Annotated in this window: 43 protein-coding genes, 5 tRNA genes and 1 other RNA gene; 16 read left to right on the top strand and 33 right to left on the bottom strand. The window is 47.7% G+C overall.

Features of this window, described 5'->3' with window-relative positions; translation table 11 throughout:
- Window positions 1-157: 157 nt before the first annotated feature.
- The 8 genes from jag to dnaA form a co-directional block, all read right to left on the bottom strand.
- Window positions 158-832 (bottom strand): RNA-binding cell elongation regulator Jag/EloR, encoded by a 675-nt coding sequence (gene jag / locus AB7S66_RS00335; RefSeq protein WP_428517389.1) that lies wholly within the window; start codon window positions 830-832, stop codon window positions 158-160.
- Between the two features lie 41 nt (window positions 833-873).
- Window positions 874-2,697, bottom strand: a complete 1,824-nt coding sequence (gene yidC / locus AB7S66_RS00330; protein ID WP_428517388.1) for a membrane protein insertase YidC — start codon at window positions 2,695-2,697, stop codon at window positions 874-876.
- Window positions 2,698-2,788: 91 nt separating this feature from the next.
- Window positions 2,789-3,139 carry a ribonuclease P protein component gene (rnpA, locus tag AB7S66_RS00325; RefSeq protein ID WP_428517387.1) on the bottom strand — a complete coding sequence of 117 codons (351 nt, stop codon included), beginning with the start codon at window positions 3,137-3,139 and terminating at the stop codon, window positions 2,789-2,791.
- Window positions 3,120-3,287 (bottom strand): 50S ribosomal protein L34, encoded by a 168-nt coding sequence (gene rpmH, locus AB7S66_RS00320; RefSeq protein ID WP_117328891.1) that lies wholly within the window; start codon window positions 3,285-3,287, stop codon window positions 3,120-3,122. Before rpmH ends, rnpA begins: the two co-directional genes overlap by 20 nt.
- Before the next feature lie 110 nt (window positions 3,288-3,397).
- Entirely contained in the window at window positions 3,398-3,718 is a 321-nt protein-coding gene (locus AB7S66_RS00315) for a DUF721 domain-containing protein (RefSeq protein ID WP_428517386.1), read from the bottom strand.
- Complete coding sequence (gene recF / locus AB7S66_RS00310; protein WP_428517385.1) at window positions 3,708-4,799, bottom strand: DNA replication/repair protein RecF; 1,092 nt, start codon at window positions 4,797-4,799, stop codon at window positions 3,708-3,710. The genes AB7S66_RS00315 and recF overlap by 11 nt, the downstream gene beginning before the upstream one ends.
- A complete protein-coding gene (dnaN, locus tag AB7S66_RS00305; protein ID WP_428517384.1) occupies window positions 4,799-5,905 on the bottom strand; it encodes a DNA polymerase III subunit beta in 1,107 nt (368 codons plus the stop codon). Before dnaN ends, recF begins: the two co-directional genes overlap by 1 nt.
- A 216-nt stretch (window positions 5,906-6,121) precedes the next feature.
- Entirely contained in the window at window positions 6,122-7,543 is a 1,422-nt protein-coding gene (gene dnaA, locus AB7S66_RS00300) for a chromosomal replication initiator protein DnaA (protein ID WP_428517383.1), read from the bottom strand.
- A gap of 199 nt (window positions 7,544-7,742) precedes the next feature.
- Between dnaA and gyrB the strand changes: the two genes are divergently transcribed.
- Both gyrB and gyrA read left to right on the top strand, forming a co-directional pair.
- Window positions 7,743-9,776: a DNA topoisomerase (ATP-hydrolyzing) subunit B gene (gene gyrB, locus AB7S66_RS00295; RefSeq protein ID WP_428517382.1), complete on the top strand. Its 2,034-nt coding sequence runs from the start codon at window positions 7,743-7,745 to the stop codon at window positions 9,774-9,776.
- A 15-nt stretch (window positions 9,777-9,791) separates the two neighbouring features.
- On the top strand, window positions 9,792-12,344 hold the full coding sequence (gyrA, locus tag AB7S66_RS00290; protein ID WP_428517391.1) for a DNA topoisomerase (ATP-hydrolyzing) subunit A: 2,553 nt from the start codon (window positions 9,792-9,794) through the stop codon (window positions 12,342-12,344).
- Between the two features lie 571 nt (window positions 12,345-12,915).
- Here the strand turns inward: gyrA and AB7S66_RS00285 are convergent.
- Window positions 12,916-13,146 (bottom strand): NifU family protein, encoded by a 231-nt coding sequence (locus AB7S66_RS00285; RefSeq protein WP_428517381.1) that lies wholly within the window; start codon window positions 13,144-13,146, stop codon window positions 12,916-12,918.
- Between the two features lie 113 nt (window positions 13,147-13,259).
- Here AB7S66_RS00285 and AB7S66_RS00280 point away from each other — a divergent pair, with 113 nt between their 5' ends.
- Genes AB7S66_RS00280 through radA form a run of 4 tightly spaced genes read left to right on the top strand, consistent with a single transcriptional unit; the run spans window position 13,260 to window position 17,307 of the window.
- Window positions 13,260-14,030 carry a ParA family protein gene (locus AB7S66_RS00280; RefSeq protein WP_428517380.1) on the top strand — a complete coding sequence of 257 codons (771 nt, stop codon included), beginning with the start codon at window positions 13,260-13,262 and terminating at the stop codon, window positions 14,028-14,030.
- The gene (locus tag AB7S66_RS00275) at window positions 14,011-14,961 is read left to right on the top strand and encodes a ParB/RepB/Spo0J family partition protein (RefSeq protein ID WP_428517379.1); all 951 of its coding nucleotides are present in this window, start codon (window positions 14,011-14,013) and stop codon (window positions 14,959-14,961) included. Before AB7S66_RS00280 ends, AB7S66_RS00275 begins: the two co-directional genes overlap by 20 nt.
- 17 nt (window positions 14,962-14,978) lie before the next feature.
- On the top strand, window positions 14,979-15,929 hold the full coding sequence (locus AB7S66_RS00270) for a peptidylprolyl isomerase (RefSeq protein ID WP_428517378.1): 951 nt from the start codon (window positions 14,979-14,981) through the stop codon (window positions 15,927-15,929).
- 25 nt (window positions 15,930-15,954) lie between these two features.
- Complete coding sequence (radA, locus tag AB7S66_RS00265) at window positions 15,955-17,307, top strand: DNA repair protein RadA (protein WP_428517377.1); 1,353 nt, start codon at window positions 15,955-15,957, stop codon at window positions 17,305-17,307.
- A 128-nt stretch (window positions 17,308-17,435) separates the two neighbouring features.
- On the opposite strand, the gene AB7S66_RS00260 is transcribed toward radA, so the two are convergent.
- Window positions 17,436-18,632, bottom strand: a complete 1,197-nt coding sequence (locus AB7S66_RS00260) for a TraB/GumN family protein (protein WP_428517376.1) — start codon at window positions 18,630-18,632, stop codon at window positions 17,436-17,438.
- Window positions 18,633-18,711: 79 nt separating this feature from the next.
- Here AB7S66_RS00260 and AB7S66_RS00255 point away from each other — a divergent pair, with 79 nt between their 5' ends.
- Complete coding sequence (locus AB7S66_RS00255) at window positions 18,712-19,656, top strand: lysine exporter LysO family protein (protein WP_428517375.1); 945 nt, start codon at window positions 18,712-18,714, stop codon at window positions 19,654-19,656.
- Here the strand turns inward: AB7S66_RS00255 and AB7S66_RS00250 are convergent.
- Window positions 19,653-20,081, bottom strand: a complete 429-nt coding sequence (locus AB7S66_RS00250; RefSeq protein WP_428517374.1) for a hypothetical protein — start codon at window positions 20,079-20,081, stop codon at window positions 19,653-19,655. The genes AB7S66_RS00255 and AB7S66_RS00250 overlap by 4 nt on opposite strands.
- A gap of 18 nt (window positions 20,082-20,099) precedes the next feature.
- Here AB7S66_RS00250 and AB7S66_RS00245 point away from each other — a divergent pair, with 18 nt between their 5' ends.
- Window positions 20,100-20,801, top strand: a complete 702-nt coding sequence (locus AB7S66_RS00245; RefSeq protein ID WP_428517373.1) for a M48 family metallopeptidase — start codon at window positions 20,100-20,102, stop codon at window positions 20,799-20,801.
- Between the two features lie 99 nt (window positions 20,802-20,900).
- Window positions 20,901-22,109 (top strand): FprA family A-type flavoprotein, encoded by a 1,209-nt coding sequence (locus AB7S66_RS00240; RefSeq protein WP_428517372.1) that lies wholly within the window; start codon window positions 20,901-20,903, stop codon window positions 22,107-22,109.
- A gap of 46 nt (window positions 22,110-22,155) precedes the next feature.
- Here AB7S66_RS00240 and AB7S66_RS00235 read toward each other — a convergent pair whose 3' ends face one another.
- The 5 genes from AB7S66_RS00235 to AB7S66_RS00215 are packed head-to-tail and all read right to left on the bottom strand — an operon-like array spanning window position 22,156 to window position 28,801.
- Window positions 22,156-22,872: a gamma-glutamyl-gamma-aminobutyrate hydrolase family protein gene (locus AB7S66_RS00235; RefSeq protein ID WP_428517371.1), complete on the bottom strand. Its 717-nt coding sequence runs from the start codon at window positions 22,870-22,872 to the stop codon at window positions 22,156-22,158.
- Window positions 22,869-24,314, bottom strand: coding sequence for an aminoacyl-histidine dipeptidase (locus AB7S66_RS00230; protein ID WP_428517370.1), 1,446 nt, complete (start codon window positions 24,312-24,314; stop codon window positions 22,869-22,871). The genes AB7S66_RS00235 and AB7S66_RS00230 overlap by 4 nt, the downstream gene beginning before the upstream one ends.
- Before the next feature lie 24 nt (window positions 24,315-24,338).
- Window positions 24,339-25,523 carry an N-acetylglucosamine-6-phosphate deacetylase gene (gene nagA / locus AB7S66_RS00225; RefSeq protein ID WP_428517369.1) on the bottom strand — a complete coding sequence of 395 codons (1,185 nt, stop codon included), beginning with the start codon at window positions 25,521-25,523 and terminating at the stop codon, window positions 24,339-24,341.
- A gap of 48 nt (window positions 25,524-25,571) precedes the next feature.
- Window positions 25,572-26,936, bottom strand: a complete 1,365-nt coding sequence (locus AB7S66_RS00220; protein ID WP_428517368.1) for an MATE family efflux transporter — start codon at window positions 26,934-26,936, stop codon at window positions 25,572-25,574.
- Window positions 26,937-26,941: 5 nt separating this feature from the next.
- The gene (locus AB7S66_RS00215) at window positions 26,942-28,801 is read right to left on the bottom strand and encodes a YgiQ family radical SAM protein (RefSeq protein WP_428517367.1); all 1,860 of its coding nucleotides are present in this window, start codon (window positions 28,799-28,801) and stop codon (window positions 26,942-26,944) included.
- A gap of 56 nt (window positions 28,802-28,857) precedes the next feature.
- Here AB7S66_RS00215 and AB7S66_RS00210 point away from each other — a divergent pair, with 56 nt between their 5' ends.
- The 3 genes from AB7S66_RS00210 (at window position 28,858) to AB7S66_RS00200 (ending at window position 32,274) form a co-directional block, all read left to right on the top strand.
- Window positions 28,858-29,787, top strand: a complete 930-nt coding sequence (locus AB7S66_RS00210; RefSeq protein ID WP_428517366.1) for a diacylglycerol/lipid kinase family protein — start codon at window positions 28,858-28,860, stop codon at window positions 29,785-29,787.
- Between the two features lie 291 nt (window positions 29,788-30,078).
- Entirely contained in the window at window positions 30,079-31,503 is a 1,425-nt protein-coding gene (locus tag AB7S66_RS00205; protein ID WP_428517365.1) for an MGH1-like glycoside hydrolase domain-containing protein, read from the top strand.
- Window positions 31,504-31,506: 3 nt separating this feature from the next.
- Window positions 31,507-32,274, top strand: coding sequence for a TerB family tellurite resistance protein (locus AB7S66_RS00200; protein WP_428517364.1), 768 nt, complete (start codon window positions 31,507-31,509; stop codon window positions 32,272-32,274).
- Here the strand turns inward: AB7S66_RS00200 and recR are convergent.
- The 9 genes from recR to AB7S66_RS00155 form a co-directional block, all read right to left on the bottom strand.
- A complete protein-coding gene (gene recR / locus AB7S66_RS00195) occupies window positions 32,271-32,861 on the bottom strand; it encodes a recombination mediator RecR (protein WP_428517363.1) in 591 nt (196 codons plus the stop codon). The two genes, AB7S66_RS00200 and recR, sit on opposite strands and share 4 nt — an antisense overlap.
- Before the next feature lie 2 nt (window positions 32,862-32,863).
- Window positions 32,864-33,181: a YbaB/EbfC family nucleoid-associated protein gene (locus tag AB7S66_RS00190; protein ID WP_428517362.1), complete on the bottom strand. Its 318-nt coding sequence runs from the start codon at window positions 33,179-33,181 to the stop codon at window positions 32,864-32,866.
- Window positions 33,182-33,196: 15 nt separating this feature from the next.
- A complete protein-coding gene (gene dnaX / locus AB7S66_RS00185; RefSeq protein ID WP_428517361.1) occupies window positions 33,197-34,852 on the bottom strand; it encodes a DNA polymerase III subunit gamma/tau in 1,656 nt (551 codons plus the stop codon).
- Window positions 34,853-34,943: 91 nt separating this feature from the next.
- An RNA gene (gene ffs / locus AB7S66_RS00180) (signal recognition particle sRNA small type) lies at window positions 34,944-35,042 on the bottom strand.
- Window positions 35,043-35,055: 13 nt separating this feature from the next.
- Window positions 35,056-35,140: transfer RNA gene (locus AB7S66_RS00175), tRNA-Ser, on the bottom strand.
- A gap of 45 nt (window positions 35,141-35,185) precedes the next feature.
- Window positions 35,186-35,273, bottom strand: a tRNA-Ser gene (locus tag AB7S66_RS00170).
- 33 nt (window positions 35,274-35,306) lie between these two features.
- Window positions 35,307-35,380 (bottom strand) — tRNA-Arg (locus tag AB7S66_RS00165).
- 21 nt (window positions 35,381-35,401) lie between these two features.
- Window positions 35,402-35,488, bottom strand: a tRNA-Ser gene (locus AB7S66_RS00160).
- 37 nt (window positions 35,489-35,525) lie between these two features.
- Window positions 35,526-35,610 (bottom strand) — tRNA-Ser (locus tag AB7S66_RS00155).
- A 159-nt stretch (window positions 35,611-35,769) separates the two neighbouring features.
- On the opposite strand from AB7S66_RS00155, the gene AB7S66_RS00150 reads away from it, so the two are divergent.
- Window positions 35,770-37,161 carry a M28 family peptidase gene (locus AB7S66_RS00150; protein WP_428517360.1) on the top strand — a complete coding sequence of 464 codons (1,392 nt, stop codon included), beginning with the start codon at window positions 35,770-35,772 and terminating at the stop codon, window positions 37,159-37,161.
- Here AB7S66_RS00150 and AB7S66_RS00145 read toward each other — a convergent pair.
- From AB7S66_RS00145 to AB7S66_RS00135, 3 genes are read right to left on the bottom strand one after another with little or no spacing between them, the layout of a single operon-like run.
- Window positions 37,148-37,747, bottom strand: coding sequence for an IMPACT family protein (locus AB7S66_RS00145; RefSeq protein WP_428517359.1), 600 nt, complete (start codon window positions 37,745-37,747; stop codon window positions 37,148-37,150). The genes AB7S66_RS00150 and AB7S66_RS00145 overlap by 14 nt on opposite strands.
- A gap of 1 nt (window position 37,748) precedes the next feature.
- On the bottom strand, window positions 37,749-38,654 hold the full coding sequence (locus AB7S66_RS00140) for an aldo/keto reductase (RefSeq protein WP_428517358.1): 906 nt from the start codon (window positions 38,652-38,654) through the stop codon (window positions 37,749-37,751).
- On the bottom strand, window positions 38,638-39,582 hold the full coding sequence (locus tag AB7S66_RS00135; protein ID WP_428517357.1) for an 8-oxo-dGTP diphosphatase: 945 nt from the start codon (window positions 39,580-39,582) through the stop codon (window positions 38,638-38,640). The genes AB7S66_RS00140 and AB7S66_RS00135 overlap by 17 nt, the downstream gene beginning before the upstream one ends.
- 115 nt (window positions 39,583-39,697) lie before the next feature.
- Here AB7S66_RS00135 and deoC point away from each other — a divergent pair, with 115 nt between their 5' ends.
- Complete coding sequence (gene deoC, locus AB7S66_RS00130) at window positions 39,698-40,363, top strand: deoxyribose-phosphate aldolase (RefSeq protein WP_428517356.1); 666 nt, start codon at window positions 39,698-39,700, stop codon at window positions 40,361-40,363.
- The gene (locus AB7S66_RS00125) at window positions 40,350-41,492 is read left to right on the top strand and encodes a thymidine kinase (RefSeq protein ID WP_428517355.1); all 1,143 of its coding nucleotides are present in this window, start codon (window positions 40,350-40,352) and stop codon (window positions 41,490-41,492) included. The genes deoC and AB7S66_RS00125 overlap by 14 nt, the downstream gene beginning before the upstream one ends.
- 59 nt (window positions 41,493-41,551) lie before the next feature.
- Here the strand turns inward: AB7S66_RS00125 and AB7S66_RS00120 are convergent, their stop codons facing one another.
- A complete protein-coding gene (locus AB7S66_RS00120) occupies window positions 41,552-42,430 on the bottom strand; it encodes a sugar phosphate isomerase/epimerase family protein (RefSeq protein WP_428517354.1) in 879 nt (292 codons plus the stop codon).
- Between the two features lie 51 nt (window positions 42,431-42,481).
- On the opposite strand from AB7S66_RS00120, the gene AB7S66_RS00115 reads away from it, so the two are divergent.
- The gene (locus tag AB7S66_RS00115; protein ID WP_428517353.1) at window positions 42,482-43,849 is read left to right on the top strand and encodes a glycoside hydrolase family 28 protein; all 1,368 of its coding nucleotides are present in this window, start codon (window positions 42,482-42,484) and stop codon (window positions 43,847-43,849) included.
- A gap of 81 nt (window positions 43,850-43,930) precedes the next feature.
- Here the strand turns inward: AB7S66_RS00115 and AB7S66_RS00110 are convergent, their stop codons facing one another.
- The 4 genes from AB7S66_RS00110 to AB7S66_RS00095 form a co-directional block, all read right to left on the bottom strand.
- A complete protein-coding gene (locus AB7S66_RS00110; protein WP_428517352.1) occupies window positions 43,931-45,031 on the bottom strand; it encodes an ABC transporter ATP-binding protein in 1,101 nt (366 codons plus the stop codon).
- An 11-nt stretch (window positions 45,032-45,042) separates the two neighbouring features.
- Window positions 45,043-47,280, bottom strand: coding sequence for an ABC transporter permease (locus AB7S66_RS00105; RefSeq protein ID WP_428517351.1), 2,238 nt, complete (start codon window positions 47,278-47,280; stop codon window positions 45,043-45,045).
- A 77-nt stretch (window positions 47,281-47,357) separates the two neighbouring features.
- Entirely contained in the window at window positions 47,358-48,425 is a 1,068-nt protein-coding gene (locus AB7S66_RS00100) for an ABC transporter substrate-binding protein (RefSeq protein ID WP_428517350.1), read from the bottom strand.
- 125 nt (window positions 48,426-48,550) lie between these two features.
- Window positions 48,551-48,781: GNAT family N-acetyltransferase (locus tag AB7S66_RS00095; protein WP_428517349.1), on the bottom strand; the 231-nt coding region annotated here is incomplete at its 5' end.

Below are 48,781 nucleotides of genomic sequence, written 5' to 3'. Positions count from 1 at the left end.
GCGGCGGGACCGCGTGGGCTTCTACACCCAACTTCCCTTTTCCTATACACACAATATATAGTGTTTTGTGCCATACGGCACACTAGTTACAGTAGGTCTGTTCTGAATATTTGTCAAGCATTAAAAACGGGAACCTTGATTGGCTCCCGTTGTTGGTTTAGTTTCTCTCGTTGGAGATTCGTATCTGTTTATACAGTCCGTCTCCCTCACTCTTGGTCTCCACCCCACCAAAGTCATTGAGTGCGGTATGGACAAGCCTTCTCTCATACGGATTCATTGGCTCAAGCAACTTGCTTCTCCCGCTCTTTCGCACCTGTTCAGCTGTCTTGAAAGCCATTCTGATCAGTTGTTCTTCATGCCGCATGCGATAGTTTTCACTATCAACGATGACCTTCATGTCAGGATCAAATTGCCCAGCATACACATTGGCAATAAGCTGGATGGCATCGAGGTTCTTCCCTTTACGCCCAATGATGATATTTGAGTTGTCACTCTCAATATTCAATCCGAGCTTCCGCTCCTTCCTGAACCCGATGGATACCCTGCCTTCATATCCCATCTTGTCCAAGATAGTAGCCACAAAGGTAAGCAACTTGTCCTCAAGTTCGCTGTTGATAGGCTGTTCAAGGTCTCTCTCATCATCAAATGTATCCGGTTCCAGATTGCTTCCATCGTCAAAATGAATCCTGATCTTAACATTGCTCTTCTTGAAGAGCCCCTTTTTGACCGGTTCAACGATTTCCACATCGAAATCTTCACGCTCAATATGCAGTTCCTCAATTGCTTTTGCAATAGCCTCCTGCTCAGTACGTCCTTCGAATTCTTTCATCATATGCTACTCCGTTCGGGGGAAAATCCCCCGCAGTTGAATTTCTATTTGCGTCCCTTTCCCTTTGGACCTGGGAACTGCTGCACGTTGTTCTGTGCTTCCTCATTTGCCTCACGCTGTTTCTTCTTGTTTGTATGCAGCTGCTGAAGGATGGATAGGGCATTCATCACTGACCAGTAGAGGATCAAACCAGAAGGAGCATTGTACAACACAAAAAAGAACATCAACGGCATTCCGTAGGTCATGAACTTCATCATGCCCTGCTGACTACCTGCAGTTGAGGCGTTCTGGGTTATTTTCATTGAGAAAATCATACTTACCGTATAGAAAATGGGAAGCAAGTGCAGTTCATTGCCAAGGAAGGGCAGGTTGAACGGCAAGATCGCAACCGTATCTGGACGGCTCAAGTCAGGAATCCATCCGGGGATGAACATCGCTCCTCTCAGCTCAAAGTGCTTATTAAGCAATCCGTAGAAGGCAATAAGGATGGGAAACTGCAACAACATCGGAAGACATCCACCCATGGGGTTGATCTTCTCTTTCTTATAAAGGGCTGCCATCTCTTCATTCTGCTTGGTTGGATTGTCAGGATACTTCTCCTTGATCTCCTGCATCTTAGGGGAGAGGGATGCCATCTTTGCAGTTGACTCCATACCCTTCTTGGTGATCGGGTAGAGTACCAGCTTCAGGAGGAAAGTAAGGATGATGATACCAATACCATAGTTGGGGATTATGCGGTAAAGCAAATTCAAGATGGTCTTCAGTATTGTCTCCAGCCATCCAAGCCATGAACTGCTGTCCAGCGCTGCTTCAAGTTGCAAGCCCGATACCCCAAAGCTATTCAGGGAAGCATCATTGTAGATGACCATATCACCCTTGAGCTGCGGACCGGCATAGAACCTGAAGGTATCTGTCTGGGCTGCACTCTTGATCGTTGGTCTGCTCAGATAGATGCACGACTGAAGAGGAAGGCCTTCATCTGGAACTTCACTCAAGCTGACCATGTAGTTGGTAGCATCAGGAATGGCAATCATAGAGAAATACTTACCGACAAGCGCTACCCAGGAAAGAGGCTTGGTTGTTGAATATGCACCATTGCTCAACTTGACCTGATCTTTCTTGGAAGAACCGTCTTCCTTGATATAGAAACGACGATAGTTGTAGTTGTTGTCGAGGGAGGAGAAAGAGGGTCCAATCTGTGGTTCAAAGGCGAGCGTATAGGCATAATTCTCAAAGGAGAGAGGAATGGCCTTGTTCTCACTGTTCCTGGTCTCCACATCAATTTCAAAGAGGTAATCCTCTTCTCCAAAAGTGTAGGTCTTTGTGATGGAGAATGGGGCACCAGGGGTCTTGCCATCTTCCCCGAGAAGGGCAAACTCCTGGGTGAATTGCACCTGGTTACCTATGATCTGGTAACGGAAAGTTGCATCGATGGGATTGGTCTTGTCATTTCCTACATACATCAAGAAAGCATCATTGGATGATGCATCCTTGAACAGGAGTTCAACAGGCTCTCCTTCATCAAGGTGGTCTTTCAGCTTTAAGGAAGCAATTGAGGCACCACTGGGATTGAATTCAATCAAGAAATAGTTTGTCTCAAATGTGAAGGGAGTCTTATTGCCTTCATTGCCAACAACAACCATTGAACCTGGGAGACTACTGTTCCATGCAATATTGGCTGAAACCTGACTCGATTGTGCAGGCTCCAAATAGGTACTCTGCCCTGAAGTGTTGCCCGAGGTTTCAACTTGCTGAGTGGTCGTCACCATTTCAGTGGTGGTCGGCGCGAAGAAAGTGGCTTGAATGGTCATTCCGAGGGTAATGACCAATACGGATAGAACAATGGCTAGAATGGTATTTTTATCCATATCTGCTCCTGATGGGGGGATGTGTAGAGAAGAAGGCAAACACAGGAAAGATAGGACAGAACAACAGAATAAGGAGTGTCATGAAAGCGCTCTAAGACTGGTTAAACACCCCAGCCTTATCGCAGAGAGAGAGTATTTGTTCCTTTTGGAATGCATAATCAAGAATCTTTCCTGGATACACAACAAATGCAAAATCGTAACCGGGGACCATCCTGGGCTTTTCTGTACGCCAAATTTCCTTGATTTGTCTACGGATCCTGTTTCTTTGGACAGCATTACCGTAATGACGGACCGGAATTACCACAATCCTATCAACATCCAGTTGGTTCTGACTTACGATAAGTTTCAACCCACGGCAGGAATAATGCCTGCCGGTCTTGAAAATTCGGTCAATCTCCGGTTTACGTTTTACAATTTCTTGTTTAGAAAGGCTTCTTCTCATCACATACGGACAGCTTGTGTCTGCCTTTGGCTCTTCTGCGGGCCAAAACCAGGCGACCGCCCTTTGTTGCCATACGAGCCCTAAAACCAAACTTCCTGTTTCTCTTCACTCTACTGGGCTGGTAGGTTCTTTTTCCTTTGTAACTCATGAGATAATCTCCAATTTTTACATCGCTTTACGCGGATAGTTTCTACTTAATTCAGAGGATACTCCCCCGAGTGGTGCAGTATATAGACTGCCCGTATTTACGTCAAGTAACTAAGAGCTTAGCATCTGGATGCTCTTAATGCCTAGGGATGGATACTTCTTTTCAAGCAGAGAAAGAATCTTTTTTTGCTGCATCATGGTAATTTGTGCCCAAGAAGGATGATCGGCTTTCAAAACCAATGTGGTGTGCTTGATTTCCACAATTTTCACATGTGGGTACAAGCGGTTTCCGATGATTTTCTGCCACTCAAATCCAACAGCTGCTTTTGGGTTGTCCACACTGATATCAAGCCTGCGCAAGACATAATCAAGCACGGTTCTTGCTTCCAGCGGTTCTCCTTCCTTGCATAATCTTGTTTTCTTATCTTTCATGGCTGATAAATTTTCCCTGATCGACAGTATACACCAATGCGTTCTCATCTGCCAGAGAGGAGAAATACTGCTCATCTGGTAAAAATGTAAAGAAAGCCTGGCTGTAGGATTGCATCAACCTAAGAAATTCCGCCCGTCGGGTATGATCAAGTTCAAGCAGGACATCATCAACCAGTATCAAGGGCTTCCCTCCAGTTTTCTTCTCAAAAAATGCCATCTGTGCAGTACGGAAAATAAGTGAAGCGAGCCTCATTTGGCCGGTAGATCCTGTTTGGGAAAAATTTTGAGTACCTTCCATCACCTGGAATCTGTCACGATGGATTCCACTGGTAGTGGTCAACAGGTTCATATCCCGTCCCCTTGTCTGTTCCAGGTAAGCAATCACCTCATCCTTGGTTGCACAGGTGTTCCAGGATGGTTGGTACTCGATATGCACGTCAATATCCTGACCAGAAACAGAGCGATACATTTCAGGAAAAATTTGGTCAAACTCGAATACAGCACGTGTTCTTTCCTGCTGTATTGCCATGCCATAGGTGGCGAGCTGGATATCATAGACTGGAAGCAATTCAAGTCGTTGTTCTTTGATTGCCAGATTCCGTTGTCTCAATACCAACCGATACCTGCGCATATCATCAAAAAACAGGGGATTGTACATACTCATGATCTGATCGAAAAATTTTCTTCGCTGTTCAGGTTCTCCCTTGATGAAAAAAATATCATCATGGCTGAAAACAATGCAGGGAATGTTGTAGATCAACTCCTTTCTGTCCTTGATTTCCCGTCCATCAAGCAGTACCGTCCGTTTCGCATCCTTGTATTCGAGTATAAGGGTGTGATATTGTTCATCATCTGTTACGTACACCCCTTCAAGCTTGAAGTTTTTTTCTTTGTCAGTTGCAAGTTCCTTCAGTTGGTTTGTACGAAACGAAGATCCATAACAGAGTGTATATACCGCTTCAAGAAGATTGGTTTTTCCTTGTCCGTTGGGTCCAATGAGGAATACCTGTCGGTTATCGACAGGTATTTTCTCGCTGGCCAGGTTTCTGAATTGGTTGGTCCAAAGCTGGGTAAAACGCATCAGGCATTCGGTTGCATTGGCATGATGATATGAAAGTAATCCCTATTACTATCAGGTTTTACTGTCATTGCACGAGTAGGCTCAGTAAAGCTGATGGAGAAATATTCTCCTTCCATGACTTTCAATGGATTTACCAAGTATGTGTAGTTCAAGGAAACCTTGCTGTCAGGACCTTCATACTGACATGCAATGATCTCTTTGGCTTCTCCAACTTCACTCTCATCACTGGTGATCAACACTCCAGCCTCACTGATATCCAGGAAGATTCTTTTTGCCTTGTTTTCAACAAAGAGAGAAACTCTCTTCAAGGCATCAAGCATATCTTGGATTCTCATCGTGCAGGTATAGGTTTGCATTTCAGGGATTACCCTACGATAGTTTGGATATTGTCCTTTGATGAGGGTTGTATAGAATGTCCTGTTTCCAATTTTTGCAAAAAGAATGTTTTCTGTTATGGAAAGATCAAGCATTCCCTCATCTGTAGAGAGTTTTTTCAATTCTGTAAAGAATTTTGGTGGAATGATAATTGATGGGAACATGGGAAGCTCTTCTTCAAATGTTCTCTCCACAATGGAAAGTCTTCTTCCATCAGTGGCAACCATGTTCATGCCACTTGCATTTCTTTCGAGATACAATCCACAGAGGAAATATCTTGTTTCATCCTCGCTGATGGCAAACATGGTTTGGTTTGCCATATCGGTGAAGGTTTTCTGAGGAATCGTGAAATACGAGGATAATTCTGGATTTTCCAAGGAAGGAAATTCATCAGCATCTATGGTTCTCAGTTTGAAATCAATGTTTTGCTCTTCAGGCTTGATCGTAAGCATTCCATCTTCCAATGAGAAATCAATTTGGGCGTTTGGAAGGCTTCTGAGAATATTCAGGAGTTTTTCACAGAAAACAGTGGTTCTTCCTTCTTGCAATGTATCGACTGCAATCTCAGTGATGAATCCCAATTTCTGATCTGTTGCCTTGATGATGAGTCGTCCATCGAAGGTTTCCAGATAGACATTGCTGGTGATGGAAAGGGAATTTCTCTGGCTGGTAAAATCCATTGAATATATTATCTCGTTGAGGATGTCATCTTTGTTGCAGACGAATTTCATATTGATACTCCTAGATTATTAAAAAATATAGTAATAATAGTAATAATAGCACAGATTCTGTGGATAACTTTCTAATTTCTTGCTCAATCACTGCTTAATTTTTTTCATCTTGTGGATAACTTGCCCAGTTACCCACATTCCTTCCACAAGGAAAAAAGCTCTATCCACAGGTTTTGGTAGGTATCCACAAGGTATCCAGTGGTTGTCCACAAGATATTACCGCTTACTATTTGTTAAGTCCCTCTTCAATTTTACAATGGTGTTTGCAAACGATTCATCCCCCTTCATCAGGGACTCAATCCGGTCATGTGCATGCATGACGGTAGTGTGGTCCCGGCCTCCAAATTCTGTACCGATTTCCGTAGTGGAGTATTCGGTAATATCCCTTGCCAGGTACATGGCAATCTGTCTTGGTTGTATAAGCGATTTGTTCTTCTTTTTCCCCTTGATTTCGAAGCTGCTTACATTGAAGTACTCTCCTACCACCTTGATTATGGTATCAATTGAGAGGGTTTGGTTTGCATTGGCAGCCAAGGAGGGAAGAATGCCGAGGAGTTCCCTTGCTTTGTCGAATGAGATTTCCTGTCCAAGTAGTTCACTATAGGCAATAAGCTTGGTAAGTGATGATTCAAGATCTCTCACATTGGTACATACATTGGTTGCTATGTAGTTGAGGATCTCCTCACTCATCGAACTTCCCTTTTCTACAAGTTTCTTCTTGAGGATTGCCATTCTTGTCTCATAGTTTGGTGGTTGCAGATCAACGTTCAATCCCCTCTCAAACCTGGAACTCAGGCGATCGGTGATATTTTTCAGCTCACTGATGGGTCGGTCACAGGTGAATACCATCTGTTTCTTTGACTCGTACAGGTTGTTGAATGTATGGAACAGTTCTTCCTGTGTGCTGTCCTTTCCTTGTAGGAAGTGTATGTCATCGATGAGCAGCACATCCACTTTACGGAATTTGTTCTTGAACTGTTGTGTTCTTTGTGACCCGATTGATTCAATGAATTCATTGGTAAACATCTCTGCTGTCACATACATAACTTTCAGCTCAGGAGTGTTGTTGATGATGTAATTTCCGATGGAGTTCAATAGGTGGGTTTTTCCAAGCCCTACACCACCATATATGAGGCAAGGGTTGTAACTGACTCCAGGGTTTTTTGCAATGGCGAGGCTTGCATTATAGGCAAATGCCGAGTTGTCCCCGATCACGAATGTATGAAACTCATAGGAAGGGTTCAGATTGCTATCCATTTTCATTTTCAAGGTCTTTTCTTCATTGACCTGTGGCTTTGTTTGGATGGTGACAATGGGTGTTTCCTTTGGTGCTTCCTTGTGTTCTTTTAATGGTTTTTGAATTTGTTCAATTTTTGAACGTGCTACTACCTCAAAACCAATATCAATGTCCTCTCCAGTTAGTTCAATCATTGTATTGCGTATCATATCCCTGTAACGGGCTATTACTGTGTCAAGAATAAACTGGCTTGCTACAGCCAATACTACCTTATGACTATCTGATCGTAGGTAGGCAATTCGATTGAACCAGGTATGGTATTCCTGTTCTGGAAGGGTCTCCTTGATACGTGAGACAGTTTCCTGCCAGAACTCGTAGTATATGTTTTGTGCTTCGCTCATGCGGCCATTTTACCTTGTAGCGTGAGACGGTGCAAGTATTGTACAGCTAACCGAAACTGTTGTTTATAAAATCTTGTAATAAAAGAAGTAATAAATTGACTTGAATTTGTGTGCAAGCTTGCAACTCCCCCATAATTTTGGTATACTTGATAAGAATTGATACAGCTATTTTTTTTATTATTACATAAGGATATAACGAATGAGTGAAGGGAGCTTTGGCAACGGGACGTTGGAGCCATCCTTGCACCACGATGGTGTAGAGATGGCTTCTGTTTCCCATGGTTATTCTGCCGGGAGTATTCAGGTCCTCAAGGGTCTTGAGGCTGTTCGAAAACGACCTGGTATGTACATTGGATCCACAGGCATTGATGGATTGCATCATCTCGTATATGAGGTGGTTGATAATAGCATTGATGAAGCGATGGCTGGTTACTGTTCAGAAATCCGTGTCTACCTCGATATTGATGATGAGGGAAGAGAGATTTGTACCGTTGAGGACAATGGCCGCGGAATTCCAGTCGATCCACATCCAACCGAAAAGAAAAGCTCGCTGGAAATTGCCCTCACCCAACTGCATGCCGGAGGAAAATTCGACAAGAACTCCTATAAGGTTTCCGGCGGATTGCATGGGGTGGGTGTCTCCTGTGTGAATGCCCTCTCGGTCTGGATGGAGGTTACCATCTATCGGGATGGGGGAATATACCGACAGCTCTACAGCTGTGGATTGCCCAAGAGTGAAGTGCTTCGCATCGGAGATACCGATCGAAGCGGCACCGTGGTGAAATTCTCCCCCGATTACTCCATCATGGAGCCGAATGCTTTCAGTTATGAGGTATTGGTTGGCCGATTCAGGGAGCTTTCCTTCCTGAATAAGGGTGTTTCAATTTCCCTGACTGATCGCAGAGGAAGCGAAGTGAAGGAACAAACATTCCACTCTGAGGGTGGTATTTCCCACTTTGTGAGTTACCTTAACGAATTCAAGCGTGTCTTGGTTGATCCTCCCATTTCCATTGAAGGGGAAAAGGACAACATCAAGGTGGAGATCGGCCTGCAGTACAATGATAAGTACGATGAGAAGGTGCTTAGCTTTGTCAACAATATCAACACCCGGGAGGGTGGTACCCACCTCACTGGTTTCAGGACTGGATTGAGTCGGGTTATCAACCTTCAATTACAGAAGAACCCAAAACTCTTGAAGAAGTATGAGGAAAAACTCGAGCAGAGTGATATCTCAGAAGGTTTGACCGCTGTTATTTCTGTAAAGGTTCCCGAGCCCCAGTTTGAGGGGCAGACCAAGATGAAGTTGGGCAACTCTGCTGTTACCGGCGTTGTTTTCTCCATGGTGTATGAGAAGCTGGGAAACTATTTTGATGAGTTTCCTGCACAGACAGAAATCATTCTGCAGAAGATCATCAATGCTGCGCTTGGAAGGGTTGCCGCCCGTAAGGCACGAGAGCAGATCAGGAAGAAGAGTGAAGGTGGCGGCCTACCAGGCAAGCTGGCCGACTGTTCTGAAAAGGATCCTGCAAAGTGTGAGGTCTTCATTGTTGAGGGTGATTCAGCAGGTGGGTCCGCAAAACAGGGACGTGACCGTAGATTCCAGGCAATTCTTCCTCTTTGGGGCAAGATGCTCAATGTTGAGAAAGCCCAGGAATTCAAGGTTTTGGGAAATGATAAGCTGCAGCCGGTTATTTCCTCCATTGGTGCCGGTATTACTCGGTACAACAATATGGGGAAGGATGAAGATTTCGACAATGATGTGACCTTTGACATCTCTAAAACGAGATATCACAAGATTATCATCATGGCGGACGCGGATGTTGATGGATCACATATCAGGACACTGCTGTTGACGTTCTTCTTCAGGTATATGAGACCTCTCATTGAAGCTGGATATATCTATTTTGCAATGCCTCCCTTGTACAAGATCACCATAGGGAAGAAGGTATTCTATGCCTATGATGAGGAAGCGAGGACCAAGATTCTCGAGGAACACAATGTCAGGGATGAAAACAAGGTTGGCATCCAGCGTTACAAAGGTCTTGGTGAGATGAACCCCGACCAGCTTTGGGAAACAACCATGAATCCTGAGACACGCATGATCAGCCAGATTTCTCTTGAAGATGCAGAGGAAGCTGATAGGGTCTTCAGTATGCTCATGGGTGAAGAAGTTGAGCCACGAAGGGCTTTCATTGACGCAAATGCCGTCTATGTTTCGAATTTGGATATCTAGTATAAGGACATGATCGTGGAAGAAGTAAACGAAAATAGGACAATAATTGTAGACGTGGCAAAGGAGATGCGAACCTCGTATCTCAACTATGCCATGTCAGTCATTGTCAGCAGGGCTCTCCCTGATGTACGTGACGGTCTCAAGCCGGTCCACAGAAGAATCCTCTTTGATATGTATGAGATGGGTCTGAGAGCCAACTCCTCATATAAGAAATGTGCTCGTATTGTTGGTGATGTACTTGGTAAATACCATCCCCATGGGGATGGATCGGTATATGATGCATTGGTGCGCCTGGCGCAGGATTTTTCCTTGCGCTACCCGGTGGTAAACCCCCAGGGCAACTTTGGGTCGATTGATGGTGACCCGGCAGCAGCAATGCGATATACCGAGGCTAAGATGAGCCGAATCGGCGAGGAAATGTTGCAGGATATCCAGAAAGAGACGGTTGATTTCGGGCCGAACTATGATGACTCGATGACAGAGCCTCTGGTACTCCCTGGTTCATTCCCCTTCCTGCTGGCAAACGGAAGTAGTGGAATTGCAGTTGGAATGGCCACCAATATGGCTCCACACAACCTACAGGAAATCTCTGACGCAATCTGTGCAGTCATTGACAACCCTGATATCACCATTGATGAGTTGATGGAACATATCAAGGGTCCTGATTTCCCCTCAGGAGGAGTCATCTGTGGTGTGCAGGGTATCAAGGATGCCTTTACCACCGGACGTGGCAAGATTGTCATGCGCTCTGTGTACGAGATTGAGGAGAGTGACCGTGGTCATGATCAGATTGTGTTCACCGAGATACCCTACCAGGTCAATAAAGCCGATTTGGTGAAGAAGATTGATGATCTCCGCAAGGATGGTGCGATTCCTATGATCAGTGCAATACGCGACGAGTCTGACCGTAACGGTATCAGGATCGTGGTGGAGCTGAAGATGGGTTCCGAGCCGATGGTGGTGCTCAATCAGTTGTTCAGCCGAACTGCCCTACAGTCAAATTTCAATGTAAACAATCTTGCACTGGTGAAGGGAAGGCCTCAGTTGCTCACACTCAAGGAGATGTTGCTGTATTATATTGAGCACCGAACTGAGGTGGTAACAAGACGGACAAGGTATGATTTGCGCAAGGCACAGGAGCGTGCCCATATTCTCAGGGGCTTGAAAATCGGTCTTGATAACATCGATGAAGTGATCAAGATCATCAAGGAGTCTGACGATAATACGATAGCTGCAAATCGTCTCGTTGAACGTTTTGGGTTGGATGATATCCAGGCACAGGCGATCATCGACATGAAACTTGGTCGCTTGAGTCATCTTGAGACTTCCAAGATCTTGGATGAATTGGGAGAACTTGAACAGAAGATAACCTACTATCAGGATTTGCTTGCGGACGACCAGAAGATATTGGACGTTGTCAAATCTGAAGTTCGTTCCCTTCCCTCCACCCTTGTCCCAAAAGACCGCAGGCTTACGAGGATTGCCCGAGAGGAGTTGGGACAGGCAACGGATGAGGATTTCATCAAGGAAGAATCTGTCGTTGTATTGATCAGCAACAAGGGCTTTGCAAAGCGAATTCCCGTCGAGGAGTATGACGCTCATGGACGCGCAGGCAAGGGAACCAGGACAACCAAGTTGCAGGATGGCGATTTCGTCGACCATATGTTTGTTGCTTCAACCCATGAATATGTGATGTTCGTCAGCAATGCTGGAAAGGCTTACTATATCAAGGGATTCCAGATTCCTGAAGCTACCAAAACGGCGAAGGGGACCAGTATCAAGAATATTCTTCAGCTGGAAACCTCCGAGAAGATCACTTCAATCATTTCATTCAAGGAATTCAGTGAGGATAAGTACCTGATGATGGCTACCCGTCAGGGTGTTGTGAAAAAGGTATCGTTGTCCAACTTCGTGAATGCAAGGGTTCGTGGTATCAGGGCCTTGTTCCTGGATGAAGGTGATGAGCTCCTGAGCTGTGACCTTGTTGAGGAAGGTGACGAGGTCATGTTGATCACCAAGAATGGCCGTGGACTCAGGTTCCGCCAAAGTGATATACGGGCAATGGGAAGAGCTAGCCGTGGTGTTCGCGGTATCCGCCTGATTGGAGATGACCAGGTTGCTGGACTGTTGAAGGTAGATGATTCCCGCAGAATCCTCATGATTACTGAAAATGGGCAGGGCAAGCAAGTCACCTTTGACAGCTTCAATGTACATGGTAGAGGAACACAGGGACAGAAGATCTTCCGTCTTGGAACAAAGGCCTCCTTTATCGTGGGTGTGCTGAGTGTGAATGATGATAACGATGTAGTGTGTGTCACCATGATGGGACAGACGCTGAGAGTTCATTGTGATGCCATCTCGGTGCAAGGGAGAAATGCTTCCGGAGTCCGTGTGGTGTCGATGAAGTGGAAAAACGACTCCATCGTAGCCATCGCTTCTACTGAGAAAGATGAAGAGGAAGAAGTAGAGATTCCTGAAGCACCAAATCCAGAGGATGTGGTTCAAGATGAGGATGTTGATGATGATGAATCTGAAGATGTGGTAACTGACGATTCAGATAACGAATAAAACATCTGTTAAGTAGTATATCGGGCTGTTTTCCATTGAGAAAACAGCCTATTTTATTGCCAAAAATTTGCTCAATTGCCCACACAAATCTGTATCGTTATACAGAAACATTGGTTCAAAAACCTGCAAATAGAGCGCTGAATTGCTGTTTTTGGGATATTTGAAAAACATTTCAAAATCGAAGGTGAAAAACCAACCAAGGAGAATTCAACTTGCTCAGAAGGATAGTATGGCCATGTTGAAGCCAGTCCTGTTTCACGTGAAACATCTGGTAGAAGGAATAGGGGACTGGATGGTAGTACAAGAGCACACGAGGTAATGCAATATATACAATAGCACGTTCTTTTTGTACGTGGAGTCTGGTATACACAAGGAGTATTGATCGTATGGCTCAGACACGTTCAGGAACGGGTATTGTCTTCGAAGATTGTTTCACGTGAAACATCGATTATCTTGGTAGAGAGTTGATTCGAATAGAATGCGTATTTCGAAACGTGATTCAGGGCATAAAAAAAAATACGTTCCACGCGAATGTTTCACGTGAAACGCATCATGCTTGATTCTCTGAATACTATAGATCTGGGGTATTTACCACAGTTAGATTCGGATCAACAAAGTTGCGAAGGTAGCGTTCTACACCACCTTTCAGGGTCATCTGGGACATCGGGCAGCCAGCACATGCGCCAACAAGACGAACAGTTACATCATTGCCAACCAAACTGATGAACTCGATATCTCCACCGTCATTTTGCAAAGAGGGCCTAATGTCCTCAATTGCCTTTTTGACTTTATCTTCTCTCATGTAAGTATCCTCCATACGGTACGGTACCTTGAAGATACTATAGAGATGAAGAAGGGTCAAGTTAACTCCCTTATTGGGTGACATGAATGCATTTATTACGTATAGTGAATACCATGAGTGCACAAACAATACTGTTTTTGAACCAAAAAGGTGGCGTAGGTAAAACCACCTCAGCAGTCAACTTGGGAGCTGCGTTGGCGGGGCAGGGCAAGAAGGTCCTGTTGATCGATTTGGATGCCCAGGGTAATCTTACAAGTGCTACCTCCATTGATGGGAGGCAACCTGGTATATATGAGGTAATAGCGGGTCATCTTCCCGCTGAGGATGCGATTCAACAGACCCCTGTCAAGAATCTCTACGCTATTCCCAGCAATATCAACATGGCTGGTTTGAATATCGAGCTGGTTGATGAGGAAGAGCGAGAGTTTTTTATTAAACGGGCTTTATCGCCATTGGAGAATTCTTGGGAGTATATCCTTGCAGACTGTCCTCCTTCTCTTGGGTTGGTCACGGTCAATGCAATGGCATGGGCCAAGAAAGTGATCATTCCAATGCAGTGTGAATACTTGGCAATGGAAGGGTTGAGCTTGTTGACAAGAACTGTGGGGAACATGAAGAAATCGATTAATCCTGATCTTGAAGTGCTGGGTATTCTTTTCACCATGTATAGCAAGCGTACTAATCTGGCTAAGGAAGTAGTTGAAGATGTGAGTTCCTTTTTCCCCCAGTTGGTCTTCAAGACTATGATTCCCAGAAATATCCGACTTGCTGAAGCCCCTTCCCATGGACTCCCGATTACCGTGTACGATGGTTCAAGCAGTGGGGCAAAAGCATACAAGGCGTTAGCCAAGGAGGTTGCAAAACGTGTCGCAAGAAACCAATAAGAAACATGGGTTGGGGAAAGGAATAGGCTCCTTGATGCAAGACTATTCATTTGATTCAGTTTTGGACTCCGCCCTTGGCCTAGCTTCATCAAAACCAGATGCAGAGAAAGGCCAACGTGTTCTTGAAGTCCCTGTAGAACAAATTCGTGCAAACCCAAACCAACCCAGAAAAGATTTCAACCAGGAAGCACTGGAAGAATTGAGCCAGTCGATCAAACGAGAAGGTGTGTTGCAGCCTATCCTGGTAGAGGAGATCGCTCCAGGGTTGTATAGCATTGTTGCAGGAGAGAGAAGATACCGGGCTGCGAAAATTGCCGGGCTCGAGCGGATACCGGTACTGGTGAAAGATTTCACCCAGATGCAACGATTGGAAGTCTCTCTCATAGAGAATATTCAGAGAGAAAGTCTGAACCCTATTGAAGAAGCGAAGGCGTATGCTTACCTTATTCAAGAAGCAGGGATAACCCAAGAGGAGTTGGCGAAGCGGCTGGGAAAGAATAGGTCCACAATCAGTAATAGCATCCGGCTTTTACAGTTGAGCTCATCCATGCAGCAGGATTTATTGAACGGCAAATTTACTGCAGGGCAGGCGAGGGCGATTCTTTCCGTGGTGAATCCTGCGGACAGGGAAATCCTTTATCGTACCGTTCTGGAGAAAGATCTTTCAGTACGGGCAACGGAACAGCTGGCTTCACAGTTCAATATGGGTAAACGTGCTGCATATCAGAAGAAGAAACGGGCCAGGAAGAGTCTGGCGAAGGCTCCAGAGATTATTGCAATTGAGGATAAATTCCTGCATGCAGTAGGATCGCAGGTCGAGATTAAAGGGTCACTGGAAAAAGGAAAGATTGAGATTCCCTTTACCAGTAGTGAAGAATTGGAAAGACTGTATCAGTTGCTGATGCCAAATCAGGGATTGTTTGAACTATAAGAAAGTAAGGAGAAAAAATGGATAAGAAAGAATTGAAAGACGGCTTGTATGCCGTATTGCATACCAGTAAGGGTGACATCACACTATTCCTTGAGAGCAAGAAAGCTCCAATGACCACTGCAAACTTTGTAGGGCTTGCAGAGGGAGTTTTGAATGTGAATGGGGAAGGAAAGCCTTTTTATACAAATCTTACCTTCCATCGGGTCATTGAAAACTTCATGATCCAAGGTGGATGCCCCAAAGGAAATGGGACCGGTGGTCCCGGATATACGTTCCCAGATGAGTTCGATGATTCATTGAAACATACCGAACCAGGGGTTCTCTCCATGGCAAACGCTGGGCCCGGAACAAATGGAAGCCAATTTTTTATCACGCATGTGGCGACACCTTGGCTGGATGGAAAGCATTCCGTCTTTGGTCATGTTGTAGAGGGCATGGATGTGGTGAACTCCATAGCACAAGGTGATAAGCTCAGTCGTGTTGAGATTGTACGCGTAGGAAAGGAAGCTGAGGCATTTGAAGTTTCTCGTGAGATCTTTACCCAGTACGTACTTGCAGCAGAGGAAAAGAACAAGAGCCGCGAAGCCAAGGAAAAAGAGAAGCTTGAGAAAGAGCTGAAGAATCGTTGGCCTGATGCAAAAGTGACAGAGACAGGCCTTCGGTATGTAGTAAAGAAGGACGGTGAAGGAAAGAAAAGCCCGAAACACGGCCAGACGGTAACCGTTCACTATACTGGATCCTTGCTCGATGGAAGGATTTTTGATAGTTCAGTGCAGAGGGGGACCCCAGCGCAGTTTGCAATCGGACAGGTAATTGAAGGATGGAATGAGGCCTTGAAGACCATGACCGTAGGAGAACAGCGGACCCTGATCATCCCCCCCGAACTCGGATACGGGACCATGGGATATCCCGGGGTTATCCCTCCCAACTCCTATCTGATTTTCGATGTGGAGTTGATAAAGTTTTAATTAGATATATAAGAAGGAGATACTTGTGAAAGAAAAGGCTGTTCATTACGTCTGTAGCCAATGTGGCAGGATTGAGACAAAATGGTTGGGACGCTGTCCAGACTGCGGAAGTTGGAACACCTTTGAAGAGGAAGCGGTAAGTAAGCCTTCCGATGGCAAGCGTGCTGTGATCAGCACTGCCACCAAGCCAGTGAGTTTGGAGGAAGTTGAGATTGATCCGTTGTTCCGGTATGAGACAGGTATCAGTGAACTTGACCGGGTACTCGGTGGAGGAGTCATGCGTGGCTCTTCCATCCTCCTTGGGGGAGAGCCGGGTATCGGCAAGTCTACCTTAATGCTCCAGGTACTTGAGAAGTGCTCAAGCGGACGGAAAGTGCTCTACATTTCTGGAGAGGAGTCACCCAGTCAGGTTAAGCTTCGTGCCCAACGACTGGAACTCAATCTTTCATCCATCTCCATTTTCTGTGATACCAGGGTGGAAGTGGTGGTAAGTCTCTTGAGTGAAGAGAAGCCTGATGTAGTCGTTGTCGATTCACTACAAACACTCACCAGTGATGAGATTCCTTCCCCTGCCGGGTCAGTGAACCAGATCCGGTCTTGTTCCACTACCTTGGTTGGTCTCTGCAAACAGTTGGGGATATCGTTGTTTCTTATCGGGCATGTGACGAAGGAAGGGGTGTTGGCTGGCCCAAAAGTCATTGAGCATCTGGTTGATACCGTAATCTACTTTGAGCAGATTTCCAGTGGAATTCGGTTGATTCGAGCTGCTAAGAATCGGTTTGGCTCAGTTGATGAAATCGGTATTTTCAGTATGCATGGGAAAGGGCTCAGCCCAGTGGCAAATCCGTCCTCATTCTTTATTACCGATAGGCTCACGAAGGACATACCCCCTGGGATATCCTATACACCGGTTATCGAGGGGTCGCGGACCTTCTTGGTGGAAATCCAGGCACTGACTACCAGTGCCAAGAATGGGTATACCCGAATCTATTCAGACCGAATTGATACCGCCAGGGTTACCCGCGTTGCTGCAATTTTGGAGCGACATGCAGGCCTACGGCTCAGTGACCAGGATATCTATGTCAATGTAGCAGGAGGGATGAAACTCAGTGAGGTATCCATTGAGTTGCCCCTTGCCCTTGCCCTCTGGTCTGCCCTGACCAACAAGAATATACCCAGGGCCTTGGTCAGCTATGGGGAGCTTAGCCTTGCTGGAGAAGTAAGGGGTGTTGGGTTTCCGGAAAAGCGAGAGAAGGCTGCCAAGGAGCTGGGTTTCAAGCGTTCAATAGTACCCAGGACTGCTTCCCGTTCCCCGCTGGTTCAACATGCTTGCTCTACAGTGAAGGAAGCCCTGGATCTTATGAATTCATTGAAGTGATTATATAGTAAGCAATACTAACAAATAAATAATAATATACAATTGAAAGAAATAAATATATTGATAAAGAGTCGGGAAAAGGTTGTATCCATCGATACGACCTCTCTTGCTATATTCGTTAGCTTTCCTTATGAACCAAGCATGCTGAGAAGAATGGGGAAAATGACAACATTTCCGATGGAGGCTCCTAGGCTGGTGTAGAGGAAAACAAGAAGGGTGTGCAATACACGGTTTCGATACCACCCCCTGAAGGATGCTGCATCCTCCCCCAGTTGCTCAAAATCACGGACCTTTGGCTTCCTGAGTGTTGCTTCCATCAATCCGCTCACCATTCCAACCCCAATCCCAGGATGGAGGCTTGTAAGGGGGGCTGACAATATACTCACCAATGTGTTGAGGGGATGGGCCAGTGCAAGGATTGCACCAATGGCAGTGAAGCTCATGTTCACTGCCAGCCAGTACCCAAACATCTTGATTCCTTCACTCTGACCGAGGTTGAAGAAACCATACAAGAGGATTCCCACAATAAGTATGGGAAAGCCCCAGGAAAAAATCTTTCCGGCTTTACCACCCTTTGGTGTGGTGCTGATGTCTGAAAGGTCGGTACCGATGGTGCCCTCCTCGATTGCCTTGATCGTCCTGATGATCCCACCTTGGTGACCTGCGCCAATGACGGCAAGCTTTTTATTGCCAGGGGAGAGGAAGATGCTGGTTGCCAGATAACGGTCCCGCTCGTCGATGAGCACTTCCTTTACAGAGGGTAGTTCCTTTGCCATCTCATCCATCATGCCTTGCATGACATCGGCTTTTTTGAGGGACTCCAGTTCCTCCTCTGAAATCTTTTCATTACTGAAAGCGGCACTGATGATGGTGGCAATGAGTTTTGCCTTGTTCCAGAGATTCGACTTTCTCCATGCCCTGCTGAACGTGACCTGGATTTCCCTGTCACAGAGTGAGTAGGGGATCTTTTTTTCCTTGGCCAGTCTTGCTGCACTGAGGATTTCTTCCCCTGGGGCGCTTCCTGATTGGTCTCCCATCCGTTTCTGAAAGGAGGAGAGGGCCATATTCGCCAACAGGAGGAATCCCTTATTTTCCCTGAGGACCTTCTTGATGTCCATATCTGACCAAGAGGATTTCTCCTCCCTGTTTTTCATCCGTCCATCGTCAAGCTCAAGGCAGATATGGTCAGGTTGCTCACTTTCAATGAGTTGTGACACTTCATCAACACTCTCTTTGGATACATGGGCTGTGCCCACAAGGAGAATCTCTCTTCCATCGTTGAGTGTGAGTCGGTGGAAGGTATCACTCATTTTTTCATCAGTCATGCAGTCAACTATACTGAAGGAAGAGCAGAGAAACAAGGGAATTTGACACTCATGTGTGATTGATATACTGTTTGTCCACATGGAAACAATGTTCTATCTGGCGAAACTCGCCCTTGCTTTAGTTCTCGGAATGGGTTCTGCACATCTTTTGGGCAAGGAAAGGTTCACCCATGTCTCAGCGTATGCACAGATGTTCTTGGTTTGGCTTCTGCTGTTTTTCATGGGGGTGAACACTGGGGGAATCGATGGGATCACCTCCCAGTTTGGGACCATCGGTATTACTGCGTTGCTTATCACCCTTTTTGGGGTGGCCGGTACCATTCTTGTTGCGTTGCTTTTTTCCTTTATCCTGACCCCGTCCTTGCGTTCTGAGCATATTGCCATTGCAAAGAGGAAGGAGCAGAGTTTCATCAGAAGGCTGTATGATATTATCAAGGAACCTCTGCTCTTGGTGTCCATTGTAATCCTTGGCTTGATATTGAGACTGGGTACGAATGCCTTCTCCTGGTTCGAGAGTTCCCTGGTTACTTACCTGCTTTATGTGCTGTTGTTCTTTGTTGGCATGGGTATGGTCCATCGGAAGATAAGCTTCAAAGGGGTGTTTGCTGATAGAAGCCTGTTTTTCCTCCCACTCTACACCATACTCGGCACCTATGTTGGAGCCTTAGGGGTTTTCCTTTTCACTCCCTATACCCTCTCCCAAGTCATAGGGATGCTTAGTGGGTTTGGTTGGTACTCTCTCTCCGGTATCCTGATCACTGATCTGGGGTATCCGGTTCTTGGTTCCATCTCATTCCTGTCCAATCTGCTGAGGGAGAGCTTCTCATTTTTCCTCATTCCTCTGTTTGGAAGGTTGGGAAGGAGGTATTACTATCCTGCAGTCTGCACTGCCGGTGCAACCAGTATGGATGTCACCTTGGTCTTGCTTTCCTCCCATTTTGGGACGCGTACCATGGTAGGTTCGATCTATCATGGTGTGATCATGAGCTTGGTTGCTCCGCTTCTCATTCCTCTCTTTTTCTAACGCTGTGTCCAGAGCTGGGCAATGATGGTAAGAGGATTCTCTTTCAGGAGCCTAAGGTAGATGACAGGTGGGCCGTCAAAGAGATTGTCGATTGCTGAGGATAAGGAGGCGATGGAAGAAGGGGGAGCGAGCTGGGTGAATGTATAGCTTCCTTCCTCCAGATGGAAAGGAGCCTCTACCTTCGGCAGGGGGAGCCCTTTCTCAACAGCCTCCCGTGTTGCCTCATCGGGGCTCTCCTGTACCCCGGCAAAGAGCAGGTTGAGGGTGGAAGAGAGTGCAAGACACCCTTCACTGCCCACCGGTTGGGCATCGAGATGGGTGAGCATTTGTTGATAAGCATCTTCCGCATCAGAGGCAGAGAATGGAGCTGTTTGATAGGCAATCGCCTGGTTGAGGTGTAAAATCATGGACTTGCTTTGTTGCATGAGAGATACTGTAGCAGAATGAAAACAGACGGTAAAGTAGAAAACATACCATATACCCTTCTCTATAGAAGAGGGATTCGGCATATAACGGTTCGGGTCAAGGCAGATGGGGCGGTGAAAGTAAGTGCCCCTTACGGAATATCGAAGGTTGCCGTAGAGAGAGTTATTCTCAGCAATAAGGAAAAACTGCTCCATACCATCATAAAACAGCAACAGGCACTGCATACCTATGGGAGTGGAGAGTTGTTTCCCTATGAAGGAAAACACTACACACTTCTATTGGAGCCTGGAGAGCATGCCGCAATTACGGTAATTGATTCCTCTTTGCTCGTGACCTATGATCCCAAAAAGCCCTTGGACTCCCTTGGTATCTGCCGCATGATCAAGGAACTCTATCGGGAAGAGGCACGCAAGAGACTGACACCCCTGGTTTCCTATTGGGCAGATATCCTGCATCTCCCCTTTCCTCCTTTTTCAGTACGCGATTCAAAAAGTCGATGGGGTAGCTGCTCAGCAAAAGGCAGGCTGAATTTTTCCCTGCGATGCCAAGCCCTAAGCGAGAAGCAACTCTCCTATTTGGTACTGCATGAAATGGCTCACTTGGTCCATTTCAATCACTCGAAAGAGTTCCATTCCTTGCTTCTGCACTACATGAGCGACTACAAACAGGTACAGCGAACCATATTTTCCATGCAAAGGGAGACCCAGCTCTGTTTTTGATTCCCGAGTGAGTGCAGGGATTGACCTGGGGTATTGATGTCTTTCATTCACAAATTTGGTATAATCGTGTATCTTTGCATGAAGAGGAGATTCAATACTATGAAACCTGATGTACTTGCAGATGGTGTCTACCGTGTGGCCGCAAAGGTCGGCAGTCGGGACCTGTTTGAAGGAATATGGCCCATCCCTGATGGAGTGATGCTGAACTCTTATGTGGTGAAAGGCAGCGAGAAACGTGTCCTGGTCGATTTGGTAAAGGATTGGGATGGTGCGTTGAAAGCTGTTGGTGATCAGCTGGAGAGTCTTTCCCTCGGAGATGGGAAGCTGGACTACATCATCATCAACCACATGGAACCAGATCACACCGGTGCAATGGCTGAAATCGTCAAGCATTATCCCGAAGTAGAAATCCTTTGCAGCGCAAAAGCTGTTCCCATGATAAAGCATTTCTATAAGATTGAGAAGAATGTGCGGGCTGTCAGTGACGGGGAAACCCTTGATATTGGGGGAAAAACACTCAAGTTTTTCATGACCCCGAACATCCACTGGCCCGAGACCATGATGACGTATCTACAAGAGGATGGGATTCTCTTCAGCTGTGATGCTTTCGGTTCCTTTGGCCGCTATGAACACTGTTTTGATGATGAATTGAGCGCTGGAGAGAAGGAAAAGATTACAGGTGAGACGGAGCGCTACTATGCAAACATTGTCTCCACCTTCTCATCCTTTGTAATTCGTGGAATTGCCAAGCTTGATGGGCTTCCCATCAAGATGGTTGCACCAAGCCATGGGATTGTATGGCGCTCAGAACCAGGGAAGATTATCGAGTGGTACAAGACCCTGGCCACCTACATGCAAGGTCCCAGAGAAAAAGAGGTAGCTGTAGTCTGGTCGAGTATGTATGGGAACACCCAGGCCCTGCTCTCTTCAATTGTTGAAGGCCTGGAGAGTGAGGGCATTCCTGTCCATGTTCTGCAGGTTCCCCAGACCCATGAGTCCTTTGTCCTGGAGAAGGTGTGGAGAAGCGAAGGCTTGGTCATCGGTATGCCTACCTACGAATACAAGATGTTCCCCCCGATGTATCACGTCTTGGATATTCTGGAGAGAAGCCATGTACAGGGAAGAAAAACACTACGCTTTGGATCCTTTGGATGGTCCGGTGGAGCACAAAAGCAGTTTGATGAATTCTCTTCTGCCATGAAGCTGGACTGCCGTGGTGTGGTTGAATACCAAGGGTCCCCTACTGAGGAAGACAAGCAGAAGGCCTATGATCTGGCAAAGGCATTAGCCAAGGATATAAAGGGCTAACCTAAAGCATTACCAGACACAAGTGAGGCTGTTTCAGCCCCTCCTGTTATCCCATGGCTGCTTCCACAAACGCATTGAAGAGGGGAAGCATCTCGTCTCCCATGCTCTCAGGGTGCCATTGCACCCCTAGGATCCAATTCTCACTGGTATTCTCTATAGCTTCAATGCAACCATCGCTGCTTCTTGCCGTAGAGTGAAAAGCAGGGGCAACCTTGTCGATGCATTGGTGGTGAAGGCTGTTGACCCCGACCTCCCCACTTCCCAGTATGGAAGCAAGTTTTGTGTGCCCCTGGATCGTGACCGGATGGCTTATCTGGTCAAAGTGTTCCAGATCTGGATGTACTATGTCGTGGTGCTCTCTCATCAGATAGTCCTGAAAGAGGGTTCCTCCCTCAGCTACGTTGATCAGTTGACACCCCCTGCAGATACCAAGGATTGGTATACTCTTTCTCTTTGCAGCATGATACAACGCGATTTGGAATATGTCGCTCTCTATGTCACTTTTACCGCAGGAAGGATGACGTTCCTGGCGATAATATGATGGCTCAATATCAGGTCCACCTGCTAGTAAGAGACCATCACAGTGGGATAAGAGGGTATCGATATTGCTTTTTGTGTGTGGAATGAGAATAACGGAAGCACCACTCTTTTCGAGCTTTGCAACATACCCTTCATTGGTGAAAATCCTCCGAAGGGTGGGAAATGCAGAGGTAGGCGGAGCCTGGTCATAGGTCCCGCCTATCGCTATGATCGGCCTGCTCATTCGATGATTGAGAGCAGGTGACGGGTGAATCCACTGATACGCTCAACAGAGGGGATGCTGATACGTTCCTTGGTGGAGTGGACATCAAACATGTCAGGGCCAAATGATACAGAGTCCATTCCAGGGATCCTGCTGTTGATGATACCACATTCAAGGCCAGCATGGATGGCCGTAATTTCCGGTTTCTTCCCAGTATACTCCTCATACGCCTTTGCACAGAATCCCGTCAATGCTGAGTCGGGGTTTGGTGTCCATGCAGGGTATGCCCCTACAAAGGTTGTCTTTGCACCAGCGAGGGTGAAGACTGATGCAAACCTGCGGGCTATATCATCACGCGCAGAGAGTACTGAGGAGCGATGGCTGCTGGTTACATGGAAAGCCTCTTCATCCAGCCGAAGAATGGCCAGATTGGATGAGGTCTCCACGATGCCAGGAATCCTGAAACTCATGGCATCGACCCCATGTGGGGCGGCATACAGGCTGGTGAGCAGTTGTTTGCTGATTGTTCCATCCACAGCTTTCTTTGGGACATCCGTCTCCTCCAAGGTAATGCGAATATCCGGGTCATTGAGTGCATACTCGTCACTAAGCATCTGCTGGGTCTGTGAGACGAAAGCCTTCAATGTTTCAATCTCACCGGATGGTACTGCAAAAGAAAGCGTGCAAACTGAAGGAATGACATTCCGTTTGGTTCCCCCTTCTGCCTTGAAGACCATACAGGAGTGAACCTGGCTCAATGCACGAGACGCAACCTTGATGGCATTTGCCCGCTGTTTATGGATTTCTCCACCACTATGTCCTCCAAGCATCCCGTCTGCAGTAAGTGTGAAAGCCTTGAAGGAAGAAGGAACTTGCTCCCACTGCACAGGGAGCGTTACATCAACCTCTATTCCTCCGGCACAACCAATATAGAGAACCCCTTCTTCTTCACTATCCAGGTTGATCAGGAGCCTGCTCTGTACCTTGTCCTGTTCAATGTTGAAAGCCCCTGTCAGTCCGGTCTCTTCACTAACGGTAAAGATTGTCTCCAAGGGGCCATGTTTTGCCTCTTTGTCTGCAAGGATATCGAGAGCGAGCGCGATTGCAATGCCATTATCCCCACCGAGGCTGGTCCCCTTTGCCTTGAGAAAATCACCGTCTCGTATAAGCTCTATGGGGTCCTTGGTAAAGTCATGAGTGCTCCAGGCCTCTTTTACACAGACCATATCCATATGTCCCTGCAAGGCGACTGAAGGTCTCTTTTCAAATCCTGGATAGGCCTTTTTTCGGATGATGACATTGCCGGCTGCATCAACTATGGCATCAAGCTCATGTTCTTTGGCAAAGGCAAGAAGAAATTGACGTACTCCTTCCTCATTTCCCGATTCTCGGGGGATATCAGAAAGATCAGAGAAATAGTTCCAGAGTGCCTGGGGCTTCAACCCCTTCACTGCATCTTGCATAGTCATGTACTCCTTATTGTTCTTTCAGGCAAAGCGGTCGCGGATCAGGTTCCCATCGACAAACAAACCTTTCATCTGCATGTCCTTATCCAGTACAACCACATCCGCCTTGTAGCCTGGGACCAGCATCCCTTGTTTGGTAAAGCTGTAGATACGTGCTGGGTTTGTGGAACTCATCTGGCTTGCTTGTTGAATGGGTATTTCCCATTCGACTGCATTCTTCATGCCTTGGAGCATGGTCAGTGCAGAGCCGATGAACAGGTCTGGATCCTTGAGACTGACAAAAGCCCCTTCCTCCCCCAAGGTGCATTCAACCCCGTTGGCCACCATGGGACCGGTTCTCTGCTTGGTGGGCTTGAGGCTGTCGGTTATCATGACAATGTTGTCCAGTGGTTTTTCACGGAGCAACATTTTGACCAATTCAGGATGGACATGAATACCGTCACAGATGATCTCACACTGCATGTCTCTTTGGATCAGGATCGCCCCGACCGTTCCAGGGTTTCTATGATGCAGGCGGCTCATTGCATTGAAGAAGTGGGTGGAATGGAAGATTCCGCACTGCATCCCCTCCATGATGTTTTCATAACTGGCGTTGGTATGGCCGGCAAGTAAGACGATGTTCTTTTCTCTTGCCAACAATGCCAATTCACGCATGTGTTTGAGTTCAGGGGCTACGGTCATGCAGATGACCTTACCTTGTCCTGTTTCGATGAGATCATTGAAAATCTCAAGATTGACAGGTATTACGCCCTCTGGATTCTGGGCTCCAACACGTTCCATGGAGATAAAAGGGCCTTCCAGATTGATGCCCATTATCTTTGCACCTTGCTCACTGCCCATGGCATCGGCAATCGCCTTGGTGCTGGCTTTCATTACATCAAGCTTATCAGTGTAGACGGTTGGCATGAATGCACTCACTCCAAAGTCCGCAAGTCGCTCGCTCATTCCCAGGATGCTGGAAGGCTTACAGTCCTCTGTCCCAAAACCACCAATCCCATGGATATGGGAATCGATGAAACCAGGCATGATATAGGAACCTCCTACATCAATCATGGTGGTGTCACTGGGGAAGTGTTTTTCAGACAATCTTCTCATATTGAAGATGTCGCCGATCTCCCCTTTCTCATCTATATAGAGGGCGCAGTCTTTCAGTTTTGCATAACCAGTTACAACAGTCCCATTGGTAAGTACGGTTCGTAGACTCATGCAGATACCTCTCTTTACCTACAACTATACGTTCATACGCAAGAGAGGTCAATGAAAGGTAACTGTCAGGTCGTTGATCCATACCTCTTTCTTTATGCGATATAAGCCTATGAACAGCTTGGTGACCTCTTCCATTCCCAAGAGCAGGTAGAGCTGCCAGGTATTGAGGTTCAGCAGGAATACGCCGATGAAAGCAAGCGGAACACCGACCGCCCAAACCCCGAACATCTCTGCGAACATGGAATATTTGGTATCGCCACCGCTTCGGAGTATTCCCACAATGATGACCATATTGATGCTCTTGATCGGAAGCAGCGCTGCATTGATGGAAAGACAGTAGACAGCCAGTTCTCTTACCCTATCCGAGATATTGAAGAAGGAGGTGAACAGCGGGGCAAAGAGGAATTCAAAGATGCCCATGGCAAGCCCTACCAAGAGCGCTGTGGCAATGAATCGTTTGGCATAGAGCAGAGCAAGGAGCCTTTGTTTCTCCCCAATTTTTACCCCGATCATGATCAGTGTTGCATTGCTGATGCCCATCATCAGGACAAAGAAAAGATTCCCGACCGATTCTGCCACATTTATGGAGGCGATGGCTTCGATTCCCATCTTGCTGTATGCAACCTTGTAGGTGGCCATTCCAAGGGCCCAGAAGAATTCATTGATGATCACAGGCATGCTAGTAGGGATGATATGCAACAAGAACGTCTTGTTCCACCGGAATGCCTCCCTGCTTCTGATGGCAATGACCGGATGGCGATGGTAGACGATCCACAGGAGGGCGATTACCTCAACCAGTCGACTTATGGTGGTCGCGATTGCTGCCCCTGCCACACCCAATGCAGGAAATGGGCCAATACCAAAGATGAGGAGGTAGTTACCCCCTGCATTTAGGGTGAGTGAGAAGAGAGCAACCTGTAAGGGAATCTTTGCATATCCAATGACTCTCAGTGCCGTAGCAAGTACCTGGCTGATTGCGGTAAAGAGATAACTTATGCCGACAATCCTGAGATACGCGATACCTTGGCTGACCACCTCTGTTTCAGTGGTGAATATATGCATGATCTGGCGGGGGATGAACAATGATGCCAAGGCAAAAAGCAGAGCTGAAACTCCTGCCAAGGTGAACGAGAGTCCCAGGACCCGTTGGATATTGGTTTCATTCTTCGCCCCCCAGTATTGGGAAAGAAAGATGGCTGAACCACTGCAGACACCGAAGAACAACACACTGATCAGGAAGAACATCTGGTTTCCCAGCGCAACAGCAGCAATGGAAGACTCACCAAGCTGTCCGATCATCAGGGTGTCGACAAAGGAGAGGGAGTTGGTTAGCAGGCTTTGGAAGACCACAGGCAAGGCTATGGTCACCATCTTCTGAAAGAAATCCCTGCGTTCTGATATTGTTTTTTCCACCAAGTTTACCGTCTTGTGAGAAGTATCCTCGACAAGTCCTTCCTCTGCGCTTTTTCCAAGGCCTCAAGGACCAAGGGGCGGTTTTCTATCTTGTTGTACTGCAGGAGGGCTCGCTGCAGATGTCTCTCACGTCCCTTGGGGACGTACACGCTGGCAAACCGCTTGCCAGGTCTGGGATCGAGTCCAGTATAGTACATACAGGTAGAGACTGTCCCGGGCGTTGGATAAAATTCCTGCACCTGATCGGGAATGAAGTGGAATTTGTGCATATATAAGGCCAGGGTGATGGCATCTTCCAATGTACTGCCGGGGTGGGCGGCAATGAAGTAGGGTATCAGGTATTGTTTCTTCCCAGCCTTCTCTGTGGCCTTTTGGTAGAGTTCGGTAAATTCGTCAAAGAGGGCTGCCCTTGGCTTGCCCATGGCATCAAGCACCCTGTCGCTGACATGCTCGGGAGCAACCTTGAGTTGACCGCTGACATTGTGCCTGACAAGATGGTTCATGAATCGTTGCCTTGTCTTCTCGTCACAGACTTCCAGGAGATAGTCATAGCGGATGCCGCTCCTGATGAAAACCTTCTTTACCCTAGGAAGTGATTCAATGGCTTCAAGTAGATCGAGATATCTTCCATGGTAGTCCTTGAGATTGGCACATGGACTGGGATAAAGGCACTCCTTCGTTGGACAGGGCCCATAGGTTTGCTGTCTATCGCAGGCCAACCCTTGGAAGTTGGCAGTTGGCCCTCCCAGGTCATGGATATACCCCTTGAATGCAGGATGCTCACTCATTCGTTTTGCTTCCTTTACCAAGGATTCCTTGCTCCTGGTTTGGATCATCCTGCCCTGGTGGCTGGTGATGGCACAGAAAGAGCAGGAGCCAAAGCACCCACGATTGCTGGTGATGGAGAACTGTACTTCCTTCAGGGCAGGGATTCCCCCTGCTTTCTCGTAGTCTGGATGTGCATCAAGGGTGAAAGGAAGTTCGTGCAGGGAATCGAAAAAGGCTTCCTCCAGCGGAAGGGCAGGAGGGTTCTGGACGACCATGCGTTGCATGCACGATTGGATGACCCGTTTTCCCATTATGGGGTTTTCCTGCAGCATCTGCATGCCAAAAGCCTTTGCATAGGCTTTTTTCCCCGCTTCAGTTGGTGTATTGGATTGTTTATCCCGTTCACTGACCTCTTCATAGGATGGGAGGATACTTGTTGGCTCTGCCTCTATCTCAAAGGTGTTGGGATTGGTTGCATAAACTGTTCCCCTGATATCCCTAAGCTGCGAGATTGGTTCGCCTTTATCAAGACGCCGGACTATTTCCAGGGTCTGTCTCTCTCCCATACCATAGACCAAAAGGTCGGCCTTTGCATCGAGGATGATGGGTTTACGTACCTTGTCACTCCAGTAGTCATAGTGACTGAGCCTTCTCAGCGAAGCCTCCAGTCCCCCTATGATGATCGGGGTGTCTTTGCCGTAAGCTTGTCTTGCCTTCGTGGTATACACCAAGGTTGGACGGTCCGGGCGGTGCCCTGCCTTGCCTCCGGGGCTGTATTCGTCCTCTCTACGCGGTTTTGCATTGGCGGTATAGTGGGAGACCATACTGTCGATATTCCCCCCACTTATAAGGCAACAAAGACGTGGTTTGCCCAATTTAAGGAAATCTTTTGTTGAGTTCCAGTCGGGTTGTGCGATAATACCCACACGATAACCTTCCTTTTCCAGCAATCGTGACAAGAGGGCAAGTGCGAATGAGGGGTGGTCGACGTATGCGTCTGCACTGATGAAGGCGATGTCTATTTGGTCCCAGGACCGTTGTTGCAAATCTTCTTGTGTTGTAGGAAGAAATGCTGTGCGAGGGGCGTATGTTTTCACAACGCTCATCATAGGTCATCGGTCCTTGGGTGTAAATAGGAATAAGGGGTACTGTCATGGCTGAGCGAGAGTTTTTCGTTATTCTGAATCCACATGCTGCGAAGGGAAAAGCAAAAAAGCAGGGGGACCTGATCAAGGCCTTGCTTTCCCAATCAGGGAATCATGTGGAACTGGTCTATACCAAGAAGGGCGAAGGGGCAGAGCGGCTGGCATGGCAGGCAACATGTGAAAGACGGGATGTCGTCATTGCTGCCGGCGGGGATGGCACCGTCAACGAGACGGTCAACGGAATGCTGAAGGCTGCAACAGGGAGACAGCTGCCGGTTCCGACCCTAGGGGTAATACCGATTGGACGAGGGAATGACTTTGCATGGGGTATGCAGATACCGAAATCGATCAAGGAGGCCTGCTCTATAATCCTTCAAGGTACCAAACGGACTATCGATGCAGGTATTGTGCATGGTGGCAAATATCCACAGGGACGATACTTCATAAATGGCCTTGGTGTCGGATTTGAGCCACTGGTAAACTTTCTTGCCAGTGATTTCAAGCATGTCTCTGGGACTCCAAGCTATGTCTTTGCCCTTATCAGAATCCTGATTCATTATCCAGCTCCGTATTCTGTTGAGCTTACCTTGGATGGAAAGACGCAAAGACTCCAGACACAGCAACTCTCCATCTGCAATGGAAGGAGAATGGGCTCAGCATTCCTGATGGGTCCGGATGCGCTTTTTGATGATGGCTTGTTTGATGTGGTATATGCAAATGCTCCTGTTCCCAGCTGGAAATTGGTTCCCCTGGCGCTTACCTTCTTCAAGGGAGGACAGGTCAAGCGCAAGGAATTCAGTGTCTCAAGAGTGAAGGAGGTGAAGATGGTAAGCAGTGATCATCCGATGCCTGTGCATGTTGATGGGGAAGAAATTTCTCAAGGGTGTATGGAGTTTTCCGTTACGCTTTTGGAAGCCGCCCTCCCGGTGTTTTGCTGAGAGTTGGGTTTTTTAGGCAAACCGTGTCTAGATGTTGGACCCGATACAGAACAATCAGATAAATATTGCCGTTTTACTAAAAAGGAGCTCTTTTCAATTTTTCAATAATTAGCTATTATATAAATGATTAAAAATTTTCTATGGAATCCGGAAGGTTGGTTTTCGAAAAAGAGAAGTGTTTCCAAAACTTGCCTGAATATGATTGACTTCTCCTCTAAGAGAGTTTATCTTTAACAATGCGCGTTTTATGTAGTTTTTCTCGTTTTAGCTGATAACCAAGGAGTTCCCAATTTGATAAAGGATATGGTGCCGTTCGTACATTTTTATGATCAAGATTTTGTCGACATGTATGACAGGTCTTGGGTATGGATAGACGAACTTTGGAAGCAAGGAACCGAAGCCAATGGCATGAACGGTTCCTATCTTTCATACCCTGGCCAGACCACCTTCAATCAGTATTTATCCTGTTTCTCTTCTCTTTTTCTGGTGTATAGCAACCAGAATAACTCTCCGTTCCCCATGCTCGACTATTTCTACCAGAAACAGGAAGCAAATGGTGCTATTCGTGGGGAGTACTCCATAGAGGATGGGAAGCCTGTCTTTACGGCAGCAAACCCAGAAGGGATTTTCCCTCCTCTTTTTGCCTATGTTGAACATGGCTTCTATCATAAGATTGGAAACAAGAAAAGGCTGAAGGAGGTCGTTCCTGTACTGGAGCGATACTTCTCCTGGATCCAGGCAACGTTCCAAAAGCCCAATGGGCTCTACTCTGTTCCCATCGAAGCATGCCAGAGTGGTAATATTCCCCGTGACCATGTGTACTACCCATTGGACTTCAATGCACAGCTTGCTGTTAATGCCCTGTACATGTCTGCAATCGGTGATATCCTCAACGACAAGGAGTTGAGTTTCCGTTACAAGCGGATTTACTTCTCCTTGAAGACGAGGATAAACAGTATGATGTGGGACCCTGATACCAATTTCTACTATGATCTGGATATCAAGGGGAACCGTATTGACAACAAGTATATTGGTGCTTATTGGACACTGCTTGCGGAAATTCCCAACGATGAACGTGCTGCTTACCTGATTGAGTACCTCAAGGATCCAAAGGAGTTTGGAACCGACAACCCTTTCCCGAGTGTACCGGTCTCATCTCCTGTGTTCAGCGAGGATGGTAATGGGTATTGTGGTGGGGTTATTCCCATCAATACCTATATGGTCATCAAGGGGCTGGAGAAGTTCAACCAGTTCATCTTTGCAAGGGAGTGTGCCATCAGGCACATGTATTTCCTGCTTGATACCCTGCATCCCGATGCTGAAACCCTGGGGGATGTGTGGGAGGCGTACCTTCCAAACAAGGAAGGTTTTTCCAAGACAGATGAGATTCCAGGCTTCCCGCGCAGGAGACTGATGCCCTATGCAGGAGTTGTAACCATTACCCTGATGATCGAGAACATCATCGGCTTGGAAATTTCGCTTCCCAGAAAGACTGTCAATTGGGTGATGCCCTCCCTTGAGGCCATGGGAATCGAGAACCTTTCCTTGAAACGCAATATGATCACCATTCTCAGCAACAAGACAGAACGTGGCTGGGAAATTCGTCTTGAGAGCGAAAAGCTCTATTACTTCACCATTGAAATTCTTGGGGAGAAAAAGAAGAAGACTCTTCCGATTCCTTCCGGAAAGTGTTCAATGTTGATCGACAAGCTGTAAGTCATGGCGTGGCTCGGTAAACTGTTTGGGGGTACCTTCGGCTTCATGTTCGGAGGACCCTTGGGAATGATTGCTGGGATTGCCTTCGGCCATATGTTTGACAAGGCCGGTGATGTAGGATCCACACAAACAACAAGAAGTAGCTATACAACCCTCGATAGGGAGCAGATGCTCTTTTTTGTGGGGGCATTCTCGATGCTTGCAAGGATTGCATCCTCTGACGGTTCGATTTCATCGCGTGAACGTCAAAAGGTGCTGGAGTTCATCCGTCAGGATCTTCGTTTGGGGTATCGTGAAGAAGAGGCTGCCATGCGGGTCTTCGATACCGCTCTCACCGGTGGTGGAACGTTTGACCAGTTTGCTTCCCAGTTCTATCAAAACTTTAGCCACGCACCAAACATCCTTCAGCTGATGGTTGATATCTTCTATCGTGTTGCTGCTGCCGATGGAGTCATCAGCAGTGCCGAGGAAGAGATGATCAGGCGTGCTGCAAAGATTTTCCGCTTAAATGATAGCTTTGTTGAGATGCTCTGTAACCGCTATGGTGGTTGCAGTAATGCATTGGATAAATCCTATGCGATTCTCAATATTCCACGTACGGCTACTGATGATGAAGTGAAACGTGCCTACAGGAAACTCAGCATTGAGTTCCATCCGGACACGCTTGCCTCAAAAGGCATGGGGGAGGAATTCCTGGGTCATGCGACGGCAAAGTTCAGGGAAATTCAGGACGCATATGAATCAATCAAGAGAGAGCGTGGCATACGCTAGAACGTCACTCTCCCTCGTAATGATCTTGCCAAGGTAATTCGGTCAGCATATTCCAAATCTCCTCCGATGGGCAGTCCGCTGGCCAGTCGCGTTATGGAGAGCTCTGTATGTTCCTTGAGAATATGTCTGATGTAAAGAGCTGTTGTATCGCCCTCTTCAGTTGGGTTGGTGGCTATGATCAGTTCTGTGAACTGACCCTCCTTGATACGTTGCAGGAGGCGGGAGAACGAGAGCTGTTCGGGCCCGACTCCATCAAGTGGACTGATCGCTCCCCCAAGCACATGATATAGGCCGTTATATGCCCCACTGGACTGGATGGTCAGCACATCCTGGGGTTCTTCCACCACACACAGGAGGCTTCTGTCCCGGGAAGCATCACTGCATACAGGACAAGGATCGGTCTCAGTGAAACTGCCACATATGGAACAAGGGAAAATCCGTTCCTGTATGGTGGCAATTGCTTGGCTGAGGTTCTGGTTATAGCTCTTCTCGGTCTTGATCAGGTGATAGGCAAGTCTCGAGGCACTCTTCGGACCGATGCCAGGAAGACGGGAAAGGGTTTGGATAAGGTTTTCCAATGCTGTCATGATTAGGCCTGAGTGGTGAAGCCACCCAAAGGACCGGCATATTTCATACCTTCACTCTGGATCTTCTGTTGGATTTTTGCTGACGCGTCATTGAAAGCACTACTCAACAATACCTGAAGTGTTCCCAAATCATCAGGATCAACAATATCTTTCTCGATATGTATGTCAGTAACGATGAATTTCCCATTGATGGTAACTTCAACCATACCTGCACCGGCACTCCCTGTTGCAGTAATGGTGGGAAGTATTTCCTGCATTTTCTTTACATTCTCCTGAATGCCTTTCATGTTTTTCAACAGTTCAAAAGGGTTCATATCCATACGGTGGCTCCTTGCTTACATCTCATTGGGTTGCTGGGTGATCTCTCCCCGGAAAATCGAGGCGATTTTTGAGACTACAGAATCTTCCGTCTGTGGAGTCTCTTCCTGTTTTTCTGTCTCAAGGCAGTGGAACCGTATCGGTCCCTCAAAGCCTGAAATCTCCTTGATTAGGGATCTGAATTTCTCAGTACTCTCTTCCGCCTTGTTCTGGCAGAAGGCAGTGGAGAAGGTGATGTGCAATACTCCCTCATCATTTGATACTTCAGTAATTGCCTGTGCCACTTGACTGAGCAGTGGTGTGCTTGAGAGTTTGCCTACCAAGGCAGGGAGATCTCCCTTGGTGAATGGGCGACTCTGTACAGGCACCGGCTTTACGGGAACACTCTGCTCTTTGGAATCCTTACTCCGCTGCCCAGGTGTGGCCACACTGCTGGGCGGGGAAGCATTCTCCCTGGGTTTGATGGTTTCCCTGGTGGCAAGTAGGTCAGATTGGATCTCAAGTTTTTTTTGGGGAAGCTTCACTGTTCCTGAAAGCAGTTCATCCCGCATCTGGGTAATTTTCTTCACGAGAGTCGTTGCTGAAACAAGGGAGGGAAGGCTTCCAAGACGGGAAATGCATAGCTCGAGTTCAAATCGTGGGTTCAGTGAGTACCTGATTTCCCTGTAGAGTTTGAGTAGCAACTCAAGGGCGGCTTCCAGCTGTTCACTCGAATAGGCGTTTCTCAGAGCAAGGGGAATCCTGTCGGATTGTATTCCAAGGATAGCATCATCATGCAACCCTGCCTTGATAAACAGCAAGCTTCTGAAGAAGAGGGTGAAGTCCTTGATACACTGTTCCACCGATACTCCTGCCTGCAACAAGTCCTGTACAGCGAGCAGTGCCTGATCGGTATGTTCATCCAAGAGATGGAAGACTATTTGGGCAATCTGATCAATGCCGACCAATCCCAGCTTACTGCTGATTTTTCCCATGGTGATGTGTCCCTGGCTAAAGGAGACCACCTGGTCAAAGAGCGTATAGGCATCGCGCATGGAGCCCGTGGACTCCTTTGCAATCCAGAACAGTGCATCATCATCAGCTTCAACTTCCAGGTCACTTGCGGCATCCCGTAAACAGTTCTTGATGGTATCCAGGTCGATCAGCTGGAAATGGAACTGCTGGCAACGTGATCGTATGGTAGCCGGTACTTTTTGCAGTTCGGTAGTCGCAAAGATAAAGATGATGTATGCAGGGGGCTCTTCAATGGTTTTCAGCAGTGCATTGAACGCACTGGTGGAGAGCATATGCACTTCATCGATGATATAAATCTTGTATTTGCTGGTCTGTGGAGGGAAGAGGACCTCGTCCTTGATCTGCCGGATGTCATTCACGCTTGTGTTGCTTGCACCATCGATTTCAATAACATCAACACTGTTGCCTTGGGTGATCTCACGACAGTTGGAACAGACGCCACAAGGAGTGGAGGTCGGTCCTTGTTCACAGTTCAGGGCTCTTGCCAATATTCGGGCAGATGAAGTCTTGCCTACTCCTCTTGGTCCACTGAACAGATAGGCGTGGGCAATTCTTCCTTGTTCAATCGAATGTTTTATGGTTGATACCACGAATTCCTGACCTACCAAGCCGTCAAAAGACTGGGGGCGTTTCCTGGTAGCTGTTACTTCATATGCCATGAGAGCTCCTCTGTGAACGTACCCTGCGAGTATACCATACTTTGCTATCTAGGAACAGAAGTGCGAATCTGGTGACAACAGAGAAAAACCCAGCCAACAAATCGCCTGTGTCTCATGGGCAATTCACTTACCGCTGCTACCTTCCGGTCCTGACGGGGTTGGGCGAATGCACATAGCACAGAATCTGTTGACTGGGAATAAAACGGAGAGGGGGGGATTCGAACCCCCGGTGCCTTTCAGCACACACGCCTTCCAAGCGTGCACCTTCGACCACTCGGACACCTCTCCAAGGAACGAAATAAACGGTAAAAACCCAAAAAATATCCAAGCTATCGGAGAGAGAGGGATTCGAACCCTCGGTACCGTCAGACGGTACAACGGATTTCGAGTCCGTCTCCTTCGACCACTCGGACATCTCTCCCAGTGTTATGACCGTTTCATACAAAACCAACTATGAGACCAAGAGGATTCGAACCTCCGACCCTCAGTTCCGCAAACTGATGCTCTATCCAGCTGAGCTATGGTCTCAATACTAAAAAAAATCAAAAACGGAGAGGGGGGGATTCGAACCCCCGGACCCGTTACCAGGTCAACTCCTTAGCAGGGAGCCCGATTCGGCCGCTCTCGCACCTCTCCATATAAAAAAACACATTCATCCAGATCGATGAATGAACGGAGAGAGGGGGATTCGAACCCTCGGAGACTCGCGCCTCAACGGTTTTCAAGACCGCCTCCTTCGACCGCTCGGACATCTCTCCAAACAGACTTGATATTCCTCCATTTACAAGGATATCAATCGGGTTACCACTATAGTGAGTGCCTCAATCTTTGTCAAGAACTCTGATGGGAGAAAAAAATAGCGGGATAAAATTTGCTTTCTTGACAGCATAGGTTGCACTCGTCATGATGAAACAATCATGAAGTTCCCTTTTTCCAAAGAACACAAGAAGCAACCTACGCTGGTGGATGCCCAAAAAGAGAACCCTAGGCAAAGACTCGAGACATTGAAAGCCGGTAAGCTTGCTACCCTTGCCCTGGCCTTCACCAAGACTCTTGTTGATCTCTATGGCCCAAGGGTAGCTGGCAGTGACGCAGGCCATCGTGCCGCTGAAGCAGTTGAGGATGCGTATAACCATTTCTGTGATGAAACAACCATGACCAAATTCCCCCTCGATACGAAGGTTCATAGTCAACCTTTCACGATTATGATCATCCTCTATCCTCTTTTGGTGGCTTTTATGTTGGTTGGAATGCCTTGGATTTCCCTCTTGCTTTTTATTGGTTTTTGCTATTACGCCACTAGGGAACTCTATCTCTACCGACCTTTTCCCCGAAAAAATCGTTGCAACGCTGAGGGGGTGAATATCCATGGAGTCCTGGAACCAAAGGAAGAGGTACAGCACACGCTTATTTTCAGTTCACATCATGATAGTGCTCCTCTACACCGATACAACCAACTTGAGTGGATATCCTACGTAAAAAATGTGCTCTTCCCGGTTGGACTGTTCATCGCTTGCGGATTGCTGGCCTTGGTACAGGTTTTTTCGGAGCTTCTTGCAAGTGCTTTGTTATTGCCGAATATTCCCTCCCTTGCACATCTCATTCTCCTTATCCTTCTTTTGGGAGCTACCCCCCTGTTGTTTCCCTTGCGGTTGATGTATGAGAAGGAGGGTTCTCCTGGGGCAGGGGATAATCTTGTTTCAGTGGGGATGACAGTGCAGCTTGCCCGGTATTTCCATTGGAGAAGGGGTTGTGGGAAGCCTCTTAGGAATACCCGATTGATCTTTTGCTCCTTTGACGGGGAAGAAGCAGCACTGCAGGGATCGAGGCATTGGTACGCATCAATGGCTGACTCCTTGATTGACCCAATCGTATTGAACTTTGATTCCGTCTACTACAGTGACCAGATTACCTTCCTGGAGAAGGACGTCAATGGTACCCAACCGCTTGATGCTTCCTTGGCAAGGCGCTGTACGGAAATTGCACACTCAATGGGGTATGAATCCAAGAGTGAATCAATTCCACGTCTCTGGGGCGGCAGCGATGCTGCAGAAGCGAGCAGATGTGGTATTTCAGCCACCACCCTGACCGCAGTTGCTTGGGATGACCGCAGCAAACCATCGGTGCAGCATACCCGCAATGACGTAGTGGAAGCAATAGAACCGAGTGCCCTGGAAAGAGCGCTTTCCATAGCCATCAAACTTACTGATATGGTAGATGGCAAACGATTATGGGAAGAGAGTAAGGAAGAAGAGGAGGAATCCCCCACTGAGGTTTCCTTGACCTTCTCAAAGCTTACAAATCGGTAAGAGAAACCTCACACTGTCCACCTGAGAGTTCAGTAATTCTGGAAGATAATTGCTCAGCATTGGTTCTCGGCAGTGTACCCGTGATGGATACATCCGTTGTGAATTCCTCGTTTTCAATATCCGCTTCAAGCAATTCGAGGTCAATCTTTCCTAGCTCATAGAGATTATAGGGTATCGTGAAGGAGAACCTTGTTTTCTCAATCAATTCTTCTGTCTTGATAATGGAGAGTAATTCCCTGGCACTGTCGCCATAGGCTTTTACCAGGCCTCCCGTGCCCAATAACGTTCCTCCAAAGTAGCGGATGATGAGTATCAGGATATTGGTGACACTACTTCCTTTCAGTACCTCGAGTGCGGGCCGGCCTGCAGTATTCTTTGGCTCATGGTCATCACTATAGCTGTAGAGATCTCCCTTTGGTCCCACGACAGCAGCATGAACAACATGATGAGCCCCTGGATGTGCTGTCCTTGTTTCATTAACCAGATGTTTGATTTCGGAGAGGTCCTTGATGGGTTGGGCAATAGCAATGAATCGGGACTTTTTCACCTCAATCTCACACTGTGAGCGTTGCTTGAGTATTCTCATCCTACCACCTATGTCCAAAAAGATTATCCCATGAAGGGGGAGCGCATGCACTTAATCGTCCTGCCACTTCATCCAACAACCTTTTCTCTCCTTCGTCAAGGCTGATCACCTCTGTTTCCAGGAGCGGGAACAACTGCTGTGGTGAACGTGCTCCAACAAGGATGCTTGTAAAATCCTGGCTTCGGGCCCAGGCCAGGGCAAGTTGAGGCATGCTTAGTGCTTTCTTTTTTGCAAGGAACGAGAGCAGCTCAAGCAACTCGATGAATACCGGATAGGCTCTATCTTGATAGACATAGAGATTCCCTCTGCTGTCATTGGGTCTATGGTGATGGTTGCCACTGAGCAAGCCAAGACCCAGGGGACTGTATCCCACCAAGGAAAGGCCTTGTTTCTCTGCATACTCCTTATATGCTTCCAGTCCCCTTGTCCACAGGAGCGAACAAGGTATTTGCAGGAACGTGATGGGAAGGTCCTGCAAGCTTTGCACCAAGGAGAGAGGGGTATTGGAAAGCCCAAGAGAGAGAACTTTCCCTTGCTCGATAAGACCTGCTGCTGATTCCATGATGGGTCTAAGGTCACGCGAAGAGCTAGGCCAGTGCAGGTACAGGGTATTGATCGAGGTTCTCTTGAGACGGTCGAGGCTTTTCTGGACATCTTGAGCCACCAAGCTTGGGTGCTTGGGCATGAATTTTGTATCAATGATGGCTGATTTTCCAGAAAGGAGTGAACCGAGCAGTTGCTCGGCGAGACCGTTCCCGTATGCCGGGGCGGTATCAAAATGCCTGATACCTGCCTTGTATGCAGCGCTGATCGTAAGACGGGAAGCTTGTGTGGTGCTTCCGGTCCAAAACCCATGGCTGGGACCGAATTGCCAGCTTCCCAGAGCCAGGTCAGAGCTCTTCTTCATCGTCCTCTTCGGTGATGACCAATTTGTCCACCATTACCTGTCCATCAAAGATGAAGGAACCTTCAAAGTGTTTTCCTTCCATGGCAAGCGGAAGCCAGTGGATATCATCCTCCCACATCTTGTCATAGGGAATTTCACTTACCGGGCACCAGAAGGGGCGTGCTTCATCGGTTTCTTGGAGTTCTCCCCTAAAGGAGTGAGCAAAATAGACATATCCGCGTTCTGAAAGACCATCACGGAACTGGAAGTTAAGCTTGCCAACCATGCACAGGTCATCAACCTCAAGACCAGTCTCCTCGGTAAATTCGCGCTTTGCAGCTTCAAGAGCGGTTTCAGTCGCTTCAATATGACCGCCAGGAGCGTTTACCAGTCCAGAGCCCAAGCCGGTCTTCTTGTCAATAAGAAGCACTTGGTCATCATTGAACAGGTAGGTGATGACACACACTTCCTTGGGTTCCCACAGATCCCAGTCAATGTCCGTAATAGAGGCCGCGTCACGGTAGCGTGTATCCTCTTCAGCCTCCTCTTCCGGTTGTGCAATCTCTTTCTTTTCTTCTTCCGCCTTGGCTTCCTCAGGATGAGCCTTGTAGTAGCACTCCTGACAAAGATTGTCATCATGGCCAATGATGTGGTTGAAATCAAGTCGCTTGTTACACTCAACACAGTGGAAACGGAACGGAAGGGCTCGCTTTCTCAATAGGAAAAGAAGCCCCGCACAGATAATGGCTACCAACCAACCGAGATTGTGGTTCAGGTCCCTGGAGAGTATGACTACCACCCCTACCTCAAAAAGAAGCAAGATGGAGGCCAAGTAGATGGTGGCGAACCGTTTCTTATAGGTTCCCGGAATTTTTCTTTGGGCAAGATTGAGTAAAAGGATGGCGATCAGAGCCCAAGTATAGTATTGTTCGATGGTTTGAAGAATCATGATGCTAGGGTATAGGGAGCAGGGTCCTTCGTCAAGCTTGGGATGCTATTCTCGTTGCTCATCGATAATTTTTGGAGTAAGCTAGCAGTAGTACCTGATGCTAGGGAGGATACCAATGAAACAAGAAGATGTCGCCAAATACATCGATCACACGTTGCTCGCAGCTTCTGCGACTCGTCCTATGATAGAGAAACTTTGCAAGGAAGCAGCCCAATATCATTTTGCTTCAGTATGTGTAAACAGTTGCTGGGTGCCTCTCTGTGTAAAATTGTTGGAAAAGAGCGATGTAAAGGTCTGTACCGTGGTTGGGTTCCCTTTGGGTGCAATGGCTACAGAGAGTAAAGCCTTTGAGGCCAAGACAGCAGTGAAAGCTGGGGCCGAAGAGGTTGATATGGTCATCAATATCGGGTTCTTGAAGAACCATGATGATGATTTGGTACAGGATGATATTACTGCAGTGAAGAAGGCTTGTGGAAATGCACACCTGAAAGTCATCATCGAGACCTGTCTTTTGAATGAAGAGGAAAAAGTACGTGCCTGTAGGTTGGCAAAAGCCAGCGGTGCAGACTTTGTAAAGACTTCTACCGGTTTCTCCACCGGTGGAGCAACAACCAAGGATATTGCCTTGATGCGTAAGACAGTTGGGCCAGAGTTGGGCGTCAAAGCCTCTGGAGGAGTACGTACATACGAGGATGCCATTGCAATGATTGAAGCAGGGGCCACAAGAATCGGGGCCTCAAGCGGCATTGCAATTGTAGAGGGGTCGAATGGCGCGAATTGAACAGAAGATTGAAAGTGCCGATTTCCTCAAGAGTCTGGGGTTTCCCACGCTTGATGTCCATGAAACATTCTCGCATTTTGATTTTACCTCACCCGGGCGAAGGGTTCTGCTGATAGGACCCATGGGCTCGGGCAAGACTGAGTTTGCAGCACGGGTATGGCGGGATGCTGCCATTGCACAGAGGAAGGGAGAGAAGGTAAGAAACCTGACCAGTAGTGGGCAGGTTGATCGCCGGAAAGTCTTCTTCATCCGTTCCGAGATCGATGGCACCCGGTTTACCGATTATCCTGAGGATGCGCTCTGCTACCGCAGTGGATATGTAAGCTGTGGGGAGAATATTGCGAGAATCAGGGACTCTTTTGGTTTGGAGAGAGTGCTTCAGGACAATCCTACTGTGGGAACCTTTATCATTGATGAAGCATCCTTCTTTGATGAACGGCTTGCTTATGTGGTACGTAATCATAGTTATGAACGTGGGGTTATGTTCATATTCCCTACCTTGATCCTGAACTTCCGTCGGGACCTGTTCAATTCCACTGCACGGTTGATGCTCGATATCGCAACAGATGTAATCCCACTTACTGCGTATTGTGAACATCCAGACTGTATCAGTGATGCATTCTATACCTATCGATACTACCAGGTGGAAGGTAAGGAGTGCCCTGCACTCTATTTCGATCCTCTGATCATCGTTGGTGGGGATTCCCATAAGGATAGCACCCTGGAGCCGAACTATGCCGCACGTTGTGATGAACATCACTATCTTCCCGGGAAGGAGTATACATTCTTCCACCTCAAACCACTGGGAGAACTTGCTTCCCGTGGAGATGAGAAGCCACTGAGAAATGAACTTGCTGCGCTGAAGGGAAATATTGAGCAGTCGATGCTCTATGAGAATTTCTGTGAACGTTACCGGGGGAAGAGAGACGAAGAAATCTTCTTCAATGCCCTGCTCCCGCAAAATATTGCGGAAAAGGCGCTGGTATTTCTCTTCTGTGAGCAGAATCTTGTACCGGAAGAGGTGCTGCTTCGCTTGGTATCAGAGCTTGAGCTGGATACAAACTACCTTTCCAAGGTCCTTTCCGACAACAAGCGGCCTGTCTCCTTCGAGCAACCGCTCTTGTTGTAGAGTACGGAAAGATACAAAAACCTGCCATGAAAAGCTCTTGAGGGCTCTTCTGGCATGGTTCAGTATGTAGAGAGTAATGCAAGTGTTTCCTTCAAGGTAGAGACCGTAAGATCTTCGAGCAGGGCAGGGACTTCGATATTTCGCCTTCTCAGTTCCCCGAAAAGGAATTTCCAGTCCAGAACCCCATCCCCTACCGTAAGATCCCCGACCTTTATGCCTTGGTCGTTAAGCTTGTAGTCCTTGACGTGGATTGCTGCAATCTTATCCCCGAATGCATCGAGGGCGGAGCAGAAGAAGTCTTTCTGTGCGGCAAATGAGGGAGTGCCCATAACACTGCCATCTGCCTCGCTTATCCCGATCCATGGGACAAGATTTGCCGGGTCATAGATGACTCTGAGGTGGGGACTGTCGAACTTTTCCATCAAGGCTGCCATTCTTGGGATGGTGCTGATGGTATGCTGTTTACTTACCGCTTCGATGCCGATGATTGCATCATACTTTACGGCAGCTTCAAGGAGCCTTTCTATGCTACGGTAGAAGATGTCGAGTACTTTGGCACTTGCAGTCTCGCTGTGGTAGGAGTTGCCAGGGTGGAAGGAACCGGTTTCGGTTCCCACCAAAGGGCATCCAAGGAGGTTGGCATATTTTAGGTGGTTTTCAAATTTACGCAACTCTGCATCCCTCGCTGCCTTGTCAGGGTGTACGGGATTGATGTAGCTTCCAAAAACTCCTACGTATGCACCTTTCGCATTGAGTGCATCTCGAACGGAGATGATGAACTGCTCACTGTAGTCTTCTGCATCAGGAGCGTTCCTGAGAACTTTTTTCAAAGCGAGCTGAATGGGGATTGAATCCCCATAGAGGGAAATCTCGCTGGCAAGGTCACTGATGGTATCGAAGGTACCAAGATCATGAGCTCTGATTCCTAACTGTTTCATAGCTGGTATTGTAGGAGACAGGATGATAAAAGTAAAGAAAGAGGTAATTGCATGAACAAGGAATATACGCTGGCAGACTTTGGTGCCATCGGGGACGGGCAGTTTGACAACAGCGAAGTCTTCAAACGGGCGTTTGAAAGCTTGCAAAAGGGAGGGCTCTTGCGTATCGGCCCAGGAGAGTACCTGAGCGGCCCAATACACATCACGGCAACAAATCTTGTGGTGGAATTTGAAACAGGTGCAACCATACGGTTCATTGCCGACGAGAACCTCTACCGACCTTTCTATTCACGATGGGAAGGGGTTAACTGTTACTGCATGCATCCTTGTTTGCTGATCAATGAATCAGATGGTCTCATCTTTCGTGGGAAGGGCATCATCGATGGAAGTGGTCCCTGGTGGTGGACAACCGCTCAACAGAAACGAAATACCCAGAACGGTCCTGTCTCAGCCATCGAGACTGAACTGGCCAAGTTGAACCCTGGTTATGAGAGACAGAGTGGTGGTGGAGGAGGCCGTCAGAGTCAATTCCTTCGTCCTTCCTTGTTGCAGATCAGGGAAAGCAATAATGTGAAGATTGAGGGACTGACCATACAGAACAGTCCCTTCTGGACCGTTCACCCCCTCTACAGCACAAACATCATTCTCAAGGACCTCTCTGTCATGAACCCACCGGATGCACCCAACACTGATGGGATTGATGTTGACTCTTGCTCTTTTGTGACGATCAAGAATTGCTTGATCGACGTAGGAGATGACGGGATTGCACTGAAGAGTGGAAGCGGAAAGGATGGGGTTGCCGTGAACCGGAAAACCAGTGATATCCTTGTCGAGGGATGTACCGTGAGACACGCCCATGGGGGGGCCGTTATCGGTAGTGAGACCGCTGCAGGTATCCATGATGTGGTGGTTCGTTCCTGTTTCTTTGATGGTACCGACAGGGGTATCAGGATCAAGACCCGAAGAGGTCGGGGTGGGCATATATCTGACCTGCATTTCCAGGATATCAGGATGGACAACAACCTCTGTCCGCTCACGGTGAATATGTACTACCGCTGTGGTAGTCTGGATGCTGAAGATTTTTCCCTAGCGAGGAAACCGGTGACTCCTACAACGCCCCATATCGAGCATGTCACCATTGAAGGATGCACAAGTACCGGTATCAGATCGAGTACTGCCTTCATTGTAGGGCTCCCTGAGTCTCCCATCCGTGATCTGGTGATTTCCGGCTGTACATTCACGATGGCAAATGAGCATTTGGAACCGGTGAGTGAAAGTGAGATGTATGAAGGACTCCCTACTCCCGAGGGAAGAGGTATCAGGCTGCGCAATGTTTCATTGACAACCCAGGATGTAATGGTGCAAGGTGTAGCCGAAGCGTATGTCATTGAAGAAGACGTTGTTCTTTCACGTGAGTAGTGGTTATACCTTTCAGTAATCATGCCCAGAGAAAAAACAGGATGCAAAGACAGCCTGTTCTTTCTCTGCAATCAGTATCAGTTACTCTTCACTCTTGTTAAGCAATCTGACACGGTCGGGAGTGAAGTCAATTGAGACCTCTTCTCCTTCCCCAAAAACCTTCTTTGCATGTGGGTCGTCAATCTGTACCAGGACTTCTCCGAAGGAGGTGTTGATGAATGCTTCCATGCTGTTTCCGAGATAGACATTCATCCTGACCTTGCCTTCAATCTTGCCCTTTCCTTTCTCCACAACACGGAGTGATTCAGGACGGGCCATAAGTACCGCTTCAGTTCCTACCTCCACATCGGTTGCAGCACGCTCTACCGCAACCTCTTTCTCTCCAAGCTGGCAGGTCCAGAGGTTTGCTTCCTCTCGCTTAACCTGAACAGGGAAGAAGGCAGCCTTGCCGACAAAACCAGCAACAAAGCGTGAGTCAGGATTTTCATAGATATCGATTGGGGAGCCAATCTGGCGGATAATTCCATCTTTCATGACTACTACACGGTCGGAGAGGCTCATGGCCTCGACCCGGTCGTGGGTAACATATACAGCGGTAATGCCCAATTCCTTCTGGATTTTACGTATTTCTACACGCATCTGCTCTCTAAGCAATGCATCAAGGTTGGACAAAGGTTCATCAAGCAACAGCACTGATGGGGTGACAATAAGACTGCGTGCGAGCGCAACTCGCTGTTGCTGCCCTCCAGAGAGCTTGGAAGGTGCACGGTCCCCATAGTCGGCAAGTCCGACCAAGGAGAGGGTTTCATTCACCCGCTTGGTGATTTCCTCATGGGGAATCTTACGGAGTTTCAATCCATAGGCTACGTTGTCAAAGACCGTCATATGAGGGAAGAGCCCATAGCTCTGGAACATGGTGGCGGTGTCCCGTTTGTTCGGGGGGAGCATGGTGACTTCCTCGTTCCCAATATAGATCTTACCCTCAGTGGGAAGCTCGAACCCTGCAATCATTCTGAGCGTGGTGGTCTTGCCACAACCGGATGGACCAAGCAGGGTTACCAACTCGCCAGGTTCGATGACGAAGTGAGAATCATTGACAGCAATGACATCAGACTTTCCTTTTACATCCTTGAATTTCTTGGTTACATGCTCAAGGGTTACCGATACGCTTTTCTTTTCCATACATCACCACCTTAGCGGGTTGAAATAGTTTTTTGGGTAAGCTTGTCATCACGAACCACAACCTGCATCAGACCCCAGACAGAGAGGACGATGACGATGAGGATGGTTGACAAGACGCTGGCGAGACCGAAACGAAGATTCTCAGAGAAGTTGAAGATCAGGACGGTCAGGTGATTCCAGCGAGCCGAAATCAGGAAGATGATGGCACTGACAGCAGTCATGGACCGTACAAAGGTGTAGGACATACTGGATAAGAATGCCGGACGGATCAAGGGAAGGACAATCGTCTTGAAGACCGTAGGTACATCAGCACCCAGATCAGCTGCGCTTTCCTCGATGGCAGGATCAATCTGGTGCAGCGCAGTAATGCCATTCTCCAGTCCTACAGGTAGTTCTCTGATTACATAGTTTATGACAATGATCGCTCCAGTTCCTACCAGCAAGAGTGGTTGCCGGTTGAATGCCAGGATGTAACTGATACCGATCAAGGTACCAGGAATGGCATAGGGGGTCATGATCAACATCTCAAGAAATCGTTTCCCGGGGAATTGCTTTCTTACTATCAACATTGCGGCAAGCATGGCCAACAGTCCTGCTGTTGGCGTTGCAATGGCCGCCAGGGTTACCGTGTCACGGATGGATGTCCATCCACGAGAGACAGCTTCTCCCCAGTTTGCCAGGGTGAAGGAGTAGTCGATACCCCAGTTGACCACGAAACATCCTGCCACAATGGTCAGGTAGAGAGAGGCAATGAAGCCAAGGAAAATCCAGGAGAAGGTCTCCAAGGCAACCCTGACCGGTTTGTTGGTGAGTTCAGTAAGTGTAGTGGAAGGTTTTCCTGTCACGGTTACATAACTCTTCTTCGCAACCCAGTTTCGCTGAACCAAGAAGGCCGTTAGGGTCGGCATCAAGAGGATGAAGGAGAGGGCTGAACCAGCTCCCAGGTTGCTGCGACCGGTGACCAACATATAGGCTTCCGTTGAGAGTACCCGGTAGTCACCACTCAGCAATAACGGGTTTGCAAAGTCAGCCAGCGAATTGGTGAAAACCAACAGCCAAGCCGAGAGGATACCAGGAACGGAGAGTGGGAGGGTTATCTCCTTGAATGTCTGCCATCTGGTAGCACTCAAGTCAAGGGAGGCGTCTTCCACTGTCGAATCAATCTGCCTCAATACCCCGCTGATTGTCATGAATGCGATGGGGAACATCCCAATTACCTGTACAATCGTCAGGCCTCCCAAGCCATAAATGGAGGTATTCAGGTGAAGCAATTGCTTACTGATAAGACCGTTGTTTCCGAACAACAGGATGATGGAGAGAGAGAGGCTGAACGGAGGGGATATGACCGGCATGGTTGCCATGGTGGTCATCAATTTCTTCTTCTTGAAACTTGTCCGTTCAATCAGGAAGGCAAATATGAAGCCGACCAGCGTGGAAATGGTAGCTGTAAGTACACCCAGCCTAAGTGAGCCCCACAGTGCCACCAAGTAGGTTGGCGAGAGACTCTCTTTCCATGTCTGCAGGCTGAATACCCCATCTTTCATGAAGGAGAGCCTGATGGCCTCCATCAAGGGGTAAGCGATGAAAACTATGACAATGCCAAACAATCCCAGTACCATGAAACCCGTCAATGGATCACGGGTAAAGGTAAGTACAAGGAGAATACCCAAGAATACCACTGCCGCGGCAATGAACAGGGTCTTGAGCAAGTTGCTGTATCCAGTGGCAGTATTGGAAGGGACAAGGATCATTGCAGCTCCGGATATTTGATACCCCGTCTCATCCACAACGGGTACAAAGTATACCTGGCTTTTAATGGTATCTGCGCTGATTGTATCAGGGTCCAGGCTGTAATCAGCTTGATAGGTTGATCCAAGCTTTATTGGCTCCAGATAGTAGACACTCTCCATGGCCTTTTGGAATTCAGGAGTGCTGCGGTACGCTTGGAACAGGGCATTTGCAGTCTCAGATCCACTTTCAGGTATAAAGTTGAAGCTCTGTTCGTCAAAGGTAAGATAGAGCGCTCTCGCCCCTGGGATGATGTCTTTGACCGTTGGAACCCAGCGAGCAAAATCCTGCGGTGTTCTCTCATCGGGAACTGTTTGCGCGAAGAGCTCAATTTCATTGAAATTACGTTCTGCTTCATATGATTTGAAATCAGAAGAGAGTGTGCTGTACATCCAGAAATCAGCCAGCAGGAATATCAGCGCTGCAGCGCAGAACTGAAGGATGCGTTTTTTTGTAAACATCGATTCATTCCGTTGGAACTACACACCCTGCAAGAGTTCTTGCAGGGTGGTAGGAAAAGCTAAATTACCACTGGTAATTATCTCTTGTTTCCGATCTCATTGGTCCAGCGGTCAAGCAGACGGGTCTTATTGACCTTGTCTCCGTCCCAAGCCATATCCTGGTTGACTGTCTTGATCTCATTGATGGACAGCGCATCCGGATGCTTGGCGGCACCTTCGGCTACCAGTACCACGTACCATTCAGTAAAGGTTTTCTGGGCAATTGGACTGGAGAGAACCCAGTCATACAGTTTCTTTGCATTGACAGTATCCGGGCCACCCTTTATCAAGGACATGCTTGCCAGCTCGTAACCAGTTCCTTCGGAAGGTGCTGTGATAACGATTGGGGACCCAGCTGCCTTGAGTTTGACCTGGTCGTGTGCATAGCCGATGGCGACAGGAATTTCGCCGGTAGCAACGCTCTTTCCTGGCGCACTTCCGCTCTTGGTGTATTGGTCGATGTTCTTGTCCAGTTCCTTCATGTACTCAATCATCTTGTCCTCAGTTCCAAAAACATCGAGAACAGTGGTCAAGATGTTGTAGGCTGTACCAGAGGAGTTGGGATTTGCCATGCGGATATATCCCTTGTACTCAGGCTTGAGAAGGTCGGCCCAACTCTTGGGGGGATCGAATCCGAGCTCTGCTGCACGATCAAGGTTGGTCACGAAGGTGAGAGGACCAACATAGAGACCGATGTAGAAGTTGTCCGGGTCACGGAACTGCTCAGGGGTCTTGGACGTGTAGCGGCTTACATAAGGGGTAGTCAAACCTTTGCTCTTTGCTGTGATGTGGTCAAGTCCAACACCACCAACCCAGATGGATGCCTGGGGATTGGATGCCTCAGCCTCAAGACGGGCTACCGCCTCTCCACCACTGAGACGAACAAAGTTAACCTTGATACCAGTCTCTTCCTCAAAGAGCTGGAACAGTTTTGCAGCAAGGGGTTCCTCAAGCGTCGTATAGGCATTGACGCTTCCTGAAGCGGCAGCCATAGGAGCCGCAGTTTCACTTGCAGCTGGTGCAGGAGCAGCCTCTTGGCCACCTTGAGCGAACAGTGCAGGTACGAGCATTACGAGAACAAAAACCAAGGCAATAGTTTTTTTCATGCTTTCCTCCAAAATTTCGTATGATGTCCATCCAGATAGACAAAGAACAATGTATGTCCTATGCTAATGCCGCCAAGTTCATGCAGTCAAGGTAAATCCTCCCAACCGCCAAATTGAAGCCATTATCAAAAAATCATTGCATGGTAATCAACTCGGTTCAGCGTATAAAAGCCGAGTTTCTGATACAAGGCAAGGGCTGGAGGGTTGTCACTATCAACTTCCAGTCTTATTGCTTCTGTCTTCTTCGTGAGTGTATTGAGAAAAGATTCCATCATTTGGTAACCGTAGCCTCTTCTTCTATATGCCTTGTGAATACCTACTGCATGGATCATTGCCACCTCTTTATCAAGGTAGTG

Source organism: Sphaerochaeta sp. (assembly GCF_050178175.1).
Taxonomy (GTDB): domain Bacteria; phylum Spirochaetota; class Spirochaetia; order Sphaerochaetales; family Sphaerochaetaceae; genus Sphaerochaeta.
The sequence above is the reverse complement of the archived record's forward strand: the minus strand, read 5'-3'. Positions and strand labels throughout refer to the sequence as shown.

Bases quoted from the DNA above. Each gene is read 5' to 3' on its own strand.
- AB7S66_RS00115 (WP_428517353.1), top strand. From the start codon at position 42,482: ATGAACAAGGAATATACGCTGGCAGACTTTGGTGCCATCGGGGACGGG.
- AB7S66_RS00110 (WP_428517352.1), bottom strand. From the start codon at position 45,031: ATGGAAAAGAAAAGCGTATCGGTAACCCTTGAGCATGTAACCAAGAAA.
- gyrB (WP_428517382.1), top strand. From the start codon at position 7,743: ATGAGTGAAGGGAGCTTTGGCAACGGGACGTTGGAGCCATCCTTGCAC.
- AB7S66_RS00200 (WP_428517364.1), top strand. From the start codon at position 31,507: ATGGCGTGGCTCGGTAAACTGTTTGGGGGTACCTTCGGCTTCATGTTC.
- AB7S66_RS00140 (WP_428517358.1), bottom strand. From the start codon at position 38,654: ATGAAGAAGAGCTCTGACCTGGCTCTGGGAAGCTGGCAATTCGGTCCC.
- AB7S66_RS00210 (WP_428517366.1), top strand. From the start codon at position 28,858: ATGGCTGAGCGAGAGTTTTTCGTTATTCTGAATCCACATGCTGCGAAG.
- rnpA (WP_428517387.1), bottom strand. From the start codon at position 3,139: ATGAGAAGAAGCCTTTCTAAACAAGAAATTGTAAAACGTAAACCGGAG.
- AB7S66_RS00135 (WP_428517357.1), bottom strand. From the start codon at position 39,582: ATGATTCTTCAAACCATCGAACAATACTATACTTGGGCTCTGATCGCC.
- dnaX (WP_428517361.1), bottom strand. From the start codon at position 34,852: ATGGCATATGAAGTAACAGCTACCAGGAAACGCCCCCAGTCTTTTGAC.
- AB7S66_RS00285 (WP_428517381.1), bottom strand. From the start codon at position 13,146: ATGAGAGAAGATAAAGTCAAAAAGGCAATTGAGGACATTAGGCCCTCT.
- AB7S66_RS00150 (WP_428517360.1), top strand. From the start codon at position 35,770: ATGAAGTTCCCTTTTTCCAAAGAACACAAGAAGCAACCTACGCTGGTG.
- AB7S66_RS00230 (WP_428517370.1), bottom strand. From the start codon at position 24,314: ATGCAAGATGCAGTGAAGGGGTTGAAGCCCCAGGCACTCTGGAACTAT.
- AB7S66_RS00260 (WP_428517376.1), bottom strand. From the start codon at position 18,632: ATGACTGATGAAAAAATGAGTGATACCTTCCACCGACTCACACTCAAC.
- AB7S66_RS00315 (WP_428517386.1), bottom strand. From the start codon at position 3,718: ATGAAAGATAAGAAAACAAGATTATGCAAGGAAGGAGAACCGCTGGAA.
- AB7S66_RS00100 (WP_428517350.1), bottom strand. From the start codon at position 48,425: ATGAAAAAAACTATTGCCTTGGTTTTTGTTCTCGTAATGCTCGTACCT.
- AB7S66_RS00190 (WP_428517362.1), bottom strand. From the start codon at position 33,181: ATGGATATGAACCCTTTTGAACTGTTGAAAAACATGAAAGGCATTCAG.
- dnaA (WP_428517383.1), bottom strand. From the start codon at position 7,543: ATGAGCGAAGCACAAAACATATACTACGAGTTCTGGCAGGAAACTGTC.
- AB7S66_RS00105 (WP_428517351.1), bottom strand. From the start codon at position 47,280: ATGTTTACAAAAAAACGCATCCTTCAGTTCTGCGCTGCAGCGCTGATA.
- recF (WP_428517385.1), bottom strand. From the start codon at position 4,799: ATGCGTTTTACCCAGCTTTGGACCAACCAATTCAGAAACCTGGCCAGC.
- AB7S66_RS00235 (WP_428517371.1), bottom strand. From the start codon at position 22,872: ATGAGCAGGCCGATCATAGCGATAGGCGGGACCTATGACCAGGCTCCG.
- jag (WP_428517389.1), bottom strand. From the start codon at position 832: ATGATGAAAGAATTCGAAGGACGTACTGAGCAGGAGGCTATTGCAAAA.
- dnaN (WP_428517384.1), bottom strand. From the start codon at position 5,905: ATGAAATTCGTCTGCAACAAAGATGACATCCTCAACGAGATAATATAT.
- AB7S66_RS00280 (WP_428517380.1), top strand. From the start codon at position 13,260: ATGAGTGCACAAACAATACTGTTTTTGAACCAAAAAGGTGGCGTAGGT.
- AB7S66_RS00125 (WP_428517355.1), top strand. From the start codon at position 40,350: ATGGCGCGAATTGAACAGAAGATTGAAAGTGCCGATTTCCTCAAGAGT.
- recR (WP_428517363.1), bottom strand. From the start codon at position 32,861: ATGACAGCATTGGAAAACCTTATCCAAACCCTTTCCCGTCTTCCTGGC.
- deoC (WP_428517356.1), top strand. From the start codon at position 39,698: ATGAAACAAGAAGATGTCGCCAAATACATCGATCACACGTTGCTCGCA.
- AB7S66_RS00120 (WP_428517354.1), bottom strand. From the start codon at position 42,430: ATGAAACAGTTAGGAATCAGAGCTCATGATCTTGGTACCTTCGATACC.
- AB7S66_RS00145 (WP_428517359.1), bottom strand. From the start codon at position 37,747: ATGAGAATACTCAAGCAACGCTCACAGTGTGAGATTGAGGTGAAAAAG.
- AB7S66_RS00250 (WP_428517374.1), bottom strand. From the start codon at position 20,081: ATGCAACAAAGCAAGTCCATGATTTTACACCTCAACCAGGCGATTGCC.
- AB7S66_RS00240 (WP_428517372.1), top strand. From the start codon at position 20,901: ATGAAACCTGATGTACTTGCAGATGGTGTCTACCGTGTGGCCGCAAAG.
- AB7S66_RS00245 (WP_428517373.1), top strand. From the start codon at position 20,100: ATGAAAACAGACGGTAAAGTAGAAAACATACCATATACCCTTCTCTAT.
- rpmH (WP_117328891.1), bottom strand. From the start codon at position 3,287: ATGAGTTACAAAGGAAAAAGAACCTACCAGCCCAGTAGAGTGAAGAGA.
- yidC (WP_428517388.1), bottom strand. From the start codon at position 2,697: ATGGATAAAAATACCATTCTAGCCATTGTTCTATCCGTATTGGTCATT.
- nagA (WP_428517369.1), bottom strand. From the start codon at position 25,523: ATGAGTCTACGAACCGTACTTACCAATGGGACTGTTGTAACTGGTTAT.
- AB7S66_RS00255 (WP_428517375.1), top strand. From the start codon at position 18,712: ATGGAAACAATGTTCTATCTGGCGAAACTCGCCCTTGCTTTAGTTCTC.
- AB7S66_RS00270 (WP_428517378.1), top strand. From the start codon at position 14,979: ATGGATAAGAAAGAATTGAAAGACGGCTTGTATGCCGTATTGCATACC.